This window comes from Methylobacterium sp. J-068, assembly GCF_022829445.1.
Lineage (GTDB): Bacteria > Pseudomonadota > Alphaproteobacteria > Rhizobiales > Beijerinckiaceae > Methylobacterium.
This window is the reverse complement of the sequence record NZ_JAKSXY010000106.1, coordinates 1-57,671: the sequence shown is the minus strand read 5'-3', so window position 1 is coordinate 57,671 and position 57,671 is coordinate 1. Positions and strand designations below refer to the sequence as shown.

Sequence of the window (57,671 nt, the reverse complement as noted above, 5' to 3'; positions counted from 1 at the left end):
CGGATCGGGCCTCGCCCCTCTACGGCGCGGGCAATGCCGGCGTCACGGCCGCCGACGGGCGCCTCGCCCGCCGGGACGATCCGGCCCGCTCGGAATCCTTCGGCGACATCCTGAACCGCGCGGGCAAGGGCTCGGTGGAGGCCAAAGGACAGGGCGCGGGCGAGCCGGCCTCGCGGAAGACCTACGCGATGCACGCGCACGGGGCGGTCTACGCGGAGGTGAAGGTCGATCCCGATCTCGGTCAGATCCGGGTGACGCGCCTCGTCGGGGCCTTCGCGGCGGGGCGGATCGTCAACCCGCGCCTCGTGCGCAGCCAGTATTACGGCGGCATGATCTGGGGGGTGTCCCTGGCGCTGCACGAGCACGCGGTGCTCGATCCGCGCTCGGGCCGGGTGATGAACGCCAACCTCGCCGAGTATCACATTCCGGTGAACGCCGACGTGCCGTCCATCGAGGCGATCCTGGTGGAGGAGCACGACCCCCACGTGAACCCGCTCGGCATCAAGGGCGTGGGCGAGATCGGCATCACCGGCACCGCCGGCGCCATCGCCAACGCGGTCTGGCACGCCACCGGGGTACGGGTGCGCGACATCCCTATCACCCTCGACAGGCTGCTGGGCTGACGCCGTCTCCTGTACGTGAGGGCTGGCCGTGGTTTGATGCGGCTTGGGCGTCTGGCGCTCTGACGGTTTCCAGGTCTGTCACGGCGACATGCGCTGTGTCGCAGGGGCGCGATCCCGGACGGCGGTTGCGATCCATCCGGTGGGTGGCGAGCGCGGGTTCCCTCTCCTGGAAGGAGAGGGACAGGGTGAGGTGTGTGACTTCTCCGGAGATGGGCCACACCTCTCCCCATCCCTCTCCTTCCAGGAGAGGGAGCGCGTCGCGGCCATCCGAACCGAGGGGATCAAGCGGAGCTCGTATGAAACTTGGGACCGGTTAACTCCGTATGGAAAGGACCGCTGCTACAGGCATCGGTTCTGTCCGGACCATCCGAACCCCATCGCGTCGCATGTCAGCACCGCCCCCATCCGAGAACGAGCGCGCGCGCCTCGACGCGCTGCGGGGCCTGTCCCTGGTCGGGACCGACCCGGAGCCGCATTTCGATGCCGTCTGCCGGACGGCGCAGGCGCTGTTCGCGGTGCCGATCTGCCTGGTCTCCCTGGTCGAGGAGCAGGAGCAGTGGTTCAAGGCCCGCTGCGGGCTGGACGTCCCGGGAACGTCGCGCGCGGTCTCCTTCTGCGCTCACGCCATCCTCGCCGATACGGTCTTCGTGGTGGCGGACGCGACGCGGGATGCGCGCTTTTCGGACAATCCTCTGGTCACGGGCGCGCCGCACATCCGGTTCTACGCGGGCGCGCCCCTCATCCTGCGGCCGGGCATCCGGGTCGGAACGCTCTGCCTGATCGACACGAAGCCGCGTGACCTCACGCCCGAGCAGGCGCACCGGCTCGAGGATCTGGCGCGCGTCGTCGTCGCCCATCTCCGCCTCCACGAGGCCCTGCGGACCGGCGAGGCCCTGGCCCGGGAACGGGCGGCGGACATCGCCGCCCGCAGGCAGGCCGAGGAGGCGGCGTCCGAGAGCGAGGCCCGGTATCGCGAGGTCCTGGACTCGACGCACGACGCCATCCTGGGGCAGCTCGCCGAGGGCGTGATCGTCACCGACACATCGGGCCGGATCACCCTGGTCAACGAGGCGGCCGCCGCGATCCACGGCGTCGCGCGCCTCGATGTCGAGCCGGACGATTACAGCGAGACCTATCACCTCTACACCGAGCACGGGGCGCACTACCCGCCCGAGGCCCTGCCGCTGGCGCGGGCCGTGATGGGCGAGACGGTCCGGGACGCCCAATGGCGGATCCGGCGCCCGGACGGCGTCGAGATCCTGGCGATCGGCTCCGCCCGCCCCCTGATCGGTCGCGACGGGCGCCAGGTCGGCGCCGTCCTGACGATGCGCGACGACACCGCGCGCGACGCGGCCGAACGCGCCCTGCGGGCGAGCGAAGCGGAATTGCGGGCGCTCAACGCGACCCTGAGCGAGCGGGTGGCGGCCCGCACGCGGGACGCCGAGGCGGCCAAGCGCGACGCGGAGCGCGCGAGTCTCGCCAAGACCGAGTTCCTGGCCGCCATGAGCCACGAGATCCGCACCCCCCTCAACGCCGTCATCGGCTTCACCGACCTGATGATCGGCTCGGGCCGCCTGTCGCCGGACCTGCAGCGTCAGGCCGAGCTGGTGCGCGCCTCCGGCGCGACGCTGCTCACGGTCGTGAACGACATCCTCGACTTCTCCAAGGTCGAGGCCGGCGCCGTCGCGCTGGACCGGCAGGCCTTCGATCCGCGCGCGCTGATCGACGGGAGCCTGGGCATCGTCCGGGGCTCGGCCCAGCCGAAGGGGCTGGACGTGCGCGCGGTGATCGACCCCGCCCTGCCCCGCATCCTGTACGGCGATCCGGCGCGCCTGCGGCAGGTGCTGCTCAACCTCCTCAACAACGCCATCAAGTTCACGTCCCGTGGCTGCGTCACCCTGAGCGTGCAGCACGGGGGCACGAGCGAGACCGGCGAGCGCCTGCGCTTCAGCGTGACGGATACCGGCATCGGCATCGCCCGGGAGAAGCAGGGCCGGCTGTTCCAGCGCTTCAGCCAGGTGGACGGCTCGATCGAGCGGGATTTCGGCGGCACCGGCCTCGGCCTCGCCATCTGCAAGCAGCTCATCGACCTCATGGGCGGCGAGATCGGCGTCCTCTCGGAGGAGGGGGTCGGCGCGACGTTCTGGTTCCTCGTCACGCTGCCGCTCGGCTCGGTCGAGCGGACGGTGTCGGTGGTGGCCGACACCCACGCCATCGCCCGGACCGGGCACCTCCTGCTGGTCGAGGACAACGTCATCAACCAGCAATTGGCCAGGGCCGTTCTCGAGGCCGGGGGACATACGGTCGAGGTCGTGGCGGATGGCGCCTCGGCCATCCGGGCCGTGCAGGAGGGCCTGTTCGACCTCGTCCTGATGGACGTGCAGATGCCGGGCATGGACGGCCTGACGGCGACCCGTCGGATCCGGCAACTCGGGATGCCGGCCTCCACCCTGCCCGTCATCGCCATGACGGCCAACGTCCTGCCCGACCAGATCGAGGCGTTCCGGGCCGCCGGCATGGACGATCATATCGGCAAGCCGTTCCACCGGGCCGAACTCTATCGCCTCGTCGACCGGTGGCTGTCCTGGAACGCCGAGGCGCCCGCGCGGGAGGCCGCCGGAGCGACCCTCGATCCGGGCGTCTTCGATCGGCAAATCCACGACGACGCCCTGGAGCTGGTCGGGCCCGTCCGCCTGTTGGCCCTGCTCGACGCCTTCGGCGACGAACTCGACGTGCGCTTCGCGGGCACCGGCCTCACCGCGGAGGAGCGGGACCAGTCGCGTTTCGAGGCGCACAGCCTGATCAGCTCGGCCAGCATGCTGGGGTTCCCGGCCCTGTCCGCGGCCTGCCGGACCCTCGAGGCCTGCACCGAGCAGCGCGTGGCCCACGAGGGAAGCGCGGTCTTCCGGCGTTCGCTGGACCACGCGCGCGGTCTGGCGGCCCAGGCCCGGGAACAGGTGAACCTGCTGATCGCGCGCGGCGCCGAGGGCCTGCCGGACCCGGCCCGAGTGGAGCGGATGTCCGAGGAGGCGGCCGGCCGTCAGGGCACCGGCGCGCCCTGACGCCGGCCCGGTGCCCGTCCGCGATCGCCGGAATCGTCGCGCCTCACGGCGGCGCAGGCCCGGCCTGCGGGCCGGCGCCGGACCGCACGGACTGGAGGAACCGCGTGATCCGCGCCTCGGCCCTGCGGGATTCGGGCAGGCCGAGCAGCGGGTAGACGTGCATCAGGCCCGGTTCCTCGTGGTAGGCGAGGGCGGCGTCCTCGGCGCGCGCCTGGGCCGCGAGGCGGCGGGCGTCGGCCACCAGGATGTCGTGGCTGCCGCAGAGGAGTTCGATCGGCGGCAGGCCCCGCAGGGTGCCGAAGAGCGGGCTGACCCGCTCGTCCGTGGCCGCCCAGTCCCCGGCATACCAGCGCCCGAGCGCTCGCACCCCGGGGCGCATCAGCATCACGTCCGAGGGCTCGATCCGGGCCTGCGAGGGCTCGCGCATGGTGACGTCGAGCCAGGGCGCGATCAGGACCAGCCCGCCCGGGACGGGCAGGCCGGCGTCGCGGACCTGCATCGCCAGCGACAGGGCGAGCCCGCCGCCGGCGGAATCGCCCATGAGCGCGACGGGGGCGCCGCCACGCGCCTCCAGGCCGTCCCGGTAGATCGCCATCGCGAAGGCGGTGATCTCCTTGCAGGCATGCTCGGGCGTGAGAGGATAGAGCGGCACCGTGATGGCGAGGCCCGTCGCGTCCACCATCCAGGCGATGAAGCGCCAGTGGAGGCTCGTGATCGGGCTCGTATAGGCGCCCCCGTGCAGGTAGATCGCGCCGCCGCCCGGCACGGGGCCGCGCGGCGTCAGGGTGTAGACCTCGAAGCCGTCGCGCGTCTCCCAGGTGACCCTGAGTTCGCGGCGCATGGCGCGGGTCGGCCGGGCCGGGCGCGGGCGTTTGGCGACCGCCGCCTCGGGGTCGAGATCGTCCCGCGCGAGGTTGCGACGGCGTCCCGTCAGGCGGATCGCCAGGCCGGCCAGGCGCGCGACGAGGCTGGTCACAGCCGTCCCGCGATGGTGTCGCCGACCCGCAGGGCGTTGGCGATGATCGTCAGCGTCGGATTCACGGCGCCGATCGAGGGAAAGAAGCTCGCATCGGTGACGTAGAGGTTGTCGATGCCGTGGGCCCGGCAATCGAGGTCGAGCACCGAGGTCGCCGGGTCTTCGCCGAAGCGCAGGGTCCCGGCCTGGTGCGCCGTTCCGCCGATCGGCGTGTCCTTGCCGAGGTAGAGCGAGCGGTCGAACAGGTGGGGATGCACGTCGAGCTTGCCGCAGAGGTCGCGCAGCTTCTGCTTCAGGCGGGCGTGACCCTCCATGTTGCTCTCGGTCAGGTCGAGCCGGACCTTGCCGCCCTCGTAGAAGATCCGGTTCTCCGGGCGCGGCAGGTCCTCCGAGGTCAGCCAGAAGTCGAGGGCGTGCCGCGCGATCCAGTCGAAGGGCTTTTCGGGAAACCATTGCAGGAAGCCCGGCAGGCCCTCGCCGTGGATCTGCGTGCCGTCGGACTTGCCGACCATCTGGATGTGGCCCAGCGGGAAGTCCCAATCGTCCGAGCCGTAGTAGAAGTCGTTGAGGCCGAGCGTCTTCTGAAACTTCGTCGGGTTCGGGGTGCGCGAGACCGCCAGCACCGTCGCGTTGTTGTGGCGCATGTAGTTGCGCCCGACTTGGCCCGAGGCGTTGGCGAGGCCGTCCGGGTGCGCGTCGTTGGCCGAGCGCAGCATCAGCAAGGCGGAGGAGAGCGCGCCGCAGGCCACCACGACGATGTCGCCCGAGACCGTCCGGCGCTGGCCCTCGCGCACGAGTTCGACGCCGGTCACCGCCCGCCCGCTCGGGCTGGTCAGGAGCCGCTCCACGTAGGCGCCGGTCCAGAGGGTGAGATTCGGGTGCGCGGCGAGCGCCGGGTCGACGCAGACGATCTGCGAATCGGCCTTGCCGTTGGTCAGGCAGGGATAGCCGTCGAAGGCGTCGCAGCGGATGCAGGCGGAGTGCGGCAGGGCCATGCCGTCCCGCTCGTCGAGCAGGATGCCGACGGGCAGGTGGAAGGGCCGGTGCCCCTCGCGCTTCAGCCCGTCGAAGAGTTCCTGGATGCGCGGCTCGTGGCTCACGGGCGGGTAGGCGTAGGGCTTCGGGGCCGGGGGCTCGGTCGGGTCCTCGCCGCGCAGGCCGTGGACGTGGAAGAGTTCCTCGGCCGCCTGGTAGTAGGGCTCGAAGGTGTCGTACTTCACCGGCCATTCGGGCGCGTCGCCGTCCGGGTGGCGGACCACGTCGAAGTCGCGGCTCCGCAGGCGCAGCAGCACCGAGCCGTAGACCTTGCTGTTGCCGCCGACATAGTAGTGCAGGCCCGGGTGGAATTGCCGGCCATCGGCGCCGTACCAGGTCTCCGGGGCCTGATAGCGGGCATCGACGAACACCGCTCGGGCGTCCCAGTTCTCGCGCTCGCGCGGCAGGTAGCCGCCGCGCTCCAGCAGCAGCACGCGCTTGCCGGTCTGCGCGAGGCGCCAGGCCATGGTGCCGCCGCCCGGCCCCGAACCCACGATGACGACGTCGTAATGCTCTTGCGCCATGGGGTCCTTCGCGTCGGGCTCGTCGGTTCGCGGATGCCAGCACCGTGCCGCCGCCTTATCGGGGCTCGCGTCGACGTGAGGCGTCCGACGCTTCGAACGTATGAACCGGCGCGAGGATGCCGCGTTCAACGGCCGAGGGCATCACGTTCGCTTGCGCCCTCCCCATCCTTTCGCACCCTCTCGCGCGCCTGTGCGCGTGCGAAAGCCCATCAGGTCAGGACCGATCCTTGGAAGAACTCAGCATCGGCATCGCCGTCATGGTCCGGGTCCTCCTGGTCCTGCTGTTCCTGCCCTTCAGCGCGCTGGACAAGATCCTGAACTTTCGCGGCGCGGTCGGGCAGGCCCGCGAGCGGGTGCCGAATACCGGCCTCGCCACGGGGCTCATCCTGGCCGGGCTGTTCGTGGAGGTGGTGATGTCGCTCGGCGTCGTCACCGGCATCGCCGACCGGGCCGCCGCCTTCGTGCTGGCCGGCTATTGCGGCGTCACCGCGCTGCTCTGGAAGCAGTTCTGGCGACCCGGCGATTTCTGGGCCGGCGGGGACAGCAAGGGGCGCGGCCTGTTCTGGGACTTCCTGAAGAACTTCGCGCTCGCGGGCGGCTTCCTCCTCATCACCTTCGGGACCGGCGCCGGCACGGTGCGCCAGTTCCTCGCCGACCCGCTCGCCTCCTCGCAGCCCTACCGCACCACCCCTTCCACCGAGACGGCCGGGACCACGCCATGACCCAAGACAATAATACCCAAGACAACGAGACCCAAGACAACGAGACCCAAGACAACATGACTCAAGAGAAACCCAGCGTTCCCTACTGGCACCTCTGGACCGACGCGGACGGCGTCAGCCACCAGACCCGCTGCGCGCTCACCGATTTCGACATGAAGTCGATGCAGCCGCCGGCCGACCCGCAATGGCAGGGCACCAAGACCCATGACGGCGCCACCGTGATGGTCACGGTCCAGCCCGTGGGCTGGACGGGGGCGTGGCACGAGAATCCGAAGCCGCAATGGATCATCCCGCTCTCGGGCCGCTGGTTCGTGGAATCCATGGACGGCACCCGCGTCGAGATGGGGCCGGGCGAGATCTCCTTCGGCGAGGACCAGAACACGAAGGTCGTGGACGGACGCCGGGGGCACCTCTCCGGCACGGTGGGGACCGAGCCCGCCGTGCTCATGGTGGTGCAGTTCGATGGGCCGTCGACCATCGCGACCCCGTGCCGGTTCCGGTAATCTCATGACGGGGTTCGACATCGTCGATCCGCGCTTTGCCGGGTACCTCCTGGGCAATGCCGAACTCGAGGAGATCGCCACGGGCTTCCGCTGGATCGAGGGGCCGGTCTGGATGGGAGACGCCGCGTGCCTGCTGTTCCAGGACCTGCCGCGCGACCGCACCATGCGCTGGAGCGAGACCGAGGGGCTCTCGGTCTACCGTTCCCCCTCGAACTACGCCAACGGCCAGACCCGCGACCGCCAGGGCCGCCTGATCGCCTGCTCGCACCGGGGCCGCTGCCTCACGCGCACCGAGTACGACGGAGCTCTCACCACGCTCGTCACCCACCATGACGGGCGGCGCCTCAACGCGCCGAACGACGTGGTGGTGGCCTCGGACGGCGCGATCTGGTTCACCGATCCGGTCTACGGCATCTCCAACGACTACGAGGGCGGGCGTCAGGTCTCGGAGCAGCCGCCGGCCCTCTATCGTCTCGATCCGGCGTCGGGCGAGGTCCGCGCCATGGCGACCGATTTCGACGGGCCGAACGGCCTCGCCTTCTCGCCCGACGAGCGCAGACTCTACGTGGCCGAGACCGGCGACCAGAGCCGGCCCGATCCGCGCCAGTACATCCGCGCCTTCGACGTCGGCCCCGGCGGGGCGTTGTCGGGCGGCGCGGTCTTCCACACCATCGCGCCCGGCTATTGCGACGGGATGCGGGTGGACGAGGACGGCAACGTCTGGAGCAGCGCCGCCGACGGGGTGCATTGCATCGATCCGGAGGGCCACCTCCTCGGCAAGATCCTGGTGCCGCACCGGGTCTCGAACCTCACCTTCGGCGGTCGGATGAAGAACCGCCTCTTCATCGGCGGCTCGCACACGCTCTACGCGATCTTTCTCAACCGGCGCGGGGTGCAGACGCCATGATCCGCGCCCTCGACCGCATCCGCCTCGTCAGCGCCGATCCCGAAGCCCTGGCCGGGTTCTACACCGCCGCTCTCGGCTTCTCGCGGCGTCCCGCGACCCGCCCGGCCGCCGGCGAGACCGTGGTGTCCCTGCGCCTCGGGGCGATGGCCGTGGACCTCGTCGGCTATGCCGATCCGGGGCGGCCCTATCCCTCCGACGTGCCGGGCTGGAGCCCCCTGTTCCAGCACATCGCCATCGTGGTCTCGGACATGGGGGCCGCCCACGCGCGGCTCGCCACGATGGCGGGCTGGCGGGCGATCTCCACGGCCGGCCCCGAGCGCCTGCCGGCGGCCTCGGGCGGCGTGAGCGCCTTCAAGTTCCGCGACCCCGAGGGCCACCCCCTCGAATTCCTGGAGTTTCCGGCCGGTCGGGCACCGGCGGCGTGGCGCGGCGCAGGCGCGGATGTCTGCCTCGGCATCGACCATTCCGCGATCTCGGTGGCCGAGACCGAGGGGAGCCTCGCCTTCTACGCGGGGCTCGGCCTCACGGTCTCGGCCCGCTCCACCAATGTCGGGGATGAGCAGGCCCGCCTCGACGATGTGCCGGACCCGCGTGTGGCGGTGACGGGCCTGCGGCTGCCGGACGGCCCGACGCCGCACCTGGAGCTTCTCTGCTACGCGGGCGCCTTCCCGCGCGCCGGCCTCGCGTGCGGCGATCGCGACATCGCCGCCACCGTGCTGGTCTTCGCGAGCCCGGGCGTGCCGGTTCCGGATGCCGCGCCGAGGCCGGTGCGGGACCCGGACGGTCATCGCCTGTGGCTGCCGTAGGCGTCGCCCCCAGGACGCGGCGTCAGTTCGGTGCGCGAAGCCGGTCCGCGATCCAGGCGAGGGCCGCCGCGAGATCCTCGAAGGCCGCCGGGACCGGATGCCGGAGTTCGCCGAACCCCGCTTCCAGGAACCAGCGGCCGGCCGTCTCCCCGTGATCGGGCGAGAGCCGGACGAGGATGCCCACGAGCGCATCGTCCGCCAGGACGAGCCGGCCGTCCTCGTCGTCGCTCCCGGTCCGCACGCGCACGGCCTGAAGGCGGAGCGTCATGGGGCGGGCGCGCGCTTCAGGTGAAGGTAGGCCGGATCGAACTCCGCGCGCTTCGTCAGGCCCGCCCAATCGTGGATCACGAGGCGCTGGCCCTGGAGCGTGAGCAGCCCCTCGCCGCGCAGTTCCTGCAGGACGCGGTTGACGTGGACGTTCGAGACGCCGATCGCGTCGGCGATGTCGCCCTGGGTCAGGGCCATCTCGCAGGCATGGTTCTCGGCCAGCCCCATGGCGTGGAGCTTGAGGTAGAGCTCGCAGAACAGGTGGGTGATCCGGCCCGAGGTCGAGCGGCGGCCGATATTCGTCATCCATTCGCGGAAGATCGCCGCATCCACCAGCGTGTCGCGCCACAGGGCGGCGGTGATGCCGGGATGGGTGCGGGTCAGCTCGCGCAACGCCTCGTGGGGAATGAACGCCACGGTGCAGGCGGTCAGCGCGCCGAGGTTGTGGTCCATCACCGGCAGGTGGAGGCTCTGCAGGTCGGGGATGTCGCCCGGAATATGCACCGAGAGGATCTGACGCTTGCCCTCGTCCAGCAGCTTGTAGCGGAAGGCCCAGCCCTCCAGCATCAGGCAGCACTGCGTGGGATGATCGCCGTCCCGCACGATGTCCTGACGCGCCGGGAGCTGCCGACGGGTCATCGGAAGGCGCTCGATGGCGCTGCGCTCCGCGTCCGAGACGGTGATGATGGATTTCAGCTTCCGGATAAGCAGGCCGAGATCGGCGCCGGCTGCGAAGCTCATGTCGAAATCGCCTTTCCTGCGCCGGGGCGGCACCTCCGCACGGCGCATGTCCGGCCGCCTGCGACGCGCAATCCGTTAGCACATCGCTCCGGGCTTGGCGGCAGGAAGATGTTTCCTTCGCTCCCGACCCGACCCGCGCGATCGGGCGGGGCAAGGTGACGCCCGCGCCGGGCCATGACGCGGTCCGTCCGCGGGGCCGGCCCGGCAAGACCGGTCCCGGCAACGCCGCGTGACCCGCGCGTCGTCCGGTTTGAAAAATGAACATTGAATGCGCTTTGCCGCAGTGGACGCGCCGCACATCCGCACCGTACAACGATTCCAAATACCGGGCCTGCATCTGCGCCTTCGGGTCGCGCGCAGGTCGCGACGGAAGATCGGGGTAGGAACGCATGATTCGTCTGAACCTGAACGGCGCGATCCGTGAGGTCGAGGCCGAGCCGGACACGCCCCTCCTCTGGGTCATCCGCGAGCAGGCGGGTCTCACGGGCACGAAGTACGGCTGCGGCATCGCCCAGTGCGGCGCCTGCACGGTGCATATCGACGGCGCGGCGGTGCGCTCCTGCTCCATGCCGGTCTCCAGCCTGACGCCGGACCAGAAGATCGTCACCATCGAGGGCCTGTCGAAGGACCGCTCGCACCCGGTGCAGAAGGCCTGGGCCGAACTCGACGTGCCGCAATGCGGCTTCTGCCAGTCCGGCATGATCATGGCCTCGGCGGCGCTGCTGGCGCAGAACCCGCACCCGAGCGAGGCAGAGATCCGCACCGAGATCACCAACATCTGTCGCTGCGGCACCTACAACCGGGTTCTCGCCGGCATCAAGCTCGCGGCCGATGGCGGCCAGGCCGGTTGAGGAGAGAGCCATGACGATCTCCACCAGCAAGTCCCCCTCCCGCCGCGCCTTCGTCGCCGGTGCGGTCGCGGCCGCCGGCGGCCTCAGCCTCGGCTTCCACGTCCCCTTCGTGGGCGATGCCGCCGCGCAAGGGGCCGCGCCCGCGCTCACGCCCGAGGTCAACGCCTGGGTGGTGATCAAGCCCGACGAGACCGTGGTGATCCGCATCGCCCGCTCCGAGATGGGCCAGGGCACGCTCACCGGCCTCGCCCAGCTCGTGGCCGAGGAACTCGGCTGCGACTGGTCCAAGGTGACCACCGAGTATCCGACGCCGGGTCAGAACGTCGCCCGCGGCCGGGTCTGGGGCGATTTCGGCACCGGCGGCAGCCGCGGCATCCGCGAATCGCAGGACTACGTCCGCAAGGGCGGGGCCGCCGCCCGCATCATGCTGGTCGAGGCCGCCGCCCAGGGCTGGGGCGTCGCCCCGGACGCGTGCCGGGTCGAGAAGGGCGTGATCAGCCACGCGGCCTCCGGCCGGACCACCACCTTCGGCGCGGTGGCGATGGCGGCGGCCAGGATCACCCCGCCGAAGGACATCGTCCTCAAGGATCCCAAGGACTGGACCATCGCCGGCAAGCCGGTCAAACGCCTCGACACCGTCGAGAAGACCGATGGCAGCCAGATCTACGGCATCGACCTCACGATGCCGGGCCTGCTGAACGCGGCGATCCGCGACTGCCCGGTCTTCGGCGGCACCGTGAAGAGCTTCGACGCCAAGGCGGTCGAGGGCATGCCCGGCGTGCGGAAGGTCGTCGCGGTGGGCGATTCCGGCGTGGCGGTCATCGCCGACACATTCTGGCGCGCCAAGACCGCCGTCGAGGCTCTGCCGATCGTCTGGGACGACGGCCCGAACGGCAAGGTCTCGAGCGAGAGCATCGCCGCGATGCTGCGCGAGGGGCTCGACGCCGAGGATGCCTATGTGGGCAACAAGGGCGGCGACGTCGGGGCGGCCCTGAAGGGCGCGGCCAAGGTCGTGGAGGCGACCTACGGCGTGCCGTTCCAGAACCACGCCACCATGGAGCCGATGAACGCCACGGTGCGCTGGACGCCGGAGCGCTGCGAGGCCTGGGCGCCGACCCAGAACGGCGAGGCGGCGCTGGCCGCCGTCGCGGAGGCCGCCGGCCTCTCCGCCGCCAAGTGCGACGTCTACAAGCTCCTGCTCGGCGGCGGCTTCGGCCGGCGCGGCGCCACCCACGACTGGCTGCGCCAGGCCGTCCTCATCGCGCGCGAGATGCCCGGGACCCCGATCAAGCTGATCTGGACCCGCGAGGAGGACATGACCCACGGGCGCTACCACCCGATCACCCAGTGCCGGATGCGCGCGGGCCTCGACGCCGACGGCAACGTCACCGGGCTGCATATGCGCATCTCCGGCCAGTCGATCCTGGTCTCGGTGGCGCCGAACCGGATGGTGGACGGCAAGGACCCGGTGGTGTTCCAGGGCCTCAACCCCGGCGGGGCGGAGGCGGCGATCGGCTACGCGATCCCGAACATCCTGGTCGATCACGCCATGCGCAACCCGCACGTGCCGCCGGGCTTCTGGCGCGGCGTGAACATGAACCCCAACGCCATCTACCTCGAATGCTTCATGGACGAGCTCGCCCAGGCGGCGGGGCAGGACCCGCTCGCCTTCCGGCTGAAGCTGATGGAAAAGCACCCCAAGCACCGGGCCGTGCTGCAGGCGGTGGCGGACAAGGCCGGCTGGGGCACCGAGCCCCCGGCGGGAATCCACAGGGGGCTGGCCCAGATGATGGGCTTCGGCTCCTACGTGGCGGCCGTGGCCGAGGTCTCGGTGGGCGATGACGGCACGGTCAAGGTCCACCGCATCGTCGCGGCCACCGATCCGGGCCATGCGCTCAATCCACAGCAGATCGACGCGCAGATCGCCGGCTCCTTCGTCTACGGCCTCTCGGCGGCGCTCTACCAGGAATGCACGGTCAAGGACGGACGCATCGAGCAGACGAACTTCGACACCTACCCGGTGATGCGCCTCGATGCGATGCCGGTGGTCGAGACCATCGTGATGCCGTCCGGCGGCTTCTGGGGCGGTGTCGGCGAGCCCACCATCGCGGTGGCGGCTCCCGCCGTGCTGAATGCCATCTCCGCCGCCACCGGCAAGCGCGTGCGCCAGATGCCGGTGAAGAACACCGATCTGCGCCGGGTGTGAGGCGTCTCCGCGCGCTCGCGGCCTGCCTGCTGGCGTGGCCGGTCGGAACGGCCCCGGCGGCGGACCTGCGTTCTCCGCCGGGCGCCTCCTCGTGCGCCGGCTGCCATGCCGAGGGCGCGGCGATGGGGGCGCTCGACGGGCGTCCGGAGGCCGAGATCGCGGCGGCGCTCGCCGAGTACCGCTCCGGCGCACGCCCCGCCAGCGTGATGGGCCGCATCGCCAAGGGTTTTTCGGAGGACGAGAGCCGGGCGATCGCGGCCTACCTGTCACGTCGGGGGCCGCCGTGAGCACGACGCGCCGCACGCTCCTCGCGACCGGGGCGGCGCTCGCCCTGGCCCGGCCGGCGCTCGCGCGGGCCACGCCCAAGGTCGTGGTGATCGGCGGCGGCTTCGGCGGCGCCACCGCCGCGCGGGCGCTCCATGGCGGCGGCCTCGACGTGACCCTGGTCGAGGTCAACCCGACCTACGTGTCCTGTCCCTTCAGCAACGAGGTCATCGCCGGGCTTCAGCCGATGGAAGCGCAACGCTTCGGCTACGAGGCCCTGGCCCGCGCCGGCATCCGGGTGGTGCATGCCGCCGCCACGGGCATCGATGTGGCCGCGCACCGGGTCACGCTCTCCGACGACAGCACCCTCGCGTATGACCGCCTCGTGCTCTCGCCGGGCATCGACCTGCGCTTCGATGCCATCCCGGGTTACGACGAGGCGGCCGCGAGCCGCATGCCCCATGCCTGGAAGGCGGGCGAGCAGACGCTCCTCCTCGCGCGCCAGCTCGCCGCGATGCCGGAGGGCGGCACGGTGGTGCTGTCGGCGCCGGCCAACCCCTATCGCTGCCCGCCCGGCCCCTACGAGCGCGCCAGTCTGATCGCCCACGTGCTGAAGACCCGCAAGCCGCGCGCGAAGCTGATCCTGCTCGATGCCAAGGACACGTTCTCGAAGCAGCGCCTGTTCCAGTCGGCCTGGAAGACGCTCTATCCGACCCAACTCGAATACGTGCCGCTGGCGGAGGGCGGGCAGGTCAGTGCCGTCGACCCGGCGGGGATGATCGTGCGCACCGACTTCTCCGAGTACAAGGCGGATGTCGCCTGCATCATCCCACCCCAGCGCGCGGGCCGGATCGCTTCGATCGCGGGCGTGGCCGATCGCAGCGGCTGGTGCCCGATCGACCCGGTCACCTTCGAATCCCGGCTCGTGCCGAACATCCACGTCATCGGCGACGCGGCCATCGCCGGGGCGATGCCGAAATCCGCCTTCTCGGCCAACGCGCAGGCCAGGGTCTGCGCGGACGCGGTGATCGACCTCCTCGCCGGGCGCCAGCCCGAGGCGCCCAAGCTGATCAACACCTGCTACAGCCTCGTGGCCCCCGGCTACGGCATCTCCGTCGCGGGCGTCTACCACCCGGCCGGCGGCGTGCTCGGCGATGTCGAGGGCGCCGGCGGGACCAGCCCCATCGACGCGCCGCAGTCCCTGCGGGAGCAGGAGGCGCTGTACGCCGCCGATTGGTACCGCACCATCACCCGGCAGGTCTTCGGGTGACGCGCCTTCGGGTGACGCGTCTTCGAGCGAGGCGCGCCGTGGCATGGGCCTGGATCGGCTGTGCGATCCTGATTTCGGGCGTTTCGGCGGGGGAGGGGGATGCCGGCCGGCTGCGCCCCGTGACCGTGATCGGCGGTGAGATTCCCGAGGCCCTGACCGAGACGCCGGGCGATCCTGTCCGGGGTCGCGCGCTCGTCATCGATCGTACGAAGGGCCTCTGCCTCCTGTGCCATGCCGGGCCGTTCCCGGAGGAGCGGTTCCCCGGTGACATCGGCCCCGACCTCTCCGGGGTCGGTGGACGGCGGTCGGCGGGCGCGCTCCGCCTGCGCCTCGTCGACGGCCGGGTCTTGAACCCGGACACCATCATGCCCTCCTATTACACGCTGTCCGGCACCACGCGCGTCGGCGCGGCCTGGGCCGGCCGGCCGGTGCTGGAGGCGCAGGCCATCGAGGACGTCGTCGCCTTCCTCGTCACCTTGCGCGACACCACGACGGAAAGGTCGGCGCCGTGATCCTCGATGAGCCTCATCGTCCGAGCCGCCGCGGCGTTCTCGCCCTCGGGACCGGCACGCTCGCGGTTGTCGCCCTGCGCCCCGTCGCGGCCGAGGCCGCGACCCGCACGGAGAGCACGGCCGAGGCCATCCGGCGCTTTGCCGGGGATGCCGAGATCCGGCCGGGCCGCATCCATCTCGACCTGCCGCCCCTGGTCGAGAACGGCAACGCCGTCACCATCACGGTCACGGTGGACAGCCCCATGAGCCCGGAGGACCATGTCCGCCGCATCGCCGTGTTCAACGACCGGAACCCGCAGCCCAACGTGATCACGGCGCATCTGGGACCCCTGTCCGGGCGCGCCGCCCTCACCACCCGCATCCGGCTCGCCGACACGCAGCGCATCACCGCCATCGCGGAGACCAGCGACGGCCGCTACTGGTCGACGACGGCCGACGCCATCGTCACCCTCGCCGCCTGCCTGGAGGGCTGATCCGCCATGGCCCGCACCCTGATCAACGTTCCCAAGACCGCCGAGGCCGGCGCGGTCGTGACGATCAAGACCCTGATCTCGCATCCGATGGAGACCGGCTTCCGGCCCGGCGCCGACGGGCGCATCATGGCCCGCGACATCATCACGGACTTCACCTGCCTCTACGATGGCGAGACGGTGTTTCGCGCCGAACTCTTCCCCGCCACCGCCGCGAACCCGTACCTGACCTTCACCCTCCGGGCGACGCGGACGGGGACGCTCAGCTTCGTCTGGCGGGGCGACAACGGTTTCGCGCAGACCGAGACCGCCACGCTGACGGTGACGTGAGACGCGCCGCGTCCCTGGCCCTCGGCCTGGCGCTGGCGGGAGCCGGAAACGCCACGGGGATTTCGGCCGCCGAGATCCCGCCCACCGAGATCCCGCCCGCCGCGCGGCGCTCGGGCTTCGACACCATGAGCCCCGCCATCCAGGCGATGCAGCGCGACGAGACCGCGAATCCCGGCCTGCTCTGGGTGCAGGAGGGCGAGGACCTCTGGGCGAAGGCGCCCGCCGCGGATCGTCCCGCCTGCGCCGGTTGCCACGGCGCGGCGGATGCGAGCATGCGCGGCGTCGCCGCCCGCTACCCGGCCTACGACGTCGAGAGCGGCGGCGCGATCGACCTTCAGGGGCGGATCAACGCCTGTCGCCGGAGACACCAGGGAGCGCCTCCCTTCCCCTACGAGAGCGGTGAGCTTCTCGGGCTTTCGGCCTACGTCGCCGCCCAATCGCGCGGGCTGCCGATCGTGCCGCCCGACGACCCGCACCTCGCCCCGGCACGGGAAGCGGGCCGGGCGCTGTTCACGCGGCGCATGGGTCAGCTCGGCTTCTCCTGTGCCGCCTGCCACGACGACCATCCCGGCCGCCGGCTCGGCGCCGCCCCGATCCCGCAGGGGCATCCGACCGGGTACCCGCTCTATCGCCTCGAATGGCAGGGCGTCGGATCGGTCCAGCGGCGCCTGCGCAACTGCATGACAGGGATGCGGGCCGAGCCCTTCGCCTATGGCGCGCCGGAATTCGTCGCTCTGGAGCGCTACCTGATGGATCGCGCGAGCCCGCTGCCCATCGAGACGCCGGCCGTCCGCCCTTGAAACGCCCGCCCGGTGCCGGGCACGGGGGATGCATTGTGCGGCGCAGCAATGGTAGGGAACGACACCGGCTGCGAGCGTGCGGGATGGTGCGTCCCCGGAACGCCGACGACAAGGAGTCTCGCGTGCACGTTCTCGTTCTCGGCAGCGGCGTCGTCGGCGTCACCACGGCCTATTATCTGGCCAAGGCCGGCCACCGCGTCACGGTGCTCGACCGTCAGGCCGGTGCCGGGATGGAGACGAGCTTCGCCAATGCGGGGCAGGTCTCGCCCGGCTACTCGGCGCCCTGGGCCGCCCCCGGGATTCCCGTCAAGGCGATGAGGTGGCTGCTGATGCGCCATCGCCCCCTGGTGCTCTTGCCCCAGTTCGAGCCCCGCTTCTACGGCTGGCTCGCCCACATGCTCGCCAACTGCACCCACGACGCCTACCGCCGGAACAAGGGCCGCATGGTCCGCCTCGCGGAATACAGCCGCGACGTGCTGGGCTCCCTGCGGGCCGAGACCGGCATCGCCTACGATCACCGCACGAAGGGCACGCTGCAGCTGTTCCGCACGGCCAAGCAGCTCGACCAGGTCGGCACCGACACGGCGATCCTCGATGCCTACGGCGTCGCCTACGCGGTGCTCGACCCGGCCGGCTGCATCGCCGCCGAGCCGGCGCTGGCCCGGGTCCGCGAGCGCATCGCCGGCGGCCTGCGCCTCCCCGGCGACGAGACCGGCGACGCGCACCTGTTCACGCAGGGGCTCGCGGCGATCTGCGCGAATCTCGGGGTCGACTTCCGCTACGGCGTGTCGGTGACGGCCCTGCGCCACGCGCACGGCCGCGTCACCGGTGTCGCCACCGAGGGCGGAGAGGTCTTCGGCGCGGATGCCTACGTCGCCGCGATGGGCAGCTACACCCCGGCCCTGCTGCGGCCGTTGGGCCTCAACCTGCCCGTCTATCCCGTGAAGGGCTACTCGCTGACCTTGCCGATCGACGATCCCGAAGCGGCACCGGTCTCCACGGTGATGGACGAGACCTTCAAGGTCGGCATCACCCGATTGGGAGACCGCATCCGGGCCGGCGGCACCGCCGAGCTCGCCGGCTTCAGCCAGGTGCTGCGCGGCCCGCGCCGCGCGGCGTTGGAGCGCTCGGTCGGAGATCTCTTCCCGCAGGGCGGCGACCTCGCCAAGGCCCGCTTCTGGACCGGATTGCGGCCGATGACGCCGGACGGAACGCCGATCGTCGGCGCGACGACCTACGCGAACCTCTACACCAACACCGGCCACGGCACGCTGGGATGGACCATGGCCTGCGGCTCGGGGCGCATGCTCGCCGACGTCGTGTCCGGCCGGTCGCCCGAGATCGCGCCGCAGGACTTTGCGATGCAGCGATACGCTTGACGCGAAGGGCACCGATCTGGTCTCTCCGTCCTCTGTCAGGGCGCTCCGGCCTGTCGGGAGAGGAGGACGGCGACCCCGGGGGGCGGGCGAGGGGATCGGAGGCGCGAATCCCGACCTCGGGCCGCGACGGTCGGCCGGAAGCCGGCGTCGAGGGCGGCTCCGCCAGGATCGCCGCGCTGCTCGACGGTGCCGCTCGGATACGGTATCGCCGGCCTGGACGCCGTCCGAAACAAGGTTGCCGGAGAAGCAAGTTTCAGAATCGAGCCGGAGGTTTTTTGCGACGTGACTGTTCCTGCCGATTGTATAATTACGCTTCCTATGCGAATTTGCTTGGGCCGACCAGGGTGTCGCTTCAGATTGTGAATGTCCTGAGTTGATATGTACTCGCGCTCTTCGAAGGGCGCGCGCGTGGCGGCCGGATATCTTGCCGCGTGGCTCCGATTTAGTTCGGTGCAATGTCCGGCGAGAAGGTCCGAGAGGTGCCGTCGACCCGAAGGTTCCAGAGGGGAACGATGCGATCTGAGGCGAGGACGGGGTGCATTTCTTGAAGCTGCCGACTTTCGATCGTGGCTTTCTGAGGAAAGCTTGGAAAAACGTGCGTCGGAAGCCTGCGGGCGTCGTCACACCCTCCGAGCGGAGCGCCGCGGTCACCTGGATCACGCTTCACGAGGGCGGCGTCCTTCTGGCGCTGGCGCCGGGCACGCATCGCAACGAGATCCAGGTCCGGATTCGCTTCGCCGGCGAGGCCGCGCGGAGGCTTCCGGTCGAATCGGCGGGCCGCCACAAGAAGATCGACCTCGCCTATGCACCCCTGCGTTCGAGCCTGTCCGCGCATCCGGGCTCCTGCACGATCACCGTGACGGTGCGGGGGCAGGCGTATCACGAGCATTTCGAGGTCGGACCGGAGCTCTATTCCGGATGCTTCGACGGAATTCGCGACTACCGGCTCGAAGGATGGCTCGCGCCGCTGTTTCCGACCACCGCGCCGAGCGTCTGTCTGGTCGTCGACGGGGTGAGCGGTGATCCCGTCGCCCTCACGCGGTATCGCGGCGAATTTCAGTTCATGGTCACCGGGCAGGGCGGCTGGAACGGGTTCTCCCTTCCGCTGCCCGTCTCGGCTCTCGACGGAAAGCCGCATCGTCTCGCCATCAGGGCCGGGGCGACGACGCTCCCGTTCGGCACTTGGAGCAGCCAGCCGAAATACAACATCGATGCGGTGGCGCCGAACCACCTCAGCGGCTGGTACTTCGATCCCGCCATCGCCGACGCGCCGACGACCCTGCGGATCGTACGGAACGGCGTGACCCGGTCCGAGATCAAGACCCATCTGCGCGGCGACGTCCGGGCGGCGTTCGGGCGTGAGACGGCCGGCTTCCTGTTCTCCCATCAGGACATCCAGCCGGAGAGCGAACTCGTCGTCGGTCCGGAGGGCTCGAGCCTCGTTCTCGGGCGTTTCGGGAACGACGTGCATCTGCGGGTTCGGGAGCAGCGGGCCCTGGCGCGCATGCGGCTCCTCGAAGGGGGCCGGCCCGACGTGAGCCTGATCGCGCGCCGGAGCATCCGCGCCCGCATGACCGAGACCGAGCGTGTCCGGGGACATGGGCCCATCACGTTCCAGCCGGTGATCGCGGCGGAAACGATTCCCGTCGCGGCCGACGCCGCCGCCAACCGCAACCCGGCGCCCTGGAAGCCGCGCAAGTCCGCTCCGATCTGCGCCATCCTCCCCGTCTACAAGGGACTGGCCGATCTCAAGCTCTGCCTCGCATCCCTGCTGCCGCAACTCCGGGCCGGTGCGGTGCGGGCCATCGTGATCAACGACGGATCGCCGGATCCGGAGATCGCCGGCTATCTCGCTCAGGTCGCTTCCGAGAACCATCCGGGCCTCGCGATTCTCGACAATCCGAGCAATCTCGGCTTCATCGGAACCGTGAATCGCGGGTTCTCCCTGCTCGAGCCCGACGAGGACGTGCTCCTCGTCAACGCGGACACGATCCTGCCGCCCGGCCTTCCGGAGCGGCTCGCGCGTCACTGTCACGCCCGGCCCGGCATCGCGTCGGTGACGCCGATGTCCAACAACGCGACGATCCTGAGCTTCCCGAACGTCGTGAATTCGAGCCCGCCGGCCCTGGGCCTCGACGTGGCCGCGATCGATCGGGCCTTCGCCGAGCACGGTGCGGCCCCCGTGGAGATTCCGACCGGCGTCGGATTCTGCATCTACTTCAATCGTCAGGCCCTCGACGAGGTCGGTCCGTTCTCGCCCGAATGGGGGCGGGGATATTGCGAGGAGGTCGATTGGTGCCTCACCGCCCGGGACCTCGGCTGGATCCACCTCGCGGCGACGGACACCTTCGTGCTCCACGAGGGCTCGGTCTCGTTCGGCGTCGCCGAGCGCCAATCGATCCTGGCAATCAATCACGTCCGGCTGGAGAAGCGCTACCCGGAATATCTGAGCGAGGTGTTCGCCTTCATCCGCGCCGATCCCCTGGAGGACCTGCGCACGGATGTCCTGCTTCGCCTCCTCGTCGGGCGGTTCAAGTCCCTGACCCTGCACCTGATGCATGGTCTGGGTGGCGGCACGAAGCGCTATGTCGAGGACATCCAGGGGCTTCCCCGGTCGGCGGACCACGAGATCGCCGTCCTCGCACCGGTGGCGGATCGCGGTGACGACCCGCGCCTGCTGCTGAGCTTCAACGGCGCCGGCGTCACCCTGACGCTGAATCCGGACCGGATCGAGCGGACCCTCGCGGCGATCGAGGCGGCCGGTGTCGCGATCCAGATCCACGTGAACTCGCGCCTGACCTTCCGGAGCGACTTCCTGGCGGCGCTGCTCTCGGGCGCGCGGCCCTACACCGTGACGCTGCACGACTTCCAGTGGTATTGTCCGCGTGTCCACCTCACGGACGAGCGCCATACCTATTGCGGCGAACCGACCTCCTCGGTCTGCCAGCTCTGCGTCTCGGGCGGCGTCGAGCACAATTTCGCCGACCACACCGCCCTGATCGAGAACGACCTCGAGGCCTGGCTCGCGTTCAATGCCGGGATCCTGAAGCGGGCGACCCGGATCCTGACGCCCTCGGACGATACGGCGCGCCGCTATCGCAGACGCCTGAACCTGCCCGACATCGTCGTCGCGCCCCACCCGGAGCCGCGGCTGCACGGGACGGCACCGGTGGTCTCGCGGGCCGGCCGGTCCAGGGGCAGCCTGCGGATCGCGGTCGTCGGCGCGATCGGACGGGTCAAGGGATTCGACGTGCTCGTCCGCATGGTGGAGCGGGCGGCGCGCGACCGCATGCCGTTCTTCCTCACCATCGTCGGCTACACCTCCGACGACGAGCGCCTCGTGCGCTACAAGAACGCCGCGGTGACGGGGGCGTACAAGCCCTCCGAGTTGAAGGCGAAGCTCGACGAGATCGACCCGGACTTCGTGTTCCTGCCGAGCATCTGGCCGGAGACCTATTCCTACGTGCTGTCGGAGGTCTGGGAGGCGGGCTATCCCGTCGTCGCCTTCGACATCGGAGCGCCCGCCGCACGGATCAAGGCCATGGGCGGTGGCGTGGTGATCCCGTTCACGCGGGACAGTCGCATCATCCTCGAGGCCCTGATGGGCGCCCGTGACATGTTGGCGACCCTGGAGCCCATGCGTCCCGAGCCGACCTTCGTGCCCTCGCTGGACGCCTATTATCGGCAGCCTGGGCCGGAGGCGGGAGCCCCGGATGCGGCCGCCTCGCCGGGTGCGCCGCGGCAGGCAGGCCACGCCGTCGACGACCCGAACGAAGCCGGTCGCGTCATGAGGGCGGTCTCATCGTGAGGGCGGTCTCGGCGACGTAGGATTCCGGCCCGCCCGCTCCGGCGTGGGATCGCCCGCCCCGCGAGGAGGCCGGTCGGCATGCCGGCAGGCGCGCGCGGCGCTCCCCGCACGAAACGCCGTCCGGGGGCCCGGAAGGTGCCGCCGCGCTGGACGTCCGGCCACCAATCCTGTCTGATCGCCTGAACAGGGAGGAGCGCGCCTCATGTCGGACGACAGCCAGGATCAGGGCCGGCTCACGCGCGCGGCGAGCTTCGTTTTCCTGCACACCGAGCACGCGATCTACGCCGCGCTCGGCGTCCTGCTCGCTCTTGCCGCCGTCGTGGCGCTGGTCGACGCCGCCGCGCTGACCTGGGGGGCGTTGCGCAGCCTCGGCGGGGCCGACCAGATCCTCGAGGTGGTGGACCGGCTGCTGTTCCTGCTGATGCTGATCGAGATCCTGCACACGGTGCGGGTGTCGATGCGCTCGGGCAAGCTGACCTGCGAGCCGTTCCTGATCGTCGGGCTCATCGCCTCGATCCGGCGGGTGCTGGTGATCACCCTGCAATCCTCGGAGATCACCCACGCCAAGGACTGGTCGCCGGAAAAGCAGGCGCTGTTCCAGGCCTCGATGATCGAACTCGCCGTCCTGGCCGGCCTGATCCTGACGATGGTGTTCGCGATCTTCATGCTCCACCGCGCCCGCGACGACGGCAAGCCCGCGGGCGAGGAATCGCAGGAGCAGGCCGGCGCCTGAGCGGCCGCGCGCCGAACCGTCCCGCGCTTCGTCTCCAGGTCCGGTCTCAGACCAGACCTCGATGAAACCGAGTATGAGGCTGACCGGATCGGCGCGGCGTGATTCCGCAACGGACGGTACGCCGCGATGAGCGGCCCGACGGACAGCACGGATAGGTGGAGTTTTCTTGAGATGCTCCAGGGCCCGCTATTCGCGACCCGAGCGACCAGAACTCTTTCCCGAGGTTACATCGCTGTTCGGGAAAGTGGTGCTGCTGGACAGGATTGAACTGTCGACCTCTTCATTACCAATGAAGTGCTCTACCACTGAGCTACAGCAGCGATCTGTCCGTGGCGGCGGCGATGGCCTCGCGACCGGACGGAGGGGGAAGTAGCCGATCGGGGACCCCTTGGCAATCGCATTGCGGTGAATCTCGTCGGTTTTGCGCGCGGCCGTGTCCGTCTGCCCGGAGCGGTGCCCTCGGAGCACGATCCGGCGCTCAGGCGAGCGCGCCGGTCTCGCGCTTGCAGGCCGCGCGGATGATGGCGGCGAGACCCGCCTCGGCCACCGCCTCGGCGGCATCGGAGGGCGTGAACCAGCGATCCTCCCGCTGGTGGCGCTCGGGCCAGTGCTTCAGCTGCTTGCGCACCTCCAAGGGAAACACCTTCACCTGGCACAGGACCGCGTCACGGCTCTTGAGGCGCTTCTCGTAGAGGTAGAACCCGAGCGGGCGCTTGCCGATGGTGCCGATCAGGCCCGCCTCCTCGTAAGCCTCGCGCGCGGCCGCTTCGTAGGGCTTGCGGCCCTTCATCGGCCAGCCCTTGGGAATGACCCAGCGCCGGCTCTCGCGCGACGTCACCAGGAGGATCATGTAGCCACCGTCCGGCGTCCGCCGGAACGGCAGCGCCCCGACCTGCCGCCGCGGGGCCAGATCCGCATCGCCCGCAATCGCACTCATGGATTGAAAACGCGCCCCCGCGGCGCGGGTTCGAACCGGACGGGTCTCCGCGCGCGGCGCGGCGGCGCGGGATGCCCGTCCCGCGGGCGAGGGGCTCGGCGGAGAAGGGCCGGCGCCCGGAGCGGATGAGCGGTGTCCACGTCTGTCGTAGTCCCGAAGGGCCGTCTCGAGGCCCGATGCAGTTTCGAGGGCGGCCGGTGGCGGCGAGCGGCGTCGCCAGGGGCCGTGCGGGAAGGGAATCGTCGCGCCGCGCGGCCGGCCGGGCGGACGCGATCACGCCTCGCCTTAGCGCCAAACGCCGCGATCGCCCAAGAGAAATTTATCCGGCAAATCATTCCGGACCGCCGGGGCGCGTCGTGCCCGGCCGACGTCAGCCCGCGGCGCTGAGATTGGCGATGAGCGCATTGAGGTCGGCCCGCATCGCCTGGACCTCAGGCTCCGACATGTTGAGCTGGCACATCACGGATTCCCGGACGGCCGTCGCTTCCGCGCGCAGATCCCGGCCCCTGGGCGTGAGCGCGATCTCGACCTCGCGCTCGTCCGAGCGTCGGCGGTTCCGCACCAGGAAGCCGGCCGTTTCCAGGCGCTTCAGCACGGGGGTGAGCGTTCCGGAATCGAGCCGCAGGCGCCGCCCGATCTCGGAGACCGTGACGCCGTCCGTCTCCCACAGGACGAGGAGCACGAGGTATTGCGGGTAGGTCAGTCCCATCCGCTCCAGCATCGGACGATAGGATTTCGTCATGCGGTGCGCCGCCGCGTAGAGGGCGTAGCAGAGCTGATTGTCGAGGAGCAGCGGGTCGATCAGGGGCGCCGTCGTCTCGCGCGGAGCGTCTACCATACATGCCATGCCACTTGCTTCCCGAAGCCGGCCGCTGACGCGGCAGCGGGGGGAGAGCCGCCTTCGGACCCCTCCCGGCCGCGGACGATAGCGGACCCAGGTGCTTCCAGTATATGCACGTTTCGCCGCAGTCGTGACAGCCGGACGGCGTTCTTCGAGGTGGAGCGAATGTTGCCCATCCCCTGCGCCGTGCAAGTTCCGTGACACGGCCTGCGAGGCGAAGGCCCCGTCTTGCCGGAACGCGGGTTTGCCGGAACGCGGGGTGCGCGGGCGATGAGCGCCCTCAGGCCGCTCGGCTTTCGGGCGGGTGCTCCGCGATCAGCACCAGGACGTCGTCCCAGCGCGAGACGAAGGCCGCGACGCAATCGGGATCGAAATGGCTGCCGGAATGAGCCTCGAGGTGCCGGCGGGCCTCGTCCGGCGACCAGGCCTTCTTGTAGACCCGCTCGGAGATGAGGGCGTCGAACACGTCGGCCACGGCGATGATCCGGCCGGCCAGAGGGATGTCGGTGCCCCGCAGGCCCTGGGGATAACCGTGACCGTCCCAGCGCTCGTGGTGGGTCAGGGCGATGTCGGAGGCGAGTTGCAGCAGGTGCGAGGGGCTGTCGTAGAGCATGCGGTATCCGCGCAGGGCATGCTGCTTCATCTCCTCGCGCTCGGTCTCGCTCAGGGCGCCGGGTTTCATCAGGATCGTGTCGGGAATGCTGATCTTGCCGATGTCGTGCATGGTCGAGGCCAGGCCGACATCGTTGGCGTCCTGCTCCGAGAGCCCGAGTCCGTCCGCGATGGCGATGGCGCAACCGGCGACGCGGGTGAGGTGGCCTCCGGCCTGATCGTCGCGAAACTCGGCGGCGAGCATCAGGCGGCGGATGATCTCCCGCTCATGGGCGGCGGTCTCGGCCACGGCGCGCTCCACGGTGCGGGCCATCCGCCGCGTCTGCTGTTCGGCCGTGCGCCGCACGAGGGCCAGTTCCAGGAGGTTGCCGACCCGCGTCGTGAGGTCGAGTGCCTCGACGGGACGTGCGATGACGTCGGTGGCGCCCGCCGCGATCGCGGCGCGTCGAACCGCCGCCGCATCGCCGCCGGCGAGCATCAGGATCGGCGTGCGGGCGTGCTCCGGCATCGCGCGCAGGCCCGCGACGAGGTGGATGCCGTCGTCGGTCTCGCCCTGGAGACCTTCGCCCGCGTCGATCACGATCAGGTCGCAGGCCTGGCCGCGCAGGGCCTCCGGCGCATCGGAGAGGCCGATCACCAGCCGCGAGGCGCAGGCCAGCGGAGACAGGGCCTCGATGAGCGGCAAGGGTGTCGCGCTGGCCACGAGGACGATCAGGGCCGTGCCGGCTTCGCGCGCCATCCATCCCATCCCCGGTCGCCGCTCCCGCGCGGCACCCCGCTGGCACCGCCCGACCCGACCTTGAGCGCGCGCATCCTGCTCGCCGCATGGTTAAGCAATCCTGAACCGCCCGGCCCGCCGCGCGCCCATTCCGCGCCCCGGCCTTTCGCGCCCGGGGCCATCACTTGAAGGGTCTCGGGCGGTCCTGAGTGAGGATGGCCTCGAGGTCGTCGTGGCGCCAGGCGGCGGTCTTTCGGCGTGTCTCGAGGCTGTCCTTGCCGGACGCGGCGCGGATGTCTGGTTCAGCCTCGCGCAGTGCCTCGGCCCAGGTGGGAAAGCACGCCTAGAACAGGCCCGGATCCCGCGCGTTCAGAAGATCGTTCAGAGTGTCGTGCGATGGATACCGTGGGCAAACGGCAGCATCGCGCGCGGAAAATCCAGCTTCTCCTCGCCCCAGGACCTCCACGACGTCGTCCGCTGCCGCGAGCGTCGCGCACGGGCCCGGCCGCATGATCTCCGGCAGAGGGTAGACCACCGTCCGCCTCTGGCGCGGGGCTTCCCGTGCCGAAACATGGTCCAGCAGAGCCTTGCTCGACATCAAACGCCTCACCCCACAGAGGCCCCCTATGAAACACGCACGCCTGGAATCCCGATCCTTCAGGCCATCGCCCTGGTTTCGCGCCGCTTCCCGCTTGTGGAAGCGGGACCACTCGTGTTACGGAGCCCGCGTCTCATCGAGGCGCCTTCGCGGAGAGGTGGCAGAGCGGTTGAATGCACCGCACTCGAAATGCGGCATGCCTGCAAGGGCATCGGGGGTTCGAATCCCCCCCTCTCCGCCACATCGACCTGAATTTTCATTATTTTCAGAACGATCCCAACAGGAGCAAGGACTTCGCGGCCGCCCGGTGGTACACACGGGTGGTACACACGTGGTTCTCCCTATGTCGCGTCCCTGGCCCCATCCGAAGACCGGCGTCTTCTGGTTCCGAAAGCGGGTACCGAAGGACATGCTGGCGCTCGTCGGCAAGCGTGAGGAGAAGGCGAGCCTCGGGACGAAGGACGTCGGCGAGGCCAAGCGCCGGCACGCCGCCCACGCCGTGTTGGTGGAGCGCCGCTGGGAGAACCTTCGGGCCGGCGTACGGCGCCTGAGCCTTCTTGAGGTCAACGCCATCGCGGGCGAATTCTACGAGGACCTGATCCCGCAGTTCCGGGAGGGGCGGTTCTCGCCGGTGTTCAATCTCATCTCGTCCGCGACGATCGACGCGTATGTGAAGGATCCGACCCCTGGGAACCGTGAGAGGTTCCGACGTCTCCACGGTGCGGACATCGACGCCCACTTCGCCGGGAAGGGACTGGCGTTCGATCAGGCCACGCGCGATGCCTTGGATCACGCAATCGCCAAGGCGATCCTCCAAGCCGTCGACCAGAGCGCGAAGTACCTTGAAGGGGACTTCAGCCCCGACCCGATGGCGGGTCGGTTCCCAAAGATGCCGGTCAAGGCCGTGGTCCTTCCGCTCCAGGAGTGGTTCGCGCGTTACGCCGACGTGTCGAAGCTCGCTGCCTCGACCCGGAAACGCTGGGCACCGGCACTGGCGACGCTGGCTGTGTCCGCCGGCCATGACGACCTCGCCCGCATAACCCCGGACGACATATCGGATTGGGTCGCCTCGCTCCGTGGGCAGGGACGCGGCGACAAGACCATCCGTGACGTCTACGTCGCCTCTGCGAAGGCGCTCTTCCGCTGGCTCAAGGGCGATCGCAAGGTCGCGACCAACCCTTGCGCGGACATCCGGGTCAAGGTCGTCGGGGCGGTCGTGCTGCGCGACCGCGACTTCACCGAGGAAGAGGCCAACATTATCCTCGCAGCGGCCCTCGCACCCCAAGGGGCGCGCCTGAGCCCCGAACATGCGGCGGCACGCCGGTGGGTCCCGTGGTTGTGCGCCTATTCAGGGGCACGGGTCGGCGAAATCACCCAGCTGCGGCGACAGGACGTGCGCCATGAGGGCGGCATACCGGTCTTCCGCATCACACCTGAGGCGGGCACGGTGAAGACGAAGCGGTTCCGTGACGTGCCGATCCACCCGCATCTCGTGGAGATGGGCTTCCTCGATTACGTCGCCACGCGGAAGGGCCCCCTGTTCTACGATCCCGCGCGCGGTCGCGGCGGTTCGGATGCGAACCCACTGTCGAAGAAGGTCGGGGAGCGGTTGGCGGCCTGGGTCCGTAAGCTCGGGATCGACGACGTCGGCGTCGACCCGAACCACGGCTGGCGCCACAGCTTCAAGACGCGTGGCCGGGCATGCCGTATGCCTGAGGCGGTCCTTGATGCCATCCAGGGGCATGCCCCTAGGACCGAGGGCGGTAGGTACGGATCGGTCAAGGTCGACGTGATGGCGCGCGAGATGCTGCTGTTCCCTCGGTACGCTCTAGGCGCGCCGGAGCTATCAGCGTCGGGCGGAAGCGTCGGGATCCCCCAGGAAACCCCGGTTTCCCGGCAAGCCTTCTAAGCCTTTCATAGGGTCGCCCGCGTCGTCTGGCCGTTCTCGAAGGGGACGGCCCCCATGGATTGGGGGCCAGCGTCTGATCCAGGGCGATGCGGATGCAGTTTCCATGACCCCGAGCCTGGTACGGTCCGTCATGGCGGCCCGGATTGCCTCATTGGGCGCCTGCAGGCCGATCGCCTGCGGGCGGAGCGGCGGCGATGACACGGGAAAGGACGCGCCCGACCTGCGTCGCCGAGTACGGCTTGTGGAGAAGCTCGAAGCCGTGGTCGTCGTCGCGCGCCAGGACGTGGCTGTAGCCCGAGGCGAGCACCACCGGAAGCCGCGGGATGCGCTCGCGCAGCACCCTTGCGAGTTCGATGCCGCCCATGCCCGGCATCACCACGTCGGAGAAGACGGCGCGGAACCCGGCCCCGTCCGTGCCCAGGCGGTCCAGCGCTTCCTCCGCGTTGACGACCCATTCGGGAGCGTAGCCGAGGTCCTGCAGGATCTGTGTGCAGAACCGTCCGACCTCCAGGTTGTCCTCGACGAGCAGGATGGGCTGGCCGTCGCCCAGGGGCGAGCGGACGGCGTCCGGGTCGGCGATGGACGATGCGGCGACCCCGCCCGAGATCTCGGGCAGGTAGATCGTGAAGGTCGTGCCGCTCCCGACCTCGCTCGACACCTCGATGTCGCCGCCGGATTGCTTGGCGAACCCGAACACCTGGGAGAGCCCGAGGCCAGTTCCCTTGCCGACTTCCTTGGTCGTGAAGAACGGTTCGAAGATGCGTCCGAGGATGTCCTTCGGGATGCCGCATCCGGTGTCGGTCAGGGAGACGGCGGCGAACCGACCGCATGATCCGCCGTGGCCTCGGATCGGCGGCATGGACCGGTCGGGGAGTACGCGCATGGTCAGGGTGCCGACCCCGTCCATGGCATCGCGGGCGTTGACGGCGATGTTGACCAGGGCGGTCTCGAACTGGTTGACGTCTGCACGCACCAGGGTCGGTTCCCCCGGCCCGTCCACGACAACGCGGATGCGCGAGCCGGTCACGCTGTCGAGCATCTCCGCGACGCCGCGCAGACGCTCGCCGATGTCGAATGTTTCCGGCTTCAGCGACTGGCGGCGCGCGAAGGCCAGGAGCTGCCCGGTGAGCTTGGCGGCGCGGTCGACCGTGTCGGACACGGCGTCCATGTACCGACGCCGCCGCTCCTCCGGCAGGTCCGGGCGGCGCAGGAAGTCAACGGACGAGCGGATGATGGTGAGCAGGTTGTTGAAGTCATGCGCCACGCCGCCGGTCAGCTGGCCCACCGCCTCCAACTTCTGCGATTGCCTCAGGTCCAGCTCCATGCGCTCGCGCTCCACCGCCTCGGCGAGCAGGCGTGCGTTGGCCTGGGCGAGTTCCGCCGTCCGGGCGGCGACCTCGCTTTCCAGGTGCGCGCCCGCCTCGCGCAGGAGCGCGGCCTGCGCCTCAAGCTCGGCGTGCAGGGCGACCACGCCGCGGTTCGTCTCCGTGAGCTCGCGGTTGAGACGCTCCGCCTCCTCCTTGCGCTCGGCGAGCTCGGCGAGGCTTCGCAGCAGCTCGCGGTTCTGCTCGCGCAGCGCGGTCGTCGGCTGGTCGGGCCGGGCGCGGGCGACGTCTTCCGCCATGGTCGAGAGCGCCCGGCCCGAGAAGGCCTCGGAGCCGATCGGCAGCCTCATGCCGAACGTCACGGCCGTACCCCGACCGGGCCCGGTCTCGATCTCGAAGCGGTCCATAAGGCGCCGGGAGCCGGTGATGCCGATGCCGAGGCCGGTGGTCGAGCGGAAGCGGCCCCCGAGGATGTCGTCGAGGTGGGGGATGCCCGGGCCGCGGTCGAGGATGCGGATCACAAGGATCTGTCGGCCGTCGTCCTCGTCGAGGCCGTATTCCACGCGGCCGCCACCGGCGTAGCCGAAGGCGTTGCGGGCGATCTCGGATACCGCCGTCGCGATCCGGGTCTGGTCCTGGACGCCGAAGCCGAGGCGCTCGGCCAGACCGCGCACCCGTTGGCGCACCGCGATGATGTCGTCCTCGTGCACCACGGGACTGGCGAGCAGCGGCCATCTCATGCGGCGCCCCCCCGCACGACGAGGACGGTGGCGTCGTCGCGGGCGCGGGCGAAGTCGCGATAGACCACCCCTGACACCAACGTCGGATGCGCCATCGCCAGGCCGGGATAGGCATCGAGGGACCATCCCGTCGCGATGCCATCCGAGCATAGGACGAACAAGTCCTCGGGTCCCATGGGGTACTCGAATTCCTGGATCCGCCTGGCGGCATGGCCTGCCGTGCCGGCGAGGCTGACGGTACGCTTGGTCGCGGCACCCGCGACGACGGCGCCCGCGACGTTGCCGATGCCGGCGAAGGTCAGGATGCCGGTATCCCGATCGTAGCGGGCGACGGAGACCGCCCCGCCCCGGGTATGGTGGAGCCCCGCGTGGACCGCCGACAGGATCATCCCGGGTTGTGCGCCATGGTTGATCCGGAAGATCCGGATGGCCGCCTCGGACGCCTCGGCGGCCGCAGGGCCGTGGCCGAGGCCGTCCGCCACGATGGCGGTCCAGCCATCGCCACGCTCGTGGACGGCGCAGGCGTCGCCGTTGGCGGTCTCGCCCCTCAGCGGAACCGTCACGGCACCGAAACCCGGAACGGGTTCCGGGGGGGAACGACGAACCGGTGCAAGCCGCGCCAGCACCGCGGTGCCCGAGCCCGGACGCGAGGCGATGTCGAAGGCTTGGGACAGTCGAAGCACCGCGCCGAGACCCTCCCCGGCGCTGCCGCCGGTGGAATGCCCGTCGCGCAACGCGGCGGCGACATCCGACAAGCCGGGCCCCTTGTCGAGGGCGAGGATCTCGACCCCCGAACCGGTCCCGTCACGGTATGCGCCGACGAGGATCTCGCCGGGCACGCCGTACTTCACGATGTTCGATGCGAGCTCCGTCGCGACGAGGGCGACGCGACCGGACGCGGTCTCGTCGAAGTCGATCGCCTGCGCCGCGGCCACCGCACGTCGCCGCGCCTCGGCCACCTGGCTCGCTTCCGTGACGGTGACCCGGTCCATGCTCACTTCCAGCGTGCGATCGTCACGCGCGTGCCTTTCCCGGGCATCGACGCGATGTGGAACTCGTTCGAGAGCCGCTTGGCTCCGCCCAGGCCCAAGCCAAGGCCGCCGCCGGAGGTGTAGTGATCGGTCATCGCCTGCTCGATGTCGGCGATGCCGGGCCCCTGGTCGTCGAAGGTCAGGCGCAAGCCCAGGCGCGCGCCGGCCTGTACGATCTCCGCCATGACGTCCCCCCCGCCGCCGTAGTCGAGGGTGTTGCGCGCGAGCTCGCTCGCCGCCGTGACGATCTTGGTCTGGTCGACCAGCCCGAGGCCGATCTCGACGGCGAGCGCACGGACCCTCTGGCGCACGCGGACGACGTCGTCGCCGGTCCGGATCGGGAGGGTCTCAGTCCTCGTAACGGCCACGGTCGCTCCCGTGTCCGTCGTCCTCCTCGGAAAGGCCGGCCTGGACCAACGCCATGCCCCGCTCGACATTGAGTGCGGTCTTGATGCCCGTCAGCTCCAGGCCGAGCTCGACCAACGTGATGGCGACCGCCGGGCGCATGCCGGCCACGACCGTCTCCGCGTCGAGGACGCGCGAGACGGCGGCGATGCTCACGAGCATGCGCCCGATGAAGGAATCGACGATCTCCAGGGCCGAGATCTCGATGAGCACGCCGCGCGCGCCGGTGCGCACGATCATCGCCGTCAGGTCCTCCTCCAAGGCCAGCGCGAGGCGGTCGTGCATGTCGACCTGGATGGTGACGATGAGGACGCCACCCAGCTTGAGGATCGGGATACGGTCCATGGCCTCAGCGGCGCTCCTCGGTCGGAGCCTGCTGGCGCACCACCTTGCGGCCGGTCCGCCTGAGAGCGACGGCGAAGGCGTCGGCCAAGGTCGCCTTCGAGACGACGTTCAGCTCGACGCCGAGATGCACCATGGTCTGCGCGATCTGCGGCCGGATGCCGGAGACGATGCAGTCGGCGCCCATCAGCCGCGCCGCCGCGACGGTCTTCAGGAGGTGCTGGGCTACCAAGGTGTCGACGGTCGGCACCCCGGTGATGTCGATGATGGCGATCTCCGCCTCCTCGTCGACGATCGCCTGGAGCAGGGTCTCCATCACGACGCCGGTGCGGGCACTGTCCAGTGTGCCGATGAGCGGCAGCGCGAGGATGCCGTCCCACAGCCGGACGACCGGGGTGGAAAGCTCGGCGATTTCCTGCCCCTGGCGACCGATCACCTCCTCGCGGCTTGCCAGGAAGGTCTCCATGGTATGCAGCGCGAGCCGGTCCAGCAGCTTGCCTGCGGACACGACCCCGGTGGCGAGATCCGGGCTGCCGGATCCACAGGCCCGGCCCAGCGCCTCGAACACCGGCTCTTTGAGCGAGAAAACGAAGTTGGCGGTGTCGGTGGGCGTGAAGCCTTGCAGCGCCCGCGAGCGCGAGATGTCAGCGAGGGTTTCCCTTAGCGGCGCGAAGCCGGAACCGTCCGCGTCGAGGTCGCCGGCAGCCAACCCCTCCCCGAGCTGCGAGACGACGATCCCGGCCTGGGTACGGAGCTCGCCTTCCCGAGCACGCCCGCCATGCGCCGTCATGCCAGCGGCGAGGATCGCGAGCCAGGCATCGCGGATGCCTCCGGCATCGTCCACGACGACCTTCCTAAGTAGCTCGGCCCCGTGCATGGCGATCCTGTGGTCCATTTCGACGTTCCGCGGTGTCTAACGCGATCCGTCGCCGTACGATAGGTTACGATCCTCCAAGGAATTCGCCATGGACTGTTGTCCCCGGCCTCCGGTTCGGTGACGTAGTTCCCGATGGCCGTCGATGTCGATGCGACGACGGGACCGGCGTGGGGCACGCACCCGGGTGGCATGCCGCGTCCCGGCGCGTCTCCCGGCGGATCTCGGACGCCCGGCCGTCATTCCGCGCCCGCATGCGCTTCGCCCGGCTCGTAGGGAGGCGTTCAGGCGCGTGGGCGCAAGGCGACGACCTTGCCATCCCCGGCATCCGTGGGTGCCGTCTGGCCAAGGGTCTCGGCGACCTTGACGGCGAGCTGCTCGCGCTTGAACGGCTTGCCGATCAGCCTGACGCCGTCGTCGAGGCGCCCGTGATGGACGATGGAGTTCTCGGTGTAGCCCGACATGAAGAGCACCCTCACGTCGGGGCGCAGGGCGGTGATCCGCTCGGACAGCTCGCGGCCCCGGACCTTGCCCGGCAGCACGACGTCGGTGAGCAGCATGTCGACCGATGCGGCGTGCGCCCCGAACACCCTGAGGCCCTCCTCGCCGTCCGCCGCCTCCAGCACGCGGTACCCGAGGTCGGAGAGGATCGCGCAGGCGATCTCGCGCACCGCCGGCTCGTCCTCGACCACGAGGATCGTGGCGTTCCCGCGAGGCAGTTCCACCGGGGCCGATGAACGCATGTAGGACGCCGCGACCGCGCCCACCGCCCGGGGCAGGTAGATCTTCACCGTCGTGCCCTCGCCGGGCTCGGAATAGATCTTCACGTGTCCGCCGGACTGCTTCACGAAGCCGAACACCATCGCGAGGCCGAGGCCGGTGCCCTTGCCATCGGGCTTGGTCGTGAAGAACGGCTCGAATACGCGCTTGACCACGTCGGGGGTCATGCCATGACCGGTGTCGGAGACCGCGACCATGGCGTAGTCGCCGGCGGTCACCTCGGCGTGGCTGGCGGCGTAATGCGCGTCGAGCACCTTGTTGCCGATCTCGATGGTCAGGCGTCCGCCCCCCGGCATCGCGTCCCTGGCGTTGAGGGCGAGGTTCAACACCGCGCTCTCAAGCTGCGCGGGATCGGCCATAGCCGGCCAAAGTCCCGCGCTTTCGACGTATCGCACCTCGATGTGCTCGCCGAGCGTCCGGCGGAGCAGCGGGACGAGGTCCGGCATCGTCGCGGAGAGATCGATGGCGGTGGGGGCCAGGGGTTGCTTGCGGGCGAAGGCGAGGAGCTGGCCGGTGAGCGTGGCGCCACGCTGGGCGGCCCAGGCCGCGCGCTCGATCCGGGTCTGCAGTCTCGCGTCCTCGCCCCCGAGCTTGGACCGGACGAATTCGAGGTTTCCGAGGATCACCTGCAGCAGGTTGTTGAAGTCGTGCGCGATGCCGCCGGTCAACTGGCCGATGGCCTGCATCTTCTGGGCCTCGCGCAGGACGCCCTCGGCCTGGGCACGCTTGGTCATGTCGGTCACGGTGAGCACGAAGCCGCCGTCGGGCATGGGCGTCCTGCGAAGCTCCAGATGGTGATCGTCCGCGCGGATGCGCTCGTAGACCACGGGTTCGCCGGGAATGCTCCGGCCATGGCGGACCTGCCCTTCGGTCTCCAGCGCCGGACGGCCGGCCTCGGAGGTGTGCTCGGCGAGGGCGGCATAGGGCGTGCCCGGACGCAACATCGCCTTCGGGACGTCGAGCAACGCCTGGAAGCAGTGGTTCCAGTTCGTCAGCCCGCGGTCGGCACCGAACACGGCGATGCCCTGGCTCAAGCTGTCGAGGGACGCGCGCAGGCGAAGGGCCAGCGTACGCTGCTCGGCCTCGACCCGTTGGGAATGTGCCCAGGCCTTGTTGAGGAGGCGTGCCGCGAGCAGCAGGGCGAGCATGGCGAGGCCGGCCCCGCCGAGTACCAGCCAGCGTACCCAGGCCGCGCGGGCATCGTTCTCGCGCAGGCGGGTTTCGAGCAGGCTCTCCTCCTCGTCCAGCATGGCCCCGAGGATGCCCTCGGCCCGCTTCTGGTGGTCGCGGCCGGCGTCCGTATTGACGATGCGCAGGGCGGCATCGATCCCGACGTCACGCCGCAGTTGCACAGTCTGCCCAAGTTCCTCCAGCTTCAGCTGGATCACGGGGGAGATGTCGCGCAGCCGACGCTGCTGGACCGGGTTGTCCGCAGTGAGCTTCTGAAGCTCGCCTTGCAGAAGGCCGATGCGGTCCCGCGCCTCGTTGTAGGGCGTCAGGTAGTCGTCCTTGCCGGTCAGGAGGAAGCCGCGTTGCCCGGTCTCCGCATCGCGCAGGGCGATGGCGAGATCCTTCATCGCCGCCACCACGCCGAAGCTGTGTTGGGACCACTGCCTCGCCTCGCGCGCGGCCCCCAACCGTTCCCAGGTGGCTCCTCCGACCAGGCCCAGGATGGCGAGCAGCACCGCGAAGACGAGAATGTTGGCGCGGGCGACGAGGTGCTTGGTCATGTCGGGTCCGTGCCGGGTTCGCATCGGCCTTCCGGGGGGAGGACCAAGAAGCGACGTCTCGGCCCGGGGGCCATGAACGGTGCGTCGGCTCAATTGCGTCTAGACGATTACCGGGCGATTGCGAGGGAAATGCGGTGTCGCCCGGGCCCCCTGCGCACGGTCCGGCATCCGATCTTCGAGCTGGAAATGCCTCTTGTGGGCCACCCGCGCAGCCATGTAACCGGTCCATGCGGGTCGGGATCCCATGACGAGCCCCGACGAAGAGACCGCCACTCCGGGCATCGACCATGGGAACGTCGGGAACATTCGTCCGATAGTCCCTCCGTCATCGAGAAATCCTTCGTACGGATCCTGTGAGACACTGCCGCCCAGGGACGGGGAGGTCACGTGTCAGGCCGGGAGGCGGCGTCCGCTCGGCGATCGTCTATCGGACACGCCGGGTTGACCGAGTTGGGTGGGGGTGGTCGCCGAAGCTTCGCCCGGAAGCGGACCTTCCGCCTCCGACCTGACCCGGCCACCGGAGGCGCAGTCAGCATTCCTCCATAGCGGCCGTTCGTCAGCCGTTAGGAAACTTCGGTTCGGGGTGCGTTGCAGAAGTCCGACTGCCTCGCGGCCGATGGCTGAAGCCTCCTGAGAGCGGACGATCCTGCCTCTACCGTTTGGCCTCTTTGCCCGTCTCGATCAGCGAACGGATGCGCGTCGCCATCGCGTCCATCGCGAACGGTTTGGTCAGGACCGACATGCCCGGCGGAAGCGTCCCGTTGCCGAGGATCGCATTTTCCGCGTAGCCGGTGATGAACAGGACCTTGAGGTCCGGCCGGGACACATGCGCCGCGTCGGACATCTGCCGCCCGTTCATGCCGCCCGGCAGGCCCACGTCCGTGACCAGCAGGTCGATGCGTACATCCGACTGAAGCACCTTCAACCCTGCCGCGCTGTCGCTCGCCTCGATGGCGAGGTAACCGAGGTCTTCCAAGATGTCGGTGATGAGCATCCGCACGGACGGCTCGTCGTCTACCACCAGCACCGTCTCTCCCTGATCAGACCGATCCAGCGCAACGAGCTTGGCGGCACCTTCCTCGTCCTCGATCTTGCCGTAGTGGCGCGGCAGGTAGATGCACACGGTGCTACCCTCGCCGACCTCGGAATAGATGCGCACCTGCCCGCCTGACTGCTGGGCGAAGCCGTAGATCATCGACAGGCCGAGGCCAGTGCCCTCGCCCATGGGTTTCGTCGTGAAGAACGGCTCGAACACCCGAGCGATCACGTCCGGGGTCATCCCGGTGCCGGTGTCAGTCACGCACAGGGAGAGGTACTGACCTTCCGGAATGTTAAGCTTGCGGGAGACGCGCTCGTCGATCCACTTGTTGTGTGTCTCGATCGTGATGCGCCCCCCGTCCGGCATCGCGTCGCGGGCGTTGATGCACAGGTTCAGCAGCGCGTTCTCAAGCTGCGGCGGGTCCACGAGAGCGGCCCAGAGGCCGGACGCACCAACCACCTCGACGGGGATACTCGGTCCGACCGTGCGCTGGATCATCTCATGCATGCCCCAGACGAGGCGGTTCACATCGGTGGTTTTTGGATCGAGCGTCTGGCGGCGCGAGAAGGCCAGTAGGCGATGGGTCAGGGAGGCGGCACGCTTCGAGGCTCCTTGCGCCACCGCCATGTAGCGCTCGACATCTTGGAAGCGGCCCTGCTGCATGCGGTTTTGCATCATCTCCAACGATCCGGAGATGCCCGCGAGCAGGTTGTTGAAGTCGTGTGCCAAGCCGCCGGTAAGTTGCCCGACAGCCTCCATCTTCTGCGATTGGCGTAGCGCCTCCTCGGCCCTGCGTAGCTCGGTGATGTCGGTTGCTTCCGGCATGATCTCGACGACGCGTCCGCTTGTATCCCGTACCGGGTGCATCCCGAAATCGTAGATGCGGGTCTCGCCATTCGGTAGGATGAGAGGCAGTTCAGTTCGGGTGCTCTGCCCGTTGCGGGCCACTTCGACTGCCCCCCGAACGGCGTCGCCCATGCCGGGCGTTCCGGAGAACCAAGGGGTGGTCCAGAAAGGCTTACCGACAACGTCGCCCAGCTCCGCGCCTATCGCGTCCAGCGAGGCGGGATTGGCCTCCAGTAGGGTTCCGTCCAGTTGCATGATGCCCATCAGCTGACGGGTCAGATCGAATACGACGCGCTGCCGCTCCCGCGAGGTTCGTAAGGTCTCTGCCTGCAAGGCTATCTCTTGAGCCTGCGCAGCCAGTTCGACCGCCTGTACCTTCTGCTCGGTGATGTCGCGGGCGACGCAGTAGAAACGATCCCCCTCCGGCACCGCCGTCCAGGATAGGTCTCGGTACTCCCCTTCTCGCGTCCTGAACCGGTTCTCGAAGGCCAGCGTCGGGGCACCACTTTCGGCGAGACGAACGATCTCGGCGCGGGTCCTCTCGCGGTCGTCGGGGTGCTCCAACCACTCGGAGGTGCGGCCGACCAGTTCCGCTTCGGACCATCCAAGCACGCGGGTCCAAGCCGGACTGACGTTCAGGAACACGCCCCCAAGGTCGCTGACCAGCAGCATATCCTGACTGACCTGCCAGATCCGGTTGCGGTCCTGCGTCCGTTCGACGATCTGACGTTCGAGGGATTGGTTGATGGAACGGAGGTTGGCCTCAAGGGCCTTGCGCTTGGTCGTCTCCGTGAGGATCGAGATGACGCCGCCGATGCCGTTGGGCGCCGTCTCGTCGTCGATCGGGCTGAAACCGTAGGTCCAGTACGCATCCTCGACGCGACCTTCGCGCAAGATCGGGACATGCTGGTCCTCGTACCATGTATGTCCGCCGCCATTGCGGACCTTGGCGACCTCGGAGCCGATCACCGGCCAGATTTCCCCCCAGCTTTCCGAAGCCGGGCGGCCGAGCGCGGAGGGATGCCGCTCCGGTCCTGCGGACGGCACGAAGCCGTCGTTGTAGAAGAACGTCGCCTCCGGCCCCCAGAAGATGTGCATGGGGTGGTGGCTGTTAAGGAGCAGGCGCACCGCCGTGCGCAGGCCGGAGGGCCAACCCTCGGGCTTGCCGAGCGGCGTCGCGGTCCACTCGTAGGCACGCATCAGCGTCGCCATCTCGCCCGACCCGGCGAGGAAATCGCGGCTATCTGACATCGGCTCGGGTGCGGCTATGAGAGGTAGGATGTTGCTTCGGCCAGTGAACGCCGGACACGCAATCCTCGATGCACGGGTCGAGTTGGCTTGTGCTGGGGACGTTGCGCGTAGGCGTCAGGACCATGCCGGTAGCTGTCACGCCCACGCTGCATTGTCAAAGGCCGCCAAAGATCTTCACCCGCGATGTTCGGGCCCGGGCTTGGTGCCGGAAGAAACGGCTGTGGAACGGAAAGGCGGCTCGCAGGACTTGGGCGGTCACCGCGGCCAACGCGTATTTCGCGATTCCGGGTGAGCCTGCTACAGGACTCAAACGGACCTCGGGCGCGGCGCGGATATACCGCGTCCATCGGTACTCCGGCAGCTGGAACGAAGGGCGTCGATCGCGACGCCCCATGAGGCTTGCGGAGACATCGAGATGGCCGGTCTGATCCAGGCGCGGGGGAACCCCGCCGTACCTACCCAGACCGAAGCATCGTCGACGTGACGGTCCCGACCGCGTTCGTTCCCGCCAACGAACGCGTTGCCCGCCGCCTCGACCTGTTCGTGAGGCTGAGCGGCGCCACGGGCATCGTCGTCGGCCTCCTCGTGCTCGCCGGTTACGGACTGCGCCAGCCCATTCTCACGATGTTGCATCCGAGCCTTCAGGCGATGTCGGTGCTCACCGCTACCGAGATCGGCCTGATCGGCGGCGCGCTGGTGGCCGAACGCCTCGGCTGGCGCGGTGCGGCGCGAACCTTCGGGGCCGTCGTCCTGGCGGGGTCGATCGCGGTCCTCCTGTGCCACGCCTGGGCCGGCGAGGATCTCCTCGGCCCGGTACTGGCCGAGCGCCTGTTCGCCTACGACCCCGAGATGGCCGGACGAACGTCCATCGCCACAGCGGTCGGTCTCTTCCTCGTGTCGTTCAGTTTCCAGGTCGGCGGACGTGCCGGCATCGGTCGCGTGACACCAGGGAACGTATCTGCGATCCTCGGCGCAGGCATCGGCGGCCTCGCGCTGATCGGCTACGCCTACGGCGTACGGGACCTCTATGCGTTCGGCCCGTTCGATACCATCGCCCTGCACACCGCGGCGGCACTGTTCGTGCTCGGCCTCGCCGCCGTCGTCGTGCGCTTCGACCGCGGCTGGGGCGCCGTGGTCGCTTCCAACCTGGCCGGCGGCGGCGCGACCCGGAGACAGCTCGGCCTGACCCTCATGATCCCGGTTGCCGGGGGCATCCTCCTGCGCGCGACGGATGCCGACACGGTCGGACCGGGGATGGCGATGGCCCTCCTCGTCTCGCTGACGGTGGCCTCCCTTGGCATCCTCATCCTGCGGGACGGCCGCGTGCAGGACGAGCTCGACCGGGAGCGAAGGTCACGCAACGACGTGCTCTCCGACGCCAAGGCCGAGCTCGAACGGGATCTCGCGATGCGCTCCGCGGCCCTGGAGGCCGCGACCCGCGAGCGCATCCAGGTCGAGGACACGCTGCGCCAAGCCCAGAAGATGGAGGCCATCGGCCAGCTGACCGGGGGCGTCGCCCACGACTTCAACAACCTGCTCACCGTGATCCGCTCGTCCAGCGAACTCCTGCGCCGACCCGACCTGCCGGAGGAGCGCCGCCTGCGCTACGTCGACGCCATCGCGGACACGGCGGCACGCGCCACCAAGCTCACCGGTCAGCTCCTCGCCTTCGCACGCCGCCAAGCCCTCAAGCCGGAGGTTTTCGACGTCGGTCAGAGCGTGACCGCGATCGCGGACATGGTCGGCTCGCTCACGGGCAACGGCATCGCGATTGTCGTCCGGGCACCCGACGAGCCGTGCTTCGTCGACGCCGACCCGAGCCAGTTCGACACCGCCATCGTCAACCTGGCCGTGAACGCCCGTGACGCGATGGCGGGCCGGGGCGAGCTGTCCGTCGAGGTCGCGGCGACCGGGGGCGCGAATGCCGGCGATCCCGGCGTCGTCACGGTCTCGGTCATGGACGATGGCTGCGGGATCCCGCCGGGCGACCTTCAGCGGATTTTCGAGCCGTTCTTCACGACCAAGGAGGTAGGCCACGGGACTGGGCTCGGCCTTAGTCAGGTGTTCGGCTTCGCCAAGCAGTCCGGCGGGGAGATCCGCGTGACGAGCCAGCCGGGCGAAGGAACGACCTTCATCCTGACCTTGCCGAGGGTCGCCGGCATGAGCCGGGCAGGCGTGGTCGAGGCCGACCCGGAGGCGGCCATCGACGGCCATGGCATGTGCATTCTCGTGGTCGAGGACAACGCCGACGTTGGCTCCTTCACCACCGGTGCACTCGGCGAGTTGGGCTATCGCACGGTCTGGGCGGCCAACGCCGAGGCCGCGCTGGCCGAGCTGCGGATCGACGCCGTCCGGTTCGATGTGGTGTTCTCCGACGTCGTGATGCCCGGCATGAACGGGATCGAGTTGGGGCAGGAGATCCGGCGCCTCCACGAGGATCTCCCGGTCGTCCTGACCTCGGGCTACAGCCACGTGCTGGCGCAGAACGGGACCTACGGCTTCGAGCTCCTGCACAAGCCGTACTCGGTCGACGAGCTTGCCCGCACGCTGCGGAAGGCCGCCACCTGGAGACGCCGGAAACGCATCCTGGCCGGCTAAGCGCCGACGAGCGGACCTGCCCTTCCAGACGACCGCGTCATGTAAGCGGCAGGCCCCAGATATCCGTCTTGCCCCACAACAGCCAAGCCCGGCGGCTTTCATAGGCGCGCTCGGCCTCCATTCGATCCGTCGCCGATCGGGCACGCCCGACATCCGCACCGTACCGGTCGAGGGTAATGTCGAGGCCCGCGAGGCGTCGATGCAAAATCATCGTCCGACCTGCGGGAAGCGCACGGAGCCTTCCGAGCGCAGTGTCTGGATCGCGGCCGTCACGTCCGCGACCGCCACCGTCAGGTCGGCCAGGACCTCCACCAATTCGTCGAATGCCGACGCTTCCGTCTCGGCCCCCGGGGGCTCCAGCGCCGCTAGGATGGCTCCCAACGCCCGGTCCTGCCTGTCGAGGCGTCGCACGATCTCGGCGTCCATGTAATGTCTCCCTCAATTCAAAGCCGGTTAGGCGCGCCCGCACGACCACTGCCGGGATGCGGGCGCCTTCGAGACGCCGTGCCGCCGCGCCGATGAGGCGGGTGGCAAGATGCGTTGTCCCGCTCGCATCGACGATGACGGCGCCGACCCGTCCCTCCCGCAGGTCGAGCCCACGGGCCCGCAGCGCGGCAACGAACGATGCGGCGTCGTCGCTGGCGCGCCAGGCCGCCAGGGCCGACCGGCGCAGGTCATCGAGAAGGATCCCCGTGCGGTCCTGGATCAGGCGTTCCGTCGGCGTGAGCGGCGCGATCGGACGCGCCGCTGTGGTCGCGCCCGCGTCGACGAGCCAGTCGGCGACGTCGTGGCGACCCTCCGTTCGCAGGCGACGCTCGATCGCGCGGGCATGCTTCGACGGCACCGGCGGCACGCCATAGGCATGCTCGACGATGCGGGAACACTTTTCGCGTCTCGGGTAATCCCAGGCCAGATCGACGACGGAGCCGTCGGTGCGCACGAGGCCATAGATGCGGTGCTCGTGGCGGCGGCCGTGCTTGACGTGCTCGACGCCGCAGTAGGGTTGGTCCCGCAGGCCGAATTCCTTTTCGAACAGCGACCAGAACAGCGCCCGCGCGCCGGCTTCGTCGGGGATGCCGTGATCCGGGTCGACGTGGACATGATAGACGGGGCGGTCCGTCCGGCCTCCGAGGGAGACGGCGACCAGTTCGCGGATCTGTCCGGTCAGGTCCATGCTTGCGAGGCCGCGGGCGGGGACGACCACGACCTCGTCGTTCTCCGCGTCCGTCAGGTGTCGGGCCAGGGCATCGCCGAGGCCTTGCCCGCGCGTGGCGCCGCTGATCACCGGTCGGCCTCCCTGCTCGGTCGCCGAGCCTCTCTGATGACCAGCGGGATGAGGATCTCCCGCACCGTCGTCAGGCTCATCCGCGCCGCAGGAAGGTCCTTCATCGAGATCGCCGCGTTCACGGCGGCCAATTCCCGGATGGCCGCCGAGATCGCCGCGGCATCCTCGTCCGGCCGACGAACCGGTCGGCCGCTCCTGCTATCCGCGCCGGACTGCATCTCGACCTTTTCGAGGAGCAGTCGCCGCACCCATGCCCCGGCGGTCAGGCCCTCGTGAGCCGCGCGATCGGCAATGGCCCCGTTCAGCGCGCGGCTCACGCGCACCACGAACCGGACCGGAAGGCCGGGCGGTCGACGCGGCGGTCGCGACGCGGCGTCGGGCGCTCTGTCAGGTATTGCGGATGAACGTTCCTCGGCGCTTTGCGGGTGACGCACTGCCGGGTGCTTCCTAATGGGGATCATCGTCTCGTCGTCCGTGTTGCGCGTAGCCGCGGGTGCGCGTCAGGCCCTGCCGGCGGGAAAGGGCGGGTGGTGCACGGCGGCATCGGGGATCGCGACAGCGCCCGTCCCGGCCTCGCCGGAGCGGCCTCGTTTCCGGGCGATCCGGTCCAGGGTCGCCGCGCGGCGGGCTTCGAGGGCGGTGACGATCACGGCCGGGACCGCCAGGGGCTCGGGCCTCGACCACCCCTGCACCCGGGCCTGCTCGATCCGCTCGTCGAGAGCTGCCAGGGCGCGCTCCCACGTCTCGATGCCCTCGATCATCGCTTGCGCGGCCACCGCCCGCTCGACGCGTTCGTCGACGTCGGCGCGGGCCCGCCAAGGGAGTTGCCGCGTCAGGCGTTTGGCATACTGCCAGGCCCACAGGTCGGGACCCATCGCCTCCGCCAGGCGGGCGAGGTCGGTAGGACGCATCCGTTCGAACACGCCGCTCTCGACGCTGCGGGCGTAATCCCGCGTGGCCGTCGTCAAGGAGAGGATGCGGATCGGGCGGACGCCCGCCCGCCTCGTCGACGGTGGCGCCTCGCTCCGGCCGGCGCCGTGGCGCGGAGCCGGATCCGCGGGCGGGCTCCGGCGACGCAAGAGCCTTTCGAACAGGGTGGGCATCGAGGGGCTCCGAACGTCGCCGGCCGAATCCGGACCGGATGACAATGGAAGCACGTTCCTGTTTTGTTCCAAGTGGGATGACAACTATAAAAATCGGATTCCCGTTCATCGTCGGCGGGGGACGCCCGGATCGACGGAGGCCGGGCGCGGGATCGCGGCGTCCATCGCGATGCGCGGTCGGATCGGGCTATCGTCCGGGAAGATGGGTCGGGCGGCATCCGGGCTCCCGCCGGCCTTGACGGGAACGGCACTGATTCGCGCCGGGCCTGGCCGTAAATCCGTCCCGGGACCGACGAGTGGGATGACCTCCATGGCCTGTCGCGGAACGGGGTAGCGGCGGGATTTGGCCGCACCGGACCGCACGGGGACAATCGAACCTCGACACAAGGAGGTTCACCCATGTTCACGGCCATCATCCGCTACTTCGGGTGGCATCAAGCTCCGCCCGTCCGATCGCCCGCCAAGGGCAAGCCGAGACCGGCGGAGGCGGTTGCGGCCGCGGCACGTCCGAGGCCGAATACCAGCGCCAGGCCTCCGGGCGTCCTGTCCGGGCATGACACGTTCAAGGCCGGTGGCAGTGAAGGGCAGGCTAAGCCAGCCATGGACGGCATCCCAAGGGATGCCGTCCAGAGGATGCCACGCGTGGCATCCCCAGGGCTCCCGCCCGTGGACCCGGTAGGACAGGGGACCGCTCCGATCGGATCCGGCGCGGTTGTCCAGGGTGGCGGAGGTAGTCCCCCGGCCAGCCCCCGGCCCTTGGCGCCGGCCCTGGACTCGTTCGGCGGCACGCACCGGTCGAGTCCCGGTTTCGACCGACTTCCGGTCGGCGAGGCACACCCAGGGTCGATGAGGGACCACATCCTGCCGGTGGCAGAATACTTAGTTTCCGGCCCGAAATCCCTGGAAAGCCTCGACTCATCGATTGAGCGATCCTTTGCAGGCGACGACGTGGAGGAAGGATCATCAAAGGATCGTCGGGACGACGCTCCGATGCCGGCGGACGCGCTGCTTCAACTGGAGCTTTTCCCAGGAATGCCATCGGCTTCCGAGCATCACATCGTCATCGACGACCAGGGCGGAAAAGCATTCCAGGCAAAGGACCGCAAGGATTGCGAGCGGTCCTTTGGATCGGCAGACCCAGACGACGAGCCCGTCGTGGCGGCCGGTCATTCCCTGGGCTTTGACTCGCGGATCGAAACCGGTTTGCCTCGCGTGACGACGCCGGCCAGGCCTTTGCCGAAGCGACCCCAACGGATTGCTGACCGGCCGCGGAGCGAGGAGTGGAACGATGACGAGCTGCTGACCCTGCCCGAGGCCGCCGCCCTGTTCTGGCCGGACGGCCCGATCACCACCAACACCCTCAGGACAGCCGGCCGCGATGGCGCGCTGGCGATCACGAAGGTGGCCGGCAAGTTCTTCACCACCCCGATGGCGATCCGTCGGATGGGTGGGGATGGTGTCGGCGAGAAGTCCAAGCAGCCGGAGGCGGACGAGATGTCCGCGTTTCCCACGTTGCAGATGAAGATTGCCGAGGCACAGAGGCTCGGCGGAGGGCGCGCGCGTTCGAGACGCGCTGCCAAAGGTCCCGTCACGACAGCCGCAAACGGCGGTTCCGGACGGTAAGCGGCGGGCACGGGGCGCTCAGACTTGGCGGTTAAACCGCCCCGTGTCCGCCTTCCGACGCACCGGCACGCGTGCCGGCACAGGTAGGCTTGAATTACGATGAAGCGAGAGAAGATGCAACGGGCCGCTTTTGAGCGCGCCGAGGATGACGTGCGCGTCGCGTTGATGACCGCGGCGGCGGCGATCCCAGAGCCGGACAACAAGCCCGGGCCACCCTCGAAGGGCCCCCGCTTGGTGCCGCGCAAATCCAGGACGGACCCCACGAAGATCACGTTGTACATACGCGACGGCAGGGCGGAGGTGTCGACGCGTCAGCCCGAGTCACAGCGGAAGAAGGCCGAGAGGGTCCTCGATCTCTACAAGCTTCAGAAGGAAGCGCGGGAGCGGGGCATCGTCGCCCCACGCATGGTCCCGGTCGCGGCGACGCTCAACCACCTTCTCGACGCCGCACGGCCGCCCGGCAAGCCGCCAGCCCCGCGCAAGACGTCCCTTCGTACCGCCGCCGCCAAGAAAAAGGCCCGGGTCTGGAAGAAGTATCGCCAGCTGGTGACGCGTATCAAATCGCTGGCGACCTTCTTTAAGGACGAGACGCTCAAGGACCTCACCACGACCCGGCTCCTCGAATACATCGAGTGGCGAACCGACCAGCGCGACGCGCGCTATCTGGACGACGACCCCGATGCGCCGAACGCCAGTCCGAGCTCCGCGCGGGAGGACATCTGCTTCCTCCGCAAGGCGGTGAACCTCTACGCTGGAGAGCATACGCTCGCTTGGCATCCCAACGTGGAGGTGCCGGCGCAGGGCCCGGGGCGGACGCGGTGGTTGCGGCGACCGGAGGTAGCCCGGATGTACTGGGCCATCCGCGGTCGCATCTGGGACAACGACACGGGCGCTTGGAAGCGCGAGTTGGTCATGGGCCCGCGCGGCAGGAAGGTGTGGCGCTACGCGTATCGTGATCCGCAGACCATTACCAACCGCAAGGCGTTGCGGCGGTACCTCTTCGTTGGTCTGTACACCGGCACCCGGGACGAGGCACTCAGGGAACTCCGCTGGGAATGTTCGGCGGATGGCGGCTGCATCGACGTGGAGGGCCGCTTCATCCACCGGCGCGGCTTCGGGTTGGACCCCAGCGAGGGCAAGCCGCGGATGACGTCGCGGATCGCCCCCAAGGTTGCCTCGACGATGGGGGGGTGGCGGAAGTCCGATCTCGCCGCCGGGATCTCGGCCGTCGTGTCCCGTCCGGACGGTGAGCCCTACGCGTCGGCCCCGGTGTGGATCTGGGAAGCGGTCGTCGCCGACGCCGGCCTCGACGCGGAGGTCGTGCGTCACACGCTGCGCCACACGGCGGCGACATGGCTTAGGATCGGCCGGGTCGATGTCAGGGCCGCGGCCGACCTGCTGGGCATGTCGGTCCAGACCGCGGTGAAGATCTACGGCCAGTGGACCCTGGAAGGGCAGGAGGCGGCGGCCGATGCCCTGGCGTGGTCGCACGGTGTGAAGGCGGCCCACTCCTTCGCCGTCAGGGTCCCCTCCACGATCGAGGTCGTAGTACCCCGGGGCCTGCCCCCGCGGGAGCCCCCGGGTCAGGTCGAGCGGCGACGGAGGGAGCGGACCCGATCAACGGATCACGCCACTCGCAGGCGGATCCATCCAGAGGCCGTCATTGGCCGTAAGACGCCTGTCCTCGCTTGAACCAGTCGACCGGAGGGAGGGGCTATCGAGCCCCTCCCTCCGGGCCTCCTCACGCAAGTTCAACGCCGGATCTTAAATCGGTCCGTGCAGGGCAGTGATATCATCCTGGCGCCAGGCCCAGTGAATAAGGGTAGGCGGATCAGGCGGTAGCCTGACCAGTTCCGCCACGCCCCCCCGTTCCGGCCTTCTTTCGCGTTGGGGTTCCGGCATCCTTCGTCTTCGTCGGCGGCTTTAGAAGGTCGACGGTCTCGAATAGGCGCCGAGTGTACCTGTCGGCTTGCCGACGGAGGTCATTCGTACCGTTTACGACGATGAACATGCCGACGAGGGCGGACAACGCGACGACCGGCCAGACGGGGTGCCCGAACCAAATCGCTGCGGCGCCCGACCCCATACCGATCAGGGTGGTCAGGATCCCATACGGCCTCATCGCCAAGAGGTTGCGACGGAATCCATAACTCACGTTTTCATCGAACAGCATGGGGAAGTTCTTGGGACCCCAGGTTCTCGCACGTAGCATACGGACCATGCCGGCGTAGCACTGGTCCGCTGCGGCAGGGTCGCTGGCTTCCTCCTGTGCGCTCGGCACATGGAGGCTTGGATCGAGTGCAGCGATCTTCATGTGCAGCGCCAAGGTCTGGCGCGCGTCGAGTTCCGGATGAGCATAGCGAAGATAGGCCGTGGCTGGCGCGCCACCCCATTCGCGCCAGAGCCTTTCCTCCAGGCGCGTCCCGAAGGCCCGAGGCACGAAGGACAGGGCGGTTGCGAGCAAGGTAGCGCAGGCCCCAGTCGTCACCCACTTTGCCGCCAGGCCGCCCCATCCATCCTTCGCGAACGCCTCGGACGGTACCCAGGGATAGGCCGCCAGAACCAAGGGTATGGCAACGACGAGCATCGGCAGGACGCGCGCGTTCAAGGTGTAGCGGTCAAGATGCAACATCAGGCGGCCTCCCCGAGCGGGCCACCCGCGGGCCGATGCTCGATGAATTCAGTGACGAGGGTGCGGTAGCCGCCGGGCGTGTGGATCAGCATCAACAGCGGGAATATTTGCACGGCCGCGAGCTTCAGCGCCGTCGCGAGATCCTTCGCCGAGTGACCGCTGGTAACGAGATGATTGTGCCAGGTCCCGAGCGGATACAGGGCGCCTCCGTTCCGCTCGACCAGGCCATCGATGCGCTCCGACAACCCGTCGATGCCGAGCACGAATTCATCCGCAGAGAAGCGGCTGTCCGGAGGGGCAGACAGCACATCCACGACATGGAACGTGTCGGTGACGTCCGAGTAGCGGCCGACGATGATCCCCCCGGTCTCGCTGCCGGGCCGCGCGGCGACCTCACGCGCGATGGAGGCGTCGACCCGTGCACTCACACGGACGCCAGGGCCACGTTCCGAGGCGGTCTCGACGACCGTCCATGGAGGGACCGGCTGCCGGATCCAGCTCTGGCCGAGGCCATCGTCCGCACCGAGCCCGATAAGGATCTCGCCGCCGGCCATGGGCAAGCCGGTCGCGTGCAGCTTGCCCAGCGCGACCGCTATGGGAGCGGTCATCGCCGAAAGATGGGCGTCCGTCATTGGAAAGGTCAGCGAGGAGCACCCCTGACCGATCGAGATCCGGGTTGCCTCGGCCTCGGGTCCGAAAACGGCAGCGGCCGTGACGTTGTCGGCGGCGAGAATGCGATAGGCCTCGGCGGCAAGGTCCGCGACAGACGGATTGGCAGCCGGACCCTCCACGGCCATGTACGCCAGGCGACCGGCACCGAGCAGGCAGGTCTCGACGCATCTCGGCCGGATGACTGTGACCTGCGGGAGCGACAAGGCTTCGCGCACCACCAGGGAGCCGGTCGCATTCACGACGAAATCCGCTTCTGTCCCGAACACCGCTCCGGCCTTCGCCGGATCGCCCATCGCCATGGGGATGTCGGCGGCGATGGCAGCGAGAGCCATCTTGCCATCGGTGAACCCGACGAGGCTGGAAGCGAGGAGCGATGCCTTGTTGACGCCCTGGTGCTGTTCAGAGACGTTCATCGGGAACAGGGCGTGCCGGGCATAATTATGTGGCCGCATCGGCGCGGTATCGACGAGCCTTGAAGGGCCTCGGCCGCATCGCATCATGTGCGTGGCGATCTTGGATCCCACGCTGCCGCATCCGAGTAGCGTCCACCGCATCGATCCGGCGCCGTCCTCGCCGGAGGCTTCTCGCAGGAGGTTCGGCGAAACCTGGTCGTGTGGCGCGACGAGACGGACCGGCTTGTGGCTCGTAGGCCCGAGTTCGTCGTTTCCGAAGAGTTCGATCAGGTACGGGCAGATCTCGATAGGGGAGTGACCACCCGTGAGGTTGAACGGCCGCCGCGCCAGCAGGATGATGATGCAGGGTTGCGCCGCGCGGCTCGTCTTTCCACGCATCCTGCGTTGCAGGAGGTCGAGCTTGGCACGCAGTTGATCGCCGCAACCGAGCGCATGCGCGCGGGCATGAAGCGAAGCGACGTCGACGACGGTCTCCGGCAGGTAGCTGGCCGCGATGAAAGGTTGCCCCGATGGGGTTCGGCCTGACCATGCCACGAGCGCAAGCGCGAACCCGTATCGCTCCGAGTCGGAGACGACCTGGCCTGACCAACGGCAATCGTTCTCGGACAAGCCGTGACGTATGTCCGACAGCAAGACCCGATAGGTCTCGGGCGCGCCGTTTTCACGGGTCGCCGCGTAACCTGCACCGAAACCGTCGCATCCGCCGTCGCGACCGGCCAATGAACGGACCCAGCCGGAATTCAGGATGACCAAGTCGTGGATCCCGTCGCGTCGGGTTATCTCCCAACCGCCGACGGGATCGTTGAGCCGAACGAGCGCTGCCCGACCGATCCATTCCACGAGCTGGTCGATGACCCCGATTATATCTCGGGATTGCAGGAGCTCACGCACCGAGCCGAACAGGAGGCAAGGCTCCGGAGGGAAGTTCGGCCCCCGGGGCTGAAGATGGGGATGGCTGCGGTCAAAATCCGCTCGCAGGACGATGTAGGGCTCCCGCAGGGGGTAATCCGGCGTGAACCTTATGGAGACTGGTTCGATGGCCAGCACACCGTTGTCGGAATGACCACGGACCCGCCACCTGGACGGGAGGTGGGCATCGATCCGGACCACGGCGTCCGTCACGCCGGTGGCGGCGTCGAAGTGGCTCTCGATGCCGCGCACGGACGGATGCAGGGCGATCAGCCGAAGCGCCCTCGCGACGGAGCGTGGCATCGAGGGCGGCTCGGTCACCGGCGGGGTGGCCTCAGCCGTGCGGGAGGGGCGTTGCTCCGATGCCGGTCGCCACCGCGACCGTCGCAGCGACCGTCGGGCGCTTCGGCTTGTGCCCGGCATATGTCACCTCGATCTCGTAGGGGTCCGTACCGGAGCGGTCGGCGATGCAGGCGAACGTGCCATTCTGCGGGGCGACGATGTCCTTGTATTCGCGCTTGGCGCGAATGCACGGCGGATCGTCGGCGTCGTCCTTGATCTGCTTGCTGCTCGCAAGGATCTCGGCACCGGAGCGGGCCTGGCCGAGGGCCGACCGCGCATCCTCGCTCACCTCGGCGCCTTCTCCGTAATCGGACCAGCTGTCCCAGGAGAGCGAACGCCAGCTGCAATGGTGGGGTGCGATCAACACATCGTATTCGAGGACATGCTTGCGGGACTTGTTGCGGTCCCAGACCTTTTCCCAGATGCCGACTTCCGCATCGCCCCCGAACAGGAAACGCGACGCATCGGGGTCGCCGTCTGCTTCCAAGGCCAGGCCGATGATGACGCTGGAGTTGTTCTTGCTGAGGAACTCGTCCTCGTCGTCGTCCGAGGCCGGCATCGGTGCGATGAGCCGTGCCGTGAACCGGCCGGTCACGCCGCAGATGCGGGAGAACTCCCCGTCGGCCTTCACAAGGATCGGGCCGAGGTCATCGGTCTTCCCGTCGACGTCCTCGCCCATGATGATGACGCGCTCGCCGTCCGGGCCGACCCCGCGCTCACGAAAGCGCTTAACCCTACGCCGCGCTTCGCATGCCCAGGCGTTGGCATCGTCGCACAGCTGATGGTCCCGGCTCGCCCGGCGGAAAACGATCGGGCTCGACCACATCTCGCGGATGATGATCTTGTCCGCTGCCTTGGACCAAGTCTCCGGCGGCCCGAGGTGGAAGTGCTCCTTCAAGCCTCGGCAATGGTCCTGGTCGGGGTGGGTGAGCAGGAACCCGTCCACGAAGAGGCGGTCCTCCGCATCCCGCTTCAGGCGCTTGCGCAACTGGGTGATGACGTCCGGCACGTCGGGTCCGGGCTGCCGTACGTTGATGTCGATCAGGAGCTTACGCCCGCCCTCGATCTCGACCAGGTGCATGTCGCCGTTGCCGACGCGGTAATGGACTGTGGATGCCGTCATTCGGGACCTCCGGCGACGCTGCCGTCGTAGCGCGTCATTAAGTACGTCTACTCCGAACTTGGACCGGGACGGTTCGCTTTTCAAGTGTCGGATGTTATCCTACGGCGAACTCCGGTGCGGATGGGATGAGGGTGAGGGTGCGGCGGTGGCGACGTTCGGCGAAAAGATCCGGGACCTGCGCAAGAAGGCGGGGCTGACCCTCGACCAGCTCGCCGAGATGACCGGCTCCAGCAAGTCGTACGTCTGGGAGGTGGAGAACAAGAACCCGCCGCGGCCGTCCGCAGAGAAGATCGACCGGATCGCGAAGGCCCTTGGCGTGACCTCCGACTACCTGATGGATGCCCAGGCCGACTTGGCGACGGCGGAGGACGAGGCGTTCTTTCGAAAGTTCAGGGGGCTCGATCCGGACGTGAAGGACCAGATCCGGCGAATTACCGAAACCTTCAGGAAATGAGCCCGACAGCGCCGGGATAGCGGCACGTTCAGGTTGTTATTCTCCCGAGTGAATGCGAGCCTGTCTTCGAGAAAGGGCCAGGTTCGCAACCATGACGGCTTCCCTCGAAAAGAGCCCGCTGCGCTGGGCGAACCAGCTCACCAAGATGCTCGACCTCGCGAAAGGGCAGGACCGGTATCCTGTCGACGTCGAGGAACTGATCCTGGAATATTCGCGGACCGTCTGGCCGGACGACCCTGTCCTCAAGGTCGTGAGCCAGCCGCTCAAGGGCTTCGAGGGAGCCTTGGTGCCTGTGCACGAGGACCCCCGCGGGTGGCTCGTCATCAGCAACTCGACGGCCTCGGCCGGCCGGCGCCGGTTCACGGTCGCCCATGAGGCTGGGCACTACTTCCTCCACCGCCACCGGCTACCGAACGGCATTCACTGCAAGGAAGAGGACGTCAGCCGGCGTGCCGGCAAGGACATCGAGAAGGAGGCCGATGCCTTCGCGGCGGCGCTCCTCATGCCGCTTCACGACCTGCGCCGCCAGGTCGATCCGAAGGTCCGGCCGACCCTCGTCGAACTCGGTGCGTTGGCCGAGCGATACGGCGTATCGCTGACCGCGGCGACGCTGAGGTGGCTCGAATACACCGAGCGCCGCTCCCTCATGGTCGTCTCGACGGACGGCTATGCCTGCTGGGCGAGGTCGAGCGATCCGGCCTACAGGTCCGGACGTTTCATCAAGACTTCCGGGCCCCCGCACGAGATACCCGCCGTTTCCGGAGCGGCCCGGCCGGACATGGCGGACGCTTGCCGAGCGGGCATCTCGCACCCCTCCGGTGTTTGGTTCGAGGAGGAGGTCGAGGAGTTCACGGTTCACGCGACCGCCCTCGATCAGGTCATCACGATTCTTCATTTCGGAGACGCCAAGCCGCGTTGGAGTGTAACGGATGAGGAGCCAGAGCCGGACGTGTTCGATCGGTTCGCATCGTTCGAGAGCCGGTAGCGGTCGATGGGACTGGTACGATCACGGGGTTGCCCGACATCGATCCGACAGCATGCCACGGCCCGCGTGAGGGTCGCAGCGCGCCATCGGGCAAGATGCCTTCGGGATGGCGGTGCACGACCCCGGGCACGGGGGGCTGGGCCATCACGACCATGGGCTGCGGTGAACCTGCGGTAGACCCCCGGGACCTAGCCCTACGGCCTTCAGGGCCCCGCCAGACGCGCCGCCGAAACGCTGGGCACCGAGCCCGCCATGATGGTCCGTGCAACTGCCAAGCCCGGAAGCGGGTTCGCAGGCCATCCGGGATCCAGCTGAGCCACCCGATCCGACGCCGCCATCCGCCAGCGTTCGGACGGTAAACGGGCCGCCGCCGACACCGCGCGATGAATGTGGAAGGGTGGTGGCCTCACTGAATGACAATGCCCGAAAGCCTGCCTCATCATGGGCCCGAGGGGCCGTGGTGGACCGTGCGTCGTTCCAGACCTATGTCGAACGGAGTGCGTTCGTGGGAAAGGAAGCGGCCGTGGCAAGAGGGAACAAGCTTGGAGGTTCCGCGGCGCCGGCGGAGAAGCCTGAGGCCCTCCTGCAAACGGTGATCGAGGCCGTCATCGAGGCCAGCGCTTTGAGTTTTAGCGACTGGTCCGCCCTTAGCCCAAATGCGCTGGTCCCCTTGGCGATCCCTGTAAGCGCGGGCGGACAATATCGGGTCACTCAGGCCGGCGTCGACGCCGCGCACGTTTTGACCGAACAGGTCTGGAAAGCGCGCCCGGACTTGCGGCAGACGATCACGCGCGAGAAGTTCAACCGCTTGTCGTTCACCGCGATCGGAGACGCGATCGCTAATAGTCGCTCCCATCTCGATCCGACCGAGGATCCGCCCGGCGACCGGTTCTACGCCGCCATCGCCAAGGACTTCCAGACCAATCTCGACGCCTTGGCAAACAGCGCGCGGGGCGATGTGGATCGGCACATCCCTTGTCACCTGTTCGACCTGGATCAGGGCGTTGCGGAGTTTACGGTCGGTCCGGTCGCATTCTTGCCGAGGGCGGCGTGGCTCACCCGCTTCGTCATCAACCCGATCCAGCTCGGCCACATCCAAGAGGTCGAGGATCGGACGGTCACCTACGAAGACCTGCGGCAACGGGCGCTGGCCGTGGGCGCCCCCCGGGATCTGCGCGATGCTTGGAGCATACTGAAAACCCTGCGCAATTTTACATGGGTGGCCACCTTGAGGGTGAGTGGCCACGAACTCGATCAATCGCACCGCAAGGCTTCGGTGATCATCGGCCTGGCGATCGACGCGGTGGGGTCGCGTTTCCCCGTCGAAGCCGCGCGCAGGTTCACGCGCATGGGCCGCCAGCACCTCTATTCGGAAGAGCGGCTCGCAAGTACGCCTGATGGCCGCTTCCTCAACGGATGGAGCATTCGGATGCCAGGCTTAGGTGCTAGGCCAGGCGCTCTCAGGGCTAAGATGGCTGCCGAGCAACCCTTTCTCGATGACGCCGGCGAGATTTTCTCGGCATACATGACCGGACGCCAGACGGGCTCCGCGCCTCACCTCGTGGAGCGCTGGATGAACGCCCTCTATTGGTTCGGCGAAGCCCGCCGCGAGGCGTCCGACTTCATGGCAGTCGTCGATTACGGCTGCGCGGTCGATGGCCTGTCGGGAGCAGGCGGCTCGGCCAAGGAGATGGGCGAATTCGCGAAGGCCGCGCTCGATCCCAAGGGTCAACCGACACCCGCCGGATCGCTCAGCGTTTCCGCTGCGGTGGATAGGCTCTACGTCGAGGGGCGGAACAAGCTCGCCCACGGCGAGACACCAGGTTTGCTTGAGGACCTGAGCGAACTCAGGGCCATAGGCGACGACCTGCTCGCCAAGCTGTTCGACGTCGTCACCGTCGAACTGGCAGACTTCATCCGGAACAAGCCGCAGTACCTAACGGTCTCCGAGGATCATGCCATCCGGGCGTTGAGGACGCGTCTTGAACAGCGCCCGTAGCTGGGGGAACCGTCGGGAAACCCCCGGGCCCAGGGTTTCGGCCCTACGCGTTACGGGTTGTCTGGTTAGAAACTCACTGGTTCATCCCCCTAGAGAACGAACGGTTTCCATGCTTTTCGATCGAGCTTGAAACGGCCCGATCCGTTTGTATCTGGCCTAACCTTCGGGAAACCGTCGGGACGATTTTCGACCGTTTTGGCTTCGCAGACGTCACGTTTCACCGGTCCGTTCTGGGCCACCGACGTACCATCGCCTGTTCTCACAGCGTACCACACCCGCACTGCGTAGAACGGTCTTCGCTTGTTCCGCCGCCCCCGATCTGACCCCGGCCTTTTGAGCCGCGCTCGTAAGATCCGGTCCGGTGACCCCGCCTGCGCCGGCCGCGTTCAGGATCCCAAGCACGACCCCCATCGCTTCCGCGGCTTTCGTCCCCCCCGGCGCTTGGCTGCTCTCTCGCCTTTCGCGGCCGGGCGCCTCCACCGTTGCCAAGGCTACCTCGATCCGGCGCCCCTGGCGTTCGATCGTCTCGATCAGGTCGGAGAGTGTCACCGGTGAGGGGCTGGGATCCGAAGCGGCGGCCTCAGAAGCGGTCTCAACCGATACGCCTCGCAGTTCGAGCCACGCGCGTGCTGCCTCCGAGTAGATGGCGCTGGCGGATCGACCTTCGTCCAGGCCGGCCTGCTTGATCGCCCTGTGCAGGGCGGGCGGGACGTAGAGCATCACCTTCGACTTGCCCGGGTCAAGGGTATCGCCAGAGGGTCTTTTTGGTGGAGGCACCGCGGCATGTCCGGCATTGCTGACAGCAAGCTGTCATGCCAGCTCAATGTTAAAATATGAGCCTATCGATCCGGCCTTGGTGGACAGTGATGACCCACCAGCATGACAGTTTGCTGTTATGCTGGTGCTCTTGATCGTGAACGGCCGACTGAAGGCCGTCCGGCCACGACCCGCGATGGGTGCGCCGCCGGGATCGATGGCCCTTCACAAGCTCGTCGCGGCGCGGTGGTTTCCTCCGAGATCCCGCGTCCTTCACCCGGGACAACCGGTTCGACGAAGGTGCGGCCAGAACCCGCTTCCCAGCGCCGGATCTCGCCGGTCCCGCTGTCGCTCAGACCGCCCTCACCAACGCTCCATTACCGCCGAATCGCCCGAATTTCGAGTTGGAAGGCGGCACACGGCGGTGGTACACACGAAACCTGAAAACGGGCGCCGCGAACACCGTTTCCCTAGGGAAAGCGCGAGCCGGGGTACGGTCCCCCCCTCTCCGCCACTAAGCTGCTGTAACTGTTCGGCTTTATGGTAGTCGGCTGTAGGCGTCGATAAGCTAGTATCTGCCTGATCTGTCACACTCGGTCACAGTGGCAGGTTTCTCATGGCGACGATGCGGAAGCGTGGCAGTTCGTGGCAAGTGCAGATTCGGCGCTTTGGTCACGCTCCGATTTCCCGTTCTTTCCCTACCAAGGATGAAGCCCGGCGATGGGCGACGATGATGGAGCACGCCGTCGATGATGGTCGGCACATCGTCCAGGGCGGTTTGACCGGTGTCCATCAAGCGTCGGATGAACGGACATTGGGCGATCTTCTGGATCGCTATGGACGGGAGGTCACACCGACGAAACGGGGCGCCGACTGTGAGCTTCACAAGCTGCGACTGATTAAACGGCACTCATTGTGTGAGGGGCGTGCTGAGACGCTAAAACCGGCTGCTGTGGACCAGTTCGGCGGTCGGCCGTTGAAGTCCGCTTCTTCCACTTCGCCACGGTCTTCGGATTGATCCCGTAGCGCTTGGCCAGCGCCTTCAGGCTCTCTTGACTATGCTGTATCGTTCGACGGGCTGCCGCTGTCGTCGTGGCGCTTGCATGGTGAACCTGGCCCATAGCGCTTCCTTCCACTCTCGTGAAAAGTCTGCACCATCAAAGCCTGGGATCAAACACCTAGCGGATTGCAGCCGATTGCAAACCCCCGACCACAAGCCGAAGCTGCCGGACGACCGACAAATGGCTGCTTTCGAGAAACAACGACGGCTGTCCGCATGACCGGCAAGGGTCGGCTGCGGAACGTCCGCTGCGAGGCGAGTGGCCTGCTGCCGGTTTGGTGGACACCGTCCTAAGCTAATTGGGCTCGGTTTTTCGAACTCGACAGGGCTGAGATAGCCCAGGGTCGAGTGCCGCCGCGCCGGGTTGTAGAAGCGTTCGATGTAGTCGAACACGTCGGCACGGGCTTCATTCCGCGTCCGGTAGGTCCGCCGAGCCGTGCGCTCGGTCTTCAGCGACGAGAAGAAGCTCTCCATCGCCGCGTTGTCCCAAACGTTGCCCGACCGGCTCATCGAGCAGGTCACGCCGTGTTCGGCCATCAAACGCTGGAAGGCTTCATACCGTTTCCGGTTGATTAGTTCGGTCTGGCAGGCTGTGGCCACCAATGGAAGAGTGTGTTGGCGCGCAGGATGTCTGGTTGGGCTTCGAGGTCGCGGCAGCGTTGCTCGATGCGGTCTTGGAGCTCGGTCAACCGGTCGAAGTGCTGGTTGCCGATGGGTTCGTCGACGAGCGGCCAGAGGTATTCTGCGGGCTGGAGCTCGGGGGTGTAGGGGGGAAGGTAGACGAGCCGCCGACCGTCTGGCAGGCGCAGTCCGTGTTCGGTGTGCCATCCGGCTCCGTCGAGCATCAGGATGATCGTGCGCTGTGGGCCTGCACCGGCCTCGCGGGCGAACAGCGCTAGCAGGCGCTCGAAGAGCGGCTTGGAGACGCCGTTGCCGACGTACCAATGGCT

Annotated in this window: 45 protein-coding genes, 2 tRNA genes and 2 pseudogenes (1 of these 49 running past the window's edge); 25 read left to right on the top strand and 24 right to left on the bottom strand. The window is 68.7% G+C overall.

Annotated elements, in window-relative coordinates; genetic code table 11:
- Together MKK54_RS18395 and MKK54_RS18390 are read left to right on the top strand one after the other, a co-directional pair.
- Nucleotides 1-623, top strand: the end of a protein-coding gene (locus tag MKK54_RS18395) for a xanthine dehydrogenase family protein molybdopterin-binding subunit (RefSeq protein ID WP_244012834.1). It extends 1,609 nt beyond the left edge of the window; 623 of the gene's 2,232 nt are visible here — the last part of the coding sequence; its start codon lies beyond the left edge, outside the window; its stop codon occupies nucleotides 621-623.
- Nucleotides 624-1,009: 386 nt separating this feature from the next.
- Nucleotides 1,010-3,685 (top strand): ATP-binding protein, encoded by a 2,676-nt coding sequence (locus MKK54_RS18390; RefSeq protein WP_244012832.1) that lies wholly within the window; start codon nucleotides 1,010-1,012, stop codon nucleotides 3,683-3,685.
- A 43-nt stretch (nucleotides 3,686-3,728) separates the two neighbouring features.
- Here the strand turns inward: MKK54_RS18390 and MKK54_RS18385 are convergent, their stop codons facing one another.
- Entirely contained in the window at nucleotides 3,729-4,661 is a 933-nt protein-coding gene (locus MKK54_RS18385; RefSeq protein WP_244012830.1) for an alpha/beta hydrolase fold domain-containing protein, read from the bottom strand.
- The gene (locus MKK54_RS18380) at nucleotides 4,658-6,220 is read right to left on the bottom strand and encodes a GMC oxidoreductase (protein WP_244012828.1); all 1,563 of its coding nucleotides are present in this window, start codon (nucleotides 6,218-6,220) and stop codon (nucleotides 4,658-4,660) included. The genes MKK54_RS18385 and MKK54_RS18380 overlap by 4 nt, the downstream gene beginning before the upstream one ends.
- Before the next feature lie 227 nt (nucleotides 6,221-6,447).
- Here MKK54_RS18380 and MKK54_RS18375 point away from each other — a divergent pair, with 227 nt between their 5' ends.
- Genes MKK54_RS18375 through MKK54_RS18360 form a run of 4 tightly spaced genes read left to right on the top strand, consistent with a single transcriptional unit; the run spans nucleotide 6,448 to nucleotide 9,158 of the window.
- Nucleotides 6,448-6,942: a DoxX family membrane protein gene (locus tag MKK54_RS18375; protein WP_244012826.1), complete on the top strand. Its 495-nt coding sequence runs from the start codon at nucleotides 6,448-6,450 to the stop codon at nucleotides 6,940-6,942.
- A gap of 56 nt (nucleotides 6,943-6,998) precedes the next feature.
- Complete coding sequence (locus MKK54_RS18370; RefSeq protein ID WP_244012824.1) at nucleotides 6,999-7,445, top strand: cupin domain-containing protein; 447 nt, start codon at nucleotides 6,999-7,001, stop codon at nucleotides 7,443-7,445.
- Nucleotides 7,446-7,449: 4 nt separating this feature from the next.
- Nucleotides 7,450-8,352, top strand: a complete 903-nt coding sequence (locus MKK54_RS18365) for an SMP-30/gluconolactonase/LRE family protein (protein ID WP_244012822.1) — start codon at nucleotides 7,450-7,452, stop codon at nucleotides 8,350-8,352.
- Nucleotides 8,349-9,158: a VOC family protein gene (locus MKK54_RS18360; protein WP_244012820.1), complete on the top strand. Its 810-nt coding sequence runs from the start codon at nucleotides 8,349-8,351 to the stop codon at nucleotides 9,156-9,158. The genes MKK54_RS18365 and MKK54_RS18360 overlap by 4 nt, the downstream gene beginning before the upstream one ends.
- A 22-nt stretch (nucleotides 9,159-9,180) precedes the next feature.
- Here MKK54_RS18360 and MKK54_RS18355 read toward each other — a convergent pair whose 3' ends face one another.
- Both MKK54_RS18355 and MKK54_RS18350 read right to left on the bottom strand, forming a co-directional pair.
- Entirely contained in the window at nucleotides 9,181-9,426 is a 246-nt protein-coding gene (locus tag MKK54_RS18355) for a hypothetical protein (protein ID WP_244012818.1), read from the bottom strand.
- Nucleotides 9,423-10,166 carry a Crp/Fnr family transcriptional regulator gene (locus MKK54_RS18350; RefSeq protein ID WP_244012816.1) on the bottom strand — a complete coding sequence of 248 codons (744 nt, stop codon included), beginning with the start codon at nucleotides 10,164-10,166 and terminating at the stop codon, nucleotides 9,423-9,425. Before MKK54_RS18350 ends, MKK54_RS18355 begins: the two co-directional genes overlap by 4 nt.
- Nucleotides 10,167-10,555: 389 nt before the next feature.
- On the opposite strand from MKK54_RS18350, the gene MKK54_RS18345 reads away from it, so the two are divergent.
- The 11 genes from MKK54_RS18345 (at nucleotide 10,556) to MKK54_RS18295 (ending at nucleotide 22,789) form a co-directional block, all read left to right on the top strand.
- Nucleotides 10,556-11,017: a (2Fe-2S)-binding protein gene (locus MKK54_RS18345; protein WP_244012814.1), complete on the top strand. Its 462-nt coding sequence runs from the start codon at nucleotides 10,556-10,558 to the stop codon at nucleotides 11,015-11,017.
- 10 nt (nucleotides 11,018-11,027) lie between these two features.
- Nucleotides 11,028-13,223 carry a xanthine dehydrogenase family protein molybdopterin-binding subunit gene (locus tag MKK54_RS18340; RefSeq protein WP_244012812.1) on the top strand — a complete coding sequence of 732 codons (2,196 nt, stop codon included), beginning with the start codon at nucleotides 11,028-11,030 and terminating at the stop codon, nucleotides 13,221-13,223.
- Nucleotides 13,220-13,510, top strand: a complete 291-nt coding sequence (locus tag MKK54_RS18335; protein WP_244012810.1) for a c-type cytochrome — start codon at nucleotides 13,220-13,222, stop codon at nucleotides 13,508-13,510. Before MKK54_RS18340 ends, MKK54_RS18335 begins: the two co-directional genes overlap by 4 nt.
- Complete coding sequence (locus MKK54_RS18330; RefSeq protein WP_244012808.1) at nucleotides 13,507-14,757, top strand: NAD(P)/FAD-dependent oxidoreductase; 1,251 nt, start codon at nucleotides 13,507-13,509, stop codon at nucleotides 14,755-14,757. Before MKK54_RS18335 ends, MKK54_RS18330 begins: the two co-directional genes overlap by 4 nt.
- Before the next feature lie 38 nt (nucleotides 14,758-14,795).
- Complete coding sequence (gene soxX / locus MKK54_RS18325; protein ID WP_244012806.1) at nucleotides 14,796-15,269, top strand: sulfur oxidation c-type cytochrome SoxX; 474 nt, start codon at nucleotides 14,796-14,798, stop codon at nucleotides 15,267-15,269.
- Entirely contained in the window at nucleotides 15,266-15,742 is a 477-nt protein-coding gene (locus MKK54_RS18320) for a SoxY-related AACIE arm protein (RefSeq protein WP_244012804.1), read from the top strand. Before soxX ends, MKK54_RS18320 begins: the two co-directional genes overlap by 4 nt.
- A 6-nt stretch (nucleotides 15,743-15,748) precedes the next feature.
- The gene (gene soxZ / locus MKK54_RS18315; protein WP_244012802.1) at nucleotides 15,749-16,069 is read left to right on the top strand and encodes a thiosulfate oxidation carrier complex protein SoxZ; all 321 of its coding nucleotides are present in this window, start codon (nucleotides 15,749-15,751) and stop codon (nucleotides 16,067-16,069) included.
- Nucleotides 16,066-16,869, top strand: coding sequence for a sulfur oxidation c-type cytochrome SoxA (gene soxA / locus MKK54_RS18310; RefSeq protein ID WP_409564207.1), 804 nt, complete (start codon nucleotides 16,066-16,068; stop codon nucleotides 16,867-16,869). Before soxZ ends, soxA begins: the two co-directional genes overlap by 4 nt.
- Before the next feature lie 122 nt (nucleotides 16,870-16,991).
- Nucleotides 16,992-18,248: a D-amino acid dehydrogenase gene (locus MKK54_RS18305; RefSeq protein WP_244012800.1), complete on the top strand. Its 1,257-nt coding sequence runs from the start codon at nucleotides 16,992-16,994 to the stop codon at nucleotides 18,246-18,248.
- Nucleotides 18,249-18,843: 595 nt separating this feature from the next.
- Entirely contained in the window at nucleotides 18,844-22,056 is a 3,213-nt protein-coding gene (locus tag MKK54_RS18300) for a glycosyltransferase (protein ID WP_244012798.1), read from the top strand.
- 202 nt (nucleotides 22,057-22,258) lie between these two features.
- Nucleotides 22,259-22,789 carry a phosphate-starvation-inducible PsiE family protein gene (locus tag MKK54_RS18295; protein WP_244012796.1) on the top strand — a complete coding sequence of 177 codons (531 nt, stop codon included), beginning with the start codon at nucleotides 22,259-22,261 and terminating at the stop codon, nucleotides 22,787-22,789.
- 245 nt (nucleotides 22,790-23,034) lie between these two features.
- On the opposite strand, the gene MKK54_RS18290 is transcribed toward MKK54_RS18295, so the two are convergent.
- The 4 genes from MKK54_RS18290 to MKK54_RS18275 all read right to left on the bottom strand — a co-directional run bounded on the left by MKK54_RS18290 (nucleotide 23,035) and on the right by MKK54_RS18275 (nucleotide 25,918).
- Nucleotides 23,035-23,109: transfer RNA gene (locus MKK54_RS18290), tRNA-Thr, on the bottom strand.
- Nucleotides 23,110-23,267: 158 nt separating this feature from the next.
- Nucleotides 23,268-23,726 carry an NUDIX hydrolase gene (locus MKK54_RS18285; protein WP_244012793.1) on the bottom strand — a complete coding sequence of 153 codons (459 nt, stop codon included), beginning with the start codon at nucleotides 23,724-23,726 and terminating at the stop codon, nucleotides 23,268-23,270.
- A 370-nt stretch (nucleotides 23,727-24,096) separates the two neighbouring features.
- Nucleotides 24,097-24,564: a MarR family winged helix-turn-helix transcriptional regulator gene (locus MKK54_RS18280; RefSeq protein ID WP_244012893.1), complete on the bottom strand. Its 468-nt coding sequence runs from the start codon at nucleotides 24,562-24,564 to the stop codon at nucleotides 24,097-24,099.
- A 283-nt stretch (nucleotides 24,565-24,847) separates the two neighbouring features.
- Nucleotides 24,848-25,918: an HD-GYP domain-containing protein gene (locus MKK54_RS18275; RefSeq protein ID WP_244012791.1), complete on the bottom strand. Its 1,071-nt coding sequence runs from the start codon at nucleotides 25,916-25,918 to the stop codon at nucleotides 24,848-24,850.
- Between the two features lie 728 nt (nucleotides 25,919-26,646).
- On the opposite strand from MKK54_RS18275, the gene MKK54_RS18270 reads away from it, so the two are divergent.
- Both MKK54_RS18270 and MKK54_RS18265 read left to right on the top strand, forming a co-directional pair.
- A tRNA-Ser gene (locus tag MKK54_RS18270) sits at nucleotides 26,647-26,736 on the top strand.
- Entirely contained in the window at nucleotides 26,692-28,404 is a 1,713-nt protein-coding gene (locus MKK54_RS18265; RefSeq protein WP_313898397.1) for a site-specific integrase, read from the top strand. Before MKK54_RS18270 ends, MKK54_RS18265 begins: the two co-directional genes overlap by 45 nt.
- A 148-nt stretch (nucleotides 28,405-28,552) precedes the next feature.
- On the opposite strand, the gene MKK54_RS18260 is transcribed toward MKK54_RS18265, so the two are convergent.
- The 7 genes from MKK54_RS18260 to MKK54_RS18230 form a co-directional block, all read right to left on the bottom strand.
- Entirely contained in the window at nucleotides 28,553-30,469 is a 1,917-nt protein-coding gene (locus MKK54_RS18260; RefSeq protein WP_244012787.1) for an ATP-binding protein, read from the bottom strand.
- A complete protein-coding gene (locus MKK54_RS18255) occupies nucleotides 30,466-31,461 on the bottom strand; it encodes a SpoIIE family protein phosphatase (RefSeq protein ID WP_244012785.1) in 996 nt (331 codons plus the stop codon). The genes MKK54_RS18260 and MKK54_RS18255 overlap by 4 nt, the downstream gene beginning before the upstream one ends.
- A 2-nt stretch (nucleotides 31,462-31,463) precedes the next feature.
- A complete protein-coding gene (locus MKK54_RS18250) occupies nucleotides 31,464-31,868 on the bottom strand; it encodes an ATP-binding protein (protein WP_244012783.1) in 405 nt (134 codons plus the stop codon).
- The gene (locus MKK54_RS18245) at nucleotides 31,849-32,250 is read right to left on the bottom strand and encodes an STAS domain-containing protein (protein ID WP_244012781.1); all 402 of its coding nucleotides are present in this window, start codon (nucleotides 32,248-32,250) and stop codon (nucleotides 31,849-31,851) included. The genes MKK54_RS18250 and MKK54_RS18245 overlap by 20 nt, the downstream gene beginning before the upstream one ends.
- Before the next feature lie 4 nt (nucleotides 32,251-32,254).
- Nucleotides 32,255-33,142 carry an STAS domain-containing protein gene (locus MKK54_RS18240; protein ID WP_244012779.1) on the bottom strand — a complete coding sequence of 296 codons (888 nt, stop codon included), beginning with the start codon at nucleotides 33,140-33,142 and terminating at the stop codon, nucleotides 32,255-32,257.
- Nucleotides 33,143-33,405: 263 nt separating this feature from the next.
- Entirely contained in the window at nucleotides 33,406-35,631 is a 2,226-nt protein-coding gene (locus MKK54_RS18235; RefSeq protein ID WP_244012776.1) for a CHASE3 domain-containing protein, read from the bottom strand.
- A gap of 652 nt (nucleotides 35,632-36,283) precedes the next feature.
- Nucleotides 36,284-38,614, bottom strand: coding sequence for a PAS domain S-box protein (locus MKK54_RS18230; RefSeq protein ID WP_409564208.1), 2,331 nt, complete (start codon nucleotides 38,612-38,614; stop codon nucleotides 36,284-36,286).
- Nucleotides 38,615-39,247: 633 nt separating this feature from the next.
- On the opposite strand from MKK54_RS18230, the gene MKK54_RS18225 reads away from it, so the two are divergent.
- Nucleotides 39,248-41,365 carry an ATP-binding protein gene (locus MKK54_RS18225; RefSeq protein WP_244012772.1) on the top strand — a complete coding sequence of 706 codons (2,118 nt, stop codon included), beginning with the start codon at nucleotides 39,248-39,250 and terminating at the stop codon, nucleotides 41,363-41,365.
- Nucleotides 41,366-41,402: 37 nt separating this feature from the next.
- Here the strand turns inward: MKK54_RS18225 and MKK54_RS18220 are convergent, their stop codons facing one another.
- From MKK54_RS18220 to MKK54_RS18210, 3 genes are all read right to left on the bottom strand, one after another.
- Nucleotides 41,403-42,650 carry a relaxase/mobilization nuclease domain-containing protein gene (locus MKK54_RS18220; RefSeq protein WP_244012769.1) on the bottom strand — a complete coding sequence of 416 codons (1,248 nt, stop codon included), beginning with the start codon at nucleotides 42,648-42,650 and terminating at the stop codon, nucleotides 41,403-41,405.
- Nucleotides 42,647-42,967 (bottom strand): hypothetical protein, encoded by a 321-nt coding sequence (locus MKK54_RS18215; RefSeq protein WP_244012767.1) that lies wholly within the window; start codon nucleotides 42,965-42,967, stop codon nucleotides 42,647-42,649. Before MKK54_RS18215 ends, MKK54_RS18220 begins: the two co-directional genes overlap by 4 nt.
- A 183-nt stretch (nucleotides 42,968-43,150) precedes the next feature.
- Nucleotides 43,151-43,618, bottom strand: coding sequence for a hypothetical protein (locus tag MKK54_RS18210; protein WP_244012764.1), 468 nt, complete (start codon nucleotides 43,616-43,618; stop codon nucleotides 43,151-43,153).
- Between the two features lie 981 nt (nucleotides 43,619-44,599).
- Here MKK54_RS18210 and MKK54_RS18205 point away from each other — a divergent pair.
- Nucleotides 44,600-45,376, top strand: coding sequence for a hypothetical protein (locus tag MKK54_RS18205; protein WP_244012762.1), 777 nt, complete (start codon nucleotides 44,600-44,602; stop codon nucleotides 45,374-45,376).
- Nucleotides 45,377-45,475: 99 nt separating this feature from the next.
- On the top strand, nucleotides 45,476-47,068 hold the full coding sequence (locus MKK54_RS18200) for a tyrosine-type recombinase/integrase (RefSeq protein ID WP_244012760.1): 1,593 nt from the start codon (nucleotides 45,476-45,478) through the stop codon (nucleotides 47,066-47,068).
- A 139-nt stretch (nucleotides 47,069-47,207) separates the two neighbouring features.
- On the opposite strand, the gene MKK54_RS18195 is transcribed toward MKK54_RS18200, so the two are convergent.
- Genes MKK54_RS18195 through MKK54_RS18185 form a run of 3 tightly spaced genes read right to left on the bottom strand, consistent with a single transcriptional unit; the run spans nucleotide 47,208 to nucleotide 51,551 of the window.
- Nucleotides 47,208-48,008 (bottom strand): hypothetical protein, encoded by an 801-nt coding sequence (locus MKK54_RS18195; protein ID WP_244012758.1) that lies wholly within the window; start codon nucleotides 48,006-48,008, stop codon nucleotides 47,208-47,210.
- The gene (locus MKK54_RS18190) at nucleotides 48,008-50,305 is read right to left on the bottom strand and encodes a ThiF family adenylyltransferase (RefSeq protein ID WP_244012756.1); all 2,298 of its coding nucleotides are present in this window, start codon (nucleotides 50,303-50,305) and stop codon (nucleotides 48,008-48,010) included. The genes MKK54_RS18195 and MKK54_RS18190 overlap by 1 nt, the downstream gene beginning before the upstream one ends.
- A gap of 31 nt (nucleotides 50,306-50,336) precedes the next feature.
- The gene (locus MKK54_RS18185) at nucleotides 50,337-51,551 is read right to left on the bottom strand and encodes a metallohydrolase (RefSeq protein WP_244012754.1); all 1,215 of its coding nucleotides are present in this window, start codon (nucleotides 51,549-51,551) and stop codon (nucleotides 50,337-50,339) included.
- A gap of 61 nt (nucleotides 51,552-51,612) precedes the next feature.
- Here MKK54_RS18185 and MKK54_RS18180 point away from each other — a divergent pair, with 61 nt between their 5' ends.
- From MKK54_RS18180 to MKK54_RS18170, 3 genes are all read left to right on the top strand, one after another.
- On the top strand, nucleotides 51,613-51,921 hold the full coding sequence (locus MKK54_RS18180) for a helix-turn-helix domain-containing protein (RefSeq protein WP_244012752.1): 309 nt from the start codon (nucleotides 51,613-51,615) through the stop codon (nucleotides 51,919-51,921).
- Nucleotides 51,922-52,012: 91 nt separating this feature from the next.
- Entirely contained in the window at nucleotides 52,013-52,906 is an 894-nt protein-coding gene (locus MKK54_RS18175; protein ID WP_244012750.1) for an ImmA/IrrE family metallo-endopeptidase, read from the top strand.
- A 457-nt stretch (nucleotides 52,907-53,363) separates the two neighbouring features.
- Nucleotides 53,364-54,905: a hypothetical protein gene (locus tag MKK54_RS18170; RefSeq protein WP_244012748.1), complete on the top strand. Its 1,542-nt coding sequence runs from the start codon at nucleotides 53,364-53,366 to the stop codon at nucleotides 54,903-54,905.
- 1,700 nt (nucleotides 54,906-56,605) lie between these two features.
- Here the strand turns inward: MKK54_RS18170 and MKK54_RS18165 are convergent.
- The 3 genes and pseudogenes from MKK54_RS18165 to MKK54_RS18155 all read right to left on the bottom strand — a co-directional run.
- Nucleotides 56,606-56,782, bottom strand: a pseudogene (locus tag MKK54_RS18165) (IS481 family transposase); the annotation flags it as partial.
- A 248-nt stretch (nucleotides 56,783-57,030) separates the two neighbouring features.
- A pseudogene (locus MKK54_RS18160) lies at nucleotides 57,031-57,276 on the bottom strand (IS3 family transposase); the annotation flags it as partial.
- A 17-nt stretch (nucleotides 57,277-57,293) separates the two neighbouring features.
- Nucleotides 57,294-57,671: transposase (locus MKK54_RS18155; protein WP_244012746.1), on the bottom strand; the 378-nt coding region annotated here is incomplete at its 5' end.

Excerpts from the sequence above, each read along its gene's own strand:
- MKK54_RS18390 (WP_244012832.1), top strand. The coding sequence starts at position 1,010 with ATGTCAGCACCGCCCCCATCCGAGAACGAGCGCGCGCGCCTCGACGCG.
- MKK54_RS18380 (WP_244012828.1), bottom strand. The coding sequence starts at position 6,220 with ATGGCGCAAGAGCATTACGACGTCGTCATCGTGGGTTCGGGGCCGGGC.
- MKK54_RS18370 (WP_244012824.1), top strand. The coding sequence starts at position 6,999 with ATGACTCAAGAGAAACCCAGCGTTCCCTACTGGCACCTCTGGACCGAC.
- MKK54_RS18365 (WP_244012822.1), top strand. The coding sequence starts at position 7,450 with ATGACGGGGTTCGACATCGTCGATCCGCGCTTTGCCGGGTACCTCCTG.
- MKK54_RS18360 (WP_244012820.1), top strand. The coding sequence starts at position 8,349 with ATGATCCGCGCCCTCGACCGCATCCGCCTCGTCAGCGCCGATCCCGAA.
- MKK54_RS18355 (WP_244012818.1), bottom strand. The coding sequence starts at position 9,426 with ATGACGCTCCGCCTTCAGGCCGTGCGCGTGCGGACCGGGAGCGACGAC.
- MKK54_RS18350 (WP_244012816.1), bottom strand. The coding sequence starts at position 10,166 with ATGAGCTTCGCAGCCGGCGCCGATCTCGGCCTGCTTATCCGGAAGCTG.
- MKK54_RS18345 (WP_244012814.1), top strand. The coding sequence starts at position 10,556 with ATGATTCGTCTGAACCTGAACGGCGCGATCCGTGAGGTCGAGGCCGAG.
- MKK54_RS18340 (WP_244012812.1), top strand. The coding sequence starts at position 11,028 with ATGACGATCTCCACCAGCAAGTCCCCCTCCCGCCGCGCCTTCGTCGCC.
- soxZ (WP_244012802.1), top strand. The coding sequence starts at position 15,749 with ATGGCCCGCACCCTGATCAACGTTCCCAAGACCGCCGAGGCCGGCGCG.
- MKK54_RS18295 (WP_244012796.1), top strand. The coding sequence starts at position 22,259 with ATGTCGGACGACAGCCAGGATCAGGGCCGGCTCACGCGCGCGGCGAGC.
- MKK54_RS18285 (WP_244012793.1), bottom strand. The coding sequence starts at position 23,726 with ATGAGTGCGATTGCGGGCGATGCGGATCTGGCCCCGCGGCGGCAGGTC.
- MKK54_RS18280 (WP_244012893.1), bottom strand. The coding sequence starts at position 24,564 with ATGGTAGACGCTCCGCGCGAGACGACGGCGCCCCTGATCGACCCGCTG.
- MKK54_RS18275 (WP_244012791.1), bottom strand. The coding sequence starts at position 25,918 with ATGGCGCGCGAAGCCGGCACGGCCCTGATCGTCCTCGTGGCCAGCGCG.
- MKK54_RS18265 (WP_313898397.1), top strand. The coding sequence starts at position 26,692 with ATGCCTGCAAGGGCATCGGGGGTTCGAATCCCCCCCTCTCCGCCACAT.
- MKK54_RS18260 (WP_244012787.1), bottom strand. The coding sequence starts at position 30,469 with ATGAGATGGCCGCTGCTCGCCAGTCCCGTGGTGCACGAGGACGACATC.
- MKK54_RS18255 (WP_244012785.1), bottom strand. The coding sequence starts at position 31,461 with ATGGACCGGGTCACCGTCACGGAAGCGAGCCAGGTGGCCGAGGCGCGG.
- MKK54_RS18245 (WP_244012781.1), bottom strand. The coding sequence starts at position 32,250 with ATGGACCGTATCCCGATCCTCAAGCTGGGTGGCGTCCTCATCGTCACC.
- MKK54_RS18240 (WP_244012779.1), bottom strand. The coding sequence starts at position 33,142 with ATGGACCACAGGATCGCCATGCACGGGGCCGAGCTACTTAGGAAGGTC.
- MKK54_RS18235 (WP_244012776.1), bottom strand. The coding sequence starts at position 35,631 with ATGACCAAGCACCTCGTCGCCCGCGCCAACATTCTCGTCTTCGCGGTG.
- MKK54_RS18230 (WP_409564208.1), bottom strand. The coding sequence starts at position 38,614 with ATGCACATCTTCTGGGGGCCGGAGGCGACGTTCTTCTACAACGACGGC.
- MKK54_RS18205 (WP_244012762.1), top strand. The coding sequence starts at position 44,600 with ATGAGGGACCACATCCTGCCGGTGGCAGAATACTTAGTTTCCGGCCCG.
- MKK54_RS18200 (WP_244012760.1), top strand. The coding sequence starts at position 45,476 with ATGAAGCGAGAGAAGATGCAACGGGCCGCTTTTGAGCGCGCCGAGGAT.
- MKK54_RS18195 (WP_244012758.1), bottom strand. The coding sequence starts at position 48,008 with ATGTTGCATCTTGACCGCTACACCTTGAACGCGCGCGTCCTGCCGATG.
- MKK54_RS18190 (WP_244012756.1), bottom strand. The coding sequence starts at position 50,305 with ATGCCACGCTCCGTCGCGAGGGCGCTTCGGCTGATCGCCCTGCATCCG.
- MKK54_RS18175 (WP_244012750.1), top strand. The coding sequence starts at position 52,013 with ATGACGGCTTCCCTCGAAAAGAGCCCGCTGCGCTGGGCGAACCAGCTC.